This is a genomic window from Thalassolituus sp. UBA2009 (assembly GCF_002335285.1).
Classification (GTDB): domain Bacteria; phylum Pseudomonadota; class Gammaproteobacteria; order Pseudomonadales; family Oceanobacteraceae; genus Venatoribacter; species Venatoribacter alkanivorans.
In genome coordinates, this window is sequence record NZ_DDCJ01000022.1 from 31,940 (window position 1) to 83,021 (window position 51,082).

The window sequence follows — 51,082 nt, forward strand, 5'->3', positions numbered from 1 at the left end:
CCGATGATGGAGTGGTCTGACCGTCATTGCCGATATTTCTGGCGCCAGCTGACACGTCATGCGGTGCTCTATACCGAAATGGTCACAACCGGCGCCCTGATTCACGGCAACCGCGAACGCTTCCTTGAATACAGCGAGCTTGAGCATCCTGTCGCTCTGCAACTGGGTGGCAGCAATCCAGAGGCACTGGGCCAGTGCGCGCGCTTTGCCGAAGAATGGGGCTATGACGAAGTTAACCTGAACGTGGGCTGTCCCAGCGACCGGGTGCAGAACAATATGATCGGCGCCTGCCTGATGGCTCACCCGCAGCTGGTGGCCGACTGCGTTAAGGCCATGAAAGACTCAACCAGTATTGATGTTACGGTTAAACACCGTATCGGCATCGATGATCAGGACAGCTATGAACAGCTGCGTGATTTTGTCGGCACCGTTGCCGATGCCGGCTGTGAGACCTTTATCGTGCATGCGCGCAAAGCCATTCTGCAGGGCCTGTCGCCGAAGGAAAACCGCGAAATTCCACCGCTGAAATACGACACCGTATTCCGCCTGAAACAGGAGTTTCCGCAGCTGGAGATTCTGATCAACGGCGGCATCACCACCCACGAACAGATTGCAGAGCTGACGCCCCATGTTGATGGCGTGATGCTTGGTCGCGAGGCTTACCATAACCCGTCTGTTCTGGCCGAAGTGGATCAGCGTTATTACTCCGCGACCTCAGAACACAGCGAAAGTCCAGCTGCCATCGACAAGGCCGCCATCGTACGCAGCCTCTACCCTTATATCGAACAGCAGCTAAGCAAAGGTGCCACCCTGCACCATATCAGCCGCCATACCCTGGGTCTGTTCAATGGTCAGCCTGGCGCGCGCCTGTATCGTCGCCACTTGAGTGAGCAGGCACCGAAGCGTACTTCCGGTGTTGAAGTGCTTGAGCAGGCACTGGCACTGATGGGTTATTAATCCTCAGCGCCGATAAGGAACCGCAATAAGGAACCACAACCAGCAGACCGCAGTAAACAGACGACCGTGGCCGGAGTCTTATGACTTACTGAGCCGCCTTCGTCTTCTTATCCATTTCCGCCTTCAGGCGTAGCGCATCCCCCAGACCGCCGACATTGGTCACCTGGGTGTAGCCGAGTTCCAGCAGCGCATCGCGGGCAATGCCTGCCCGGCGGCCGGACTTACAGTACAGGTAGATATCGGCATCTTTTTCCAGCTTCAGTTTGCCAATCTGCTCCGCCATCTGCTGGTGAGGAATATGATGGGCAACCCCAACATGCCCGGCATTGAATTCATCGGCGGTGCGCACATCAATCCAGACCGGCTCGCCGGCCAGAGCAACCACACTGATCAGCCATAACGCAATGCTGCTGAAAACTTTCATAATCCATCCCCCAAGTGTTTGTATTGAAATGCTTTTTTAACAGAGAAAGGCAAGGGCCGCATTGACCTTGTACGTTCATTGCGACACTCTACTCAGTATCCGATCAAACTTCAGCATAGCCCGCCACAGCAAGGCCCTGCTGCCGCAAATAAGGTTTTGGAACCCCATGAGCAAACTGGACGCCCTGAGAGCCATGACCGTTGTCGTTGCCGACACCGGTGATATCGACGCCATCCGCCAGCACAAACCGCAGGATGCCACCACCAACCCATCACTGATTCTGAAAGCGGCTGAACTGCCGGCCTATCAGGATCTCATCCGTCACTCACTGCAATGGGCGCAAGGCATCCATAACAGCGACAGCCTGATCGTCAACGCCTGTGACAAAATCGCCGTGGCGATTGGTTGCGAAATTCTGAACATCATCCCCGGCCTGATCTCCACCGAGGTCGACGCCCGTTTATCCTTTGACACCGCCGCAACCGTTGCCAAAGCACGCAAGCTGATTCAGATGTACGCCGATGCCGGCATTGGCCGCGAACGCATTCTGATCAAAATCGCTTCCACCTGGGAAGGCATTCAGGCCGCGCGCATCCTTGAGCAGGAAGGCATTCACTGTAACCTGACCCTGCTGTTCAACTTCAGCCAGGCCGTAGCCTGCGCCGAAGCCGGGGCAACGCTTATTTCTCCGTTCGTCGGCCGTATTCTCGACTGGTACAAAGCCAGCAAGCCGGACGCCGATTACAGCGGCAAAGCCGATCCGGGTGTTATTTCCGTCAGCCAGATTTACAACCATTACAAAGCACACGGCTACAAGACGGTGGTAATGGGTGCCAGCTTCCGCAACACCGGCGAAGTGGAAGCGCTGGCCGGTTGTGACAAGCTGACCATCAGCCCGGAGCTTCTGGCTCAGCTCAGCAGTGCCAATGGCGATTTGCCGCAACAGCTGAACCCGGCGCAAGCCCACTCTGACATCGCCAAACACAGCGTCAGCGAAGCGCAGTTCCGCTGGGCGATGAATGAAGATGCCATGGCCACCGAAAAACTGGCCGACGGCATCCGCCGCTTTGCCGCGGATCAGCAATTACTTGAACAACGCCTGAGTCAGTTACTGTGATTGAACGCCTGCTGAGCCTGTTTCGTGACGAACAAAAGCGTCCGGAACCCCACCACATCAATCTGGCCTGTGCAGCGCTGCTGGCCGAAGTCATGCGCGCTGATCACAGCATCGATGCAGAGGAAGAACAGGCACTGGCTTTGGTGCTGAAAAACCTGTTTAACCTGAGCAGCAGCGAGTGCAGTGAACTGCTGCAGGATGCTCTGCAGCGAGTGGAAATATCCAGCGACCTGTTTCAGTTTACTGCGGTCATCAATCAGCAACTGGATGCCGCGGCCAAGTTCCGGCTTATGACCGGGCTATGGCAGGTTGCCTACAGCAGCAACGGGCTGGATAAATACGAAGAGCACATTATCCGCCGCATCGCAGAGTTACTGTACGTTCCTCACAGCGAGTTTATCCGTGCCAAACTGGAAGCTCGGGATTCTCAGTGATCAGCGATCTGACCAGCGAATTTGATGCCCTGGTGGCTGCATTACAGACACTGCGCCAGCAATTACAGGACGCCCGCCCCGCTCTCTGGATTCCGCTTAATCCCGGCGAGCAGAAAGCAACCAGCCAGCTGCAGTTTCTGACCGATATTATCTGTGACCTGTGGTATCGCGATGGTCAGGATGGCCGCGAAACCCGCAGCCGCCACGGCTTAGTCATGGCCAATGCAGAAATTGCAGAACAAATCCTGGCCATCAATCTGCAGAAAGACCGTTTCCGCAAAGCCGTGCAGCAGGTGCGTCAGGAGCTGGACAACAATGACTGGCTGGAACATTACAGCCAGCTTGGCCAGCGCCACGATTCTCTGCGTGAATCCCTGACCTTTGCCGGCCTTAAACGCGTCCATTTAAAACAGTGTTTTCGTCATATTCCGCTGCTTGAACATTGCCCGCAAAAAGTTGGCTTCAGCTGGTACGTCAACGGCCGCAGCATTAAAAAAATCAGTGTTCAGCAGGCGCAGGAAAAACTGCTGGAGCTGGGGAAAGAAAAAACGCATATCCAGGTGCAGCTGAATAAACTGGCGCAGTTACCGGCTCACCTGCAACTGGCACAGATACAAACCCTGGCACCCGTGGTGCGGGCTAATCTGGTATTTAAACCTGAGTCAGGCCTGAGCAGAAAAGCCATGAATCTGGCGCTGCCATTATTTATCACAGGCTCCGACGCACAACTGCCGGCGTTTAATGAAATACCACCCGAACCACCAAGCGGCCGCACCCGCCAGCAACGTGGCGATCAGAAAATCAGCGCCGAAGCATTTTTGCCCAGCCTGCGCATTCATACTTATCAAGCATAAAACCCGGGCAATAAAAACAGAGCAATAAAAAAGCCGCAAAAGCGGCTTTTTTATTGCTCTGAACATGCATCTGAACACTTACAGGCGGTTCAGACCATTCAGCGCAGCAACCCGATAAGCTTCTGCCATGGTCGGATAGTTAAAGGTAGTATTCACAAAATATTTCAGTGAATTCCCTTCGCCCTTCTGACTCATAATTGCCTGACCGATGTGCACAATTTCAGCCGCCTGGTCACCAAAGCAATGAATGCCAAGAATTTCCAGCGTCTGGCGATGGAATAATATTTTCAGCATACCAACGCCTTCGGCGGTGATTTGTGCGCGGGCCAGATTTTTGAAGAAGGCCTGCCCTACCTCGTACGGAATTTTTTCTTCCGTCAGCTGACGCTCAGTTTTACCAACCGAGCTGATTTCCGGAATGGTATAAATCCCGGTTGGAACCGAATCGACAAAACGGAAATCTTCCGGTGAAGCAATAATGGCTGCCGCTGCACGCCCCTGATCGTAGGCTGCAGAAGCCAGTGATGGCCAGCCAATCACATCGCCTACCGCATAGACATTGGAAATGGCCGTGCGGTATTCATGATCGACATCGATCTGACCGCGGCCATTTGGTTTCAGGCCGATATTTTCCAGCCCCAACCCTTTGGTATTACCGCTGCGTCCCGCTGCCCATAGAAAGGCATCTGCTTTTACTTTCTTGCCAGAGGCCATCACCATCGTCACATAACGCTCATTACCTTCGACCGAATCGAATTGCTCGTTGTGACGGATTAATGCGCCTTTATCACGCAGGTGATAACTGAGGGCATCTGAAATTTCATCATCAAGGAAATTCAGCAGACGATCACCCGGGTGAATTAAGTCTACCTTTACGCCCAGACCGGAAAAAATAGAGGCATATTCACAGCCAATAACCCCGGCGCCATAAATAATAATGGTGCGCGGCGTGTGTTCCAGCTGCAGGATGGTGTCTGAGTCGTAAATACGCGGATGGGTAAAATCAATATTGTCCGGACGCCATGGACTGGAACCAGTTGCAATTACAATTTCCTGCGCATGCAAACGGGTATTACTCATGCTGCCATGGTAAACATCAATGGTATTGGCGTCGGCAAATTTTGCGTTACCGGTGTACACGCTGATGCGGTTACGCCCGTAAAATTCAGTGCGCAGCTTTACCTGTTTGGCAATTACACGCTCAGCATTTTTTAATACCCGCGGGAAAGAAAACCAGCGCGGCTCGCCAATCTCCCGGAACATCGGATTAGTGTTGAACTGAATGATTTGTTTAACAGCATGACGCAACGCTTTTGAAGGAATTGTGCCCCAGTGGGTACAGTTTCCGCCGACCATGCTTTTATCCTCGACGACCGCCACCTTTTTGCCTTTTTTGGCGGCGTTCATTGCGGCACCTTCCCCGGCGGGGCCTGCACCTATAACAACGACGTCGTAGTGATAATCTGCCATGCCTGTTTACTCCATCATTCCGTCGGATTTCCGCAGAATAGACTGCGGTTTAAAGTGTGCGACAGGCCGTATGTTGAGGCCTGCCGCAGCTATCATAGACAGCTGTTATTGTAGGTGAAAATACCTATTCCGCATGATTAGCGCTTAGTCGCATCATAGAAATCTGCGCCAGAGGACTGCTCAGCAGCCTCTTTGCTTTCTTTTTCGCATTTATTCTTGTCGCCACCGCAAACATCACAGGCGCCATCCATACCGATAGCACTCATGCCGCCACAGGAACCACTGATCGGCTTGCGGCCAACTAATACACCAATGGCCATTGCTGCAACGATCAGCAGCATAACGGCAAACGCAACCAACATTGTTAACATAATCAGATCCTCGTAAGTCAGTGTTCAGCTGACTGATAATGTGGAAACAGCTGACGAAAACGACTGGAAGCCAGTTCATAAAAGCCATCATCAGCGCGCACAATCATAAAAACAGCCAGTTGCTCCTGCTCGGCCAGTTGCATGCCGACATCCGGGCCTGCAACATTTAAAGCGGTTGCCCATCCATCCGCCATACCGGCAGACTCATGGACAACGGTTACCGACGCCAGACGATGAACAATCGGGCGACCGGTAAAAGGATTGATAGTGTGAGAATAGCGCACACCATTTTCTTCAAAATAATTGCGGTAATCACCGGACGTTGCGACCGCCATCTCACCAGGCTCAATCACCAGTTCTACGCCGCGTACATCGGCCATGCTGCCCGGGCGCTCTACCGCAATGCGCCAGAGAGAACCATCCGGCTTCACACCTGAGGTATGCACCTCGCCTCCCACTTCAACCATAAAACGTGAGATGCCCTGAGTGCGCAAAAGATCCGCCAGTTCGTCTACCGCCCAGCCTTTGGCAATAGCTGACAAGTCGACATACAGGGGTTTTTGCAGCCGGACCGCTGATGTTGCGGCATTCAGTTCAATGGCTTCCGGCCCGGTCTGCGCCAGCGCCGCAGCGATAGCAGCATCCGAAGGCACCTCATCAGTGGCCGGAGTCGGGCCAAATCCCCAGAGATTCACCAATGGGCCAACGGTAACATCAAACAGCCCACGACTTTTCGTATGAATTTCCGCAGCGTCAGCGAGGACTGCAAAGAGGTCTTCAGATAATACTGTCCAGCCGCCGTCAGACACAGGCAAACGCCCCTGATTCAGCTTAGATAATTCGGAGTCCGGGTCGTAAGTTGACATGCTGCGGTTAATATCCGCCAGGCGCTGATCGATCTGCGCCTGAATGCCGGCTGCAGCGTTCTGGTCCTGCCCGACCCAGAGAATATGATAGGACGTCCCCATGGTCGGTCCACTGATACGGATGACATCATCCGCTGGTTGAGAACACCCGGCCAGAAACACAAAAAGCAAAACAACAAAATTACGCATAACAGTTCCCATAAAGGCTGGCCGCAGTATACCTATTGTTGCCGTGGCTTGCATGACACCCGAATGGAAAATACCTTTCTCAGCGGCAGTCGGCCGTCCGGCAACTAATAACAAAACAGAATATCCATAGAAATAATCATTACACAGGATGACTACATAATTATATTCTCAGTGCAGCAGTTGATTTAAAATCCGCGTACATACCGGAGAGAGCTATATGCAAGAAGTAATGTCTGATGAAATGCTGGAACTGATCGCCCAGCGCTTCCGACTGCTGTCGGATCCAATGCGCCTGCGAATCCTGCACCAGTTGCAGGGGGGAGAAAAATCCGTCAGCGAGCTGGTTGAGGCGACCGGTGCGTCACAACCTAATGTATCCAAGCACCTTTCAACTCTCCGTACCCACGGCCTGGTTCGCCGTCGCCAGGAAGGCAATATGGCTTACTTCAGTATCGGGGCACCGTTCATTTTTGATGTGTGCAATACCGTCTGCGACAGCATGAAAAGTGAATGGGAGCAGCGTAACTCCCTGCTTGGCCAGTTCAATAACGCCTGAAGTCGCCTGTCAGGCTTTGGCGACATCCGCCAGAGCCTTCCACAATGCCCGCACACCTTCGCCACTGACCGTCACAAAACCAAGGCTCTGCCATTGGCGCAAAATCTGCTGAAACTGCCCGCGACTGATACGGATATCATCCACTGCATGTGCCTGAGTGTTACGCTTTAGCAGCTGTGCTTTCACCGTTCCGGCCACGACGCCCTCCAGTTGCGCGCGTAATCGATCTTCACTAGCACCGCTTTTCAGCAGCGGCATCACGCCCTGCAGCAACTGATCCAGCCGCACCGGCAGCAACACCTCTTCCTGCGACAGATTTCCTCCCTGATAGACCTTGGCAGCAATCTGCAGATTCACCACCTGACGGCTGCGAGCAAGACGTTGACGTGCTGATAATGGCTCCGCCGTCTCTTTTGCAGGTTCAGCGGCGATAGGCATCTCTGCCACCTTCCCTGCTCCAGCAGGCACCCAGCCCGGACCAAGCACCAGCATGGAACTGGACAGAGAAGCCCGCACATGGGACATCAGCTCTTCGCGCAGGTGCCACAGCTTGTAGGGTGACTGCTGAGCCACAATCCGATGAAAACCGGCAAGACGACGCTGATCTTCAGTCAGATTCTTTTCCGGGAGAGTATTTTTAATAAAAGCCAGGGTTGGTTTATTCAGCGATTTGGCATGAACAAATTCACGATGCAGATAGCTGATACCTGTCGGTGCCATCGGGCCATAATCGTCACCCAGCAACAAAATAAACAGGTCTGCGCTTTCAATTTGCGAGCGCACCAGATTCCAGTCATACGGGCCGGCATCTTCACGACAGGCAAAGCCGACATTGACCATACCGTGACGGGCAAGCTGCCTTTGTACTTCATAACGTTCCAGATCCAGACCCTGAGAATTTGAGGCCAGATAGACCAGATAGCGTTTATCTACAGGCATTGAGCTCACCGACAGCGATTCCCTTTTATTTGGCAAAGCAATTTGAATTGTTTTCTGACGTCAACTATACCAGCGGCAAAAGACTGAGGACATAGACAAATCCACTGACCGTCAGCACAGAGCCAATTGTTGTCAATGCAATGGCATTAGCCGTCAATTCCGCATCCGACCCCATACTTCTGGCCATCACGAATGCCGCAGCGGCAGTTGGGCTGGCAAACATCAGACAGATAACACCCAGCTCAACGCCTCGAAAGCCACACATCCATGCCGCCACTGCAATAATAACAGGCACGACCAGCAATTTAAGAGTAACGATATGCAACACGATGGCACTGCCACGTCGCAACGCGGCAAAACTAAGCGACCCACCGACTCCGATTAATGCCAGAGGCAATGTCATCGCCGCCAGAGAGTTACCGACCCGCAACGCAACCTCCGGCAGAGGCCACTGCAACGCACTGAATGGCACAGCCAGGACAATGGCGATGATCAGGGGATTCGACAAGATAAGACGCAACTGAGCCAGCCAGCGAACCTGTTGCTGCCGGGTAAGAAAAAATACAGCCAGCAGATTGTACACCGGGGTAATCACCGCCAGCAGCAAGGCACCCAACACACCGCCTTCCTCACCATAAGCATTAATACAGAGCGCCAGACCGATGATGCCGAGGTTGCTGCGAAACGACGCCTGAATAAAAGCCCCGCGTTGCGGCACAGACAACATAAGCGCCCCGGCCCACAAAGCAGACAGCAGCGCTCCCAGCAGTGCCGCCGACAGAACAAAACCAATCAGGGGTAAATGCTGCCCGGCGCCGCTGTCCGAACGGGCAACAGCCATAAACATCAGAACCGGCAGGGTAATATTGAAAACCAGCTTTGATGACGTGGCGATGAACGCATCATCAATCACGTTACGCCGCCGCAGCAGTAATCCGAGCAAAACAAGGATAAAAATAGGGAGAGTTGTTTCCAGCGTAAACAGCAACGACTGCCAGTACATATCCATTCCGGTTACCGTCAATAATGGTCTGATGTCCGCAGCGTATGCAGACAATCAGCGAGCGGAGCGCCACCTTACGCTTTACACGAAAAAAGTAAATCCGCATTACAACCCCTCACGGACTGCGCTAAAATGGCGGGCTACGCACCTCGCAGCATAATTCCGATGACCCGCATTAAGAAAACCCGCTCCCTGAAGCGCATCCACAAAGTAAAGACCGGCAGCATTTCCAAACTGAAGCGCGAAGCTGGTGCAGACCGTCAGAACACCAAACGCCTTAAAGGCCGTAAAACGCTGTCTGTATTTGAAAAATATCTACTTGAAAATCCGGAAGCCAAAGAAGCGCTGACCCAGCCAGCGGCTGGTGCCGAACGACCTGCCACCAAAGGCGCTGACAAGAAAAAAGACGACAAAGCCAAAAAACAAAGCAATGAATCCTCCGTTGCGGAAAAAGCAGAAGAACGCACCGAGCGCAGCAAAACCCTGCTTGAGCAGCTCGACAGCAAAGATTTTGACAATTTCTACTGATGCCAGTCTGGGAAAACACCGGACTGACACTGTCCTGTCATCCGCTCGTACCTGATCATATCGCCCTGCCCTGGGATGCTGCAGACGATTATCTGCTGACCCGGATTGAGCCACTCAAAACCCTGACGATCAACGACCGGCATGGTGCACTGAGCTGTGCACTGGCCGCTCGCGGCATGGACGGCATCAACTGGCATGACAGCGCCTGCGCCTGCGAAGCAACCCGCCGCAATCACCACAACAACCAGCTCCCTCTGGCGAACGATCAACTAATTCTGGATGAAGACCAGATCCCGTCGACAGTACGCCAGGTTCTGATCAAACTGCCGAAAAACCTTGAGCAGCTGAAGTACTGGCTGCAGTGCTGTCGCGAGCGCCTGCCAGCAGACACCCGCTACCTGCTGGCAGGCATGGTGAAACATATGCCGGTCAGCTGGCTTAACTGGCTGGAACAGGAAGCCGCAACCTACCGCCAGGAAAGAGTCGTCAGAAAGGCGCGCCTGCTTGAACTGACCTTTGCACCGGCCGTAAAAAGAACCGATATCTGGCGCGGCTATCAGACCGCTACCGGCCTGACACTTTCCGGCCTGCCCGGTGTGTTTTCCCGTCAACAGCATGATATTGGCAGCCGGGTTTTGCTGCAGCACACCGACTTACCCTTTGCCGGGCGCCTGTGCGATCTGGGTTGCGGCAATGGTCTGCTAGGCCTGACGCTGAAACAGGCGCATCCGGAACTCGACGTCATTCTCACCGATGACTCCTGGCTGGCGGTGTGCTCCGCCCGCCACAATGCTATTCAGAACAAGCTGGATGTATCCCTGAATCATGGCGACATTCTCGCCGGCATTGAAGAGCCCCTGGACTGGATTGTCTGCAACCCACCATTCCACGATGGTCATAAGCAACTCACCAATATTGCCGAGCGCATGTTTGAGCAAAGCGCAGCGGCTCTGGTATCAGGTGGCCATTTACTGGTGATTGCCAACCGCCACCTCCCTTACGCAGGCAAACTGCGCAAGGAATTCCACACAGTTGAGGTTTTGTCTTCCGACAGCCGCTTCTCGGTTTACCTTTGCCAGAAACGCTGATTCCGCACATGCAGCAACCATTGATCAGTCTGCAGGCCGAAACTGAAGAAAAGCGCAGCCGTTTTATCAGCCTGCTTATTCCTGTTACTTCCGAAGAGTCCGTACGCAACCGCCTGGCTACCGAGTGGCAGGCACATCCGAAAGCCAGCCATATATGCTGGGCTTTCCGTGTGCAGCCGACGCCTGCCAATGCGGGTGGCAACCTTCAATTGCAGGAAGGCTATAGTGATGACGGCGAACCATCCGGCACCGCAGGCATGCCCATTCTTAAACAATTACGGCATGGAAACCTGATAAATTGTGCCCTGCTGGTCATACGCTATTACGGCGGCACCAAGCTCGGCACCGGCGGACTGCAGCGTGCCTACAGCCGCAGTGCACAGGACGTTCTGGCACAACTGAACGAAGAGAGTTGCGAACATATTATTCCCCGCCAGCGTCTACGTATCGCCTGTGATTTTGCCGAGGAGGCCCATATCAGATATCTGGCCGAACGCTATGACGGTGTACTGCAAAACACACAATATGATACGCAGGGGGTCATTCTGGAAGTGGATATTAAAGAGGGGGATGATCGTTTAAGGCAGGACGTCCTTGTCCGGGCAGGCGTATATATCAAAGAATAATTCAGGCCAGACGGCTTTTGCGGGCAGAGCGGGCCTGGTCAATATCAAATACCGGATTGGGTGTTAAATGCTCGGATATAAGGCGATATGCGTTTTGCTCAAGCTCACCAAAACGAACCGTTACCACGCTCAGCGTCTGTGAGGCGCGGCGAACAGAATAAACACTGCCATTACCATTTATTGTACATTCGCCGGCATAACTGCGAACCGTTAACTCAAGCTCAAGGCTCTTATAGCGCCCGGCTTCGTCACGCAGACGTTCCATTTCACACAATTGCAATTCACATTGAAAACCCAGCGGGGTTATCTCAATAATATTGCCTCGCACTAATATGTCGTCTTTTTCTTTTAATAATACGGTTGCCATGCCAATACACACCTGCCAGCTGTACACAAAACAGACAATAGCCTATATACATTTTTATGCCAAGCTCACAAAAACGTGAATGCGTAATGCCCTGTAATGAATTGCATACACATCGCTAATCTTTGTGCTTTGACGCCAAACATATAACGCTGATCGTCCATCATTAACCCTGATTTATACAATATTCACAAATATCTTCGCGATAACGTGACCTACTGCTCATTTATCCGGAAATCCTCTGTATTAGCGAATAACTTAACCAGCCTGACAATAACGGCGAATTACCGCAATGGCGTAATATGGCCAAATCATATCCACCGTTAAATACCATTTCCTTATTCGCGGGTCTCCGACCCATGAGCGACAAGTAAGTTCAATTCCCCCTTACCTCCTGCGATCGTCAAGGCTACAATTCCGCCCTTCATTCCCTGACCTGACATAACAACAATGACAAAAAAACATTCTCATCTGCTGATGCTGATCTCAGCCATCCTTATTCTGCTATCCGGTTGCTCCAGCAAGCTGCACATTCCAACCTACGCTGATGCACCAGCAACCGCCCCAGCCGCCATGCAGCATCCGCTGAGCATTCAGTATCTGGGCGTTGGCGGCCACCTGATCAAATACGATGGCGTCACTCTGCTGACAGCACCTTCTTTTACCAACCCGCACTTTATGCGCGTCGGCCCTTTTATGCCGATCAGTACCGACAAAGAGCGTGTCGACCAATACCTGCCGGATGTGTCCGATGCCGAAATGATTCTGGTGGGTCATGCTCATTATGATCACCTGATGGACGTTCCTTACATCATGAATCAGTACGCCACCAAGGCAGATGTCTATGGTTCCCGTACCATGGCCAATACGCTGATGCCTGCAGTACCTGCCGAGCGGATTCATGTGATGAACGATCTTATGGGCAACATCAGCAAACCCGGCGAATGGGTATACAGCCATAGCGGGCGCATCCGCATCATGGCGCTGGAGTCTTTTCATGCCCCCCACTTTATGGGCATGAAGTTTATGCAGGGTACCTATGATGAGCCGCAGGAATCGCTGCCATGGCATGCCTTTGGCTGGAAAGAAGGTCAGACGCTGGCCTTCCTGATCGATTTTCTTGATCAGAATAAAGAGCCCGCTTACCGTATTTTTTATCAGGATTCAGCCAGTCAGGAACCACTGGGTCTGGTGCCAGAACTGGATGATCAGAAAGACATCGACATCGCGATTCTTTGTCCGGCGTCATTCTCTCAGGTTGATAACTACCCTGAGTCCATCGTGAAAAACACCCAAGCCAAACATTTTATTCTGGGCCACTGGGAAGACTTTTTTGCCAACGACCTCAGTGGCGAGCAGCGCTTTGTCCGCAACACCAATCAGGATGAATTTATTGAGCGGTTAAATACCGTCCTGCCTGCCGGCAGCGACTGGACCTTGCCTGCTTTATTCAGCATTCAATACTTTGCCCCCGAAGGAGCATCTGCACAGTGACCACCACTCCGATTCAGCGCGCCAGTCTGTGCGCCGCTATTGCCAGCATCAACCTGCCACATATCCATTTCTGGTGTGAGCAGCAAAACGGCGATCCGGAAGCCTACCGCAAGCTGTTAAGCAAAGTGCTGTCCTACCTGCGCGGCGAGCTGAAATCGGAAGCCAACCTGCTGCGCTTTCACGAGGCCTTTTCCGAGTGGCGTCTGGCACAGAACGAAGAAGACTCGCTCTCCTATCGCATTCTGGAAGCCAGCTGCGCCGCCCTGTACAGTGCCACCGAAACCCTGTTCGACGCTGAATGTGACGATCTTGAGCTGCTGCGCCAGAGCCTGAGCGCTATTTACGATGAAATGGACGAACTGGGCGCCGAAACGGGTGATCTGCGCGAATACTGGCAGAGCCTGCAGTCAGAATGGCGCGACATGATCACCGACAGCAGCCGCATTCCACTGCCTAAAGCCTATTTCGCATGGCTGAAAGAAGCGGATGTCAGCCTGTTCGGACTGGCTGATTAAAGCAGGATGCTGCCCGCGGGCTTTCAGGATAAACTGCCCGGAAGCCCGCGCACTAACGACCAAGGAACTGTTATGAGAAAGATGCCTTCAGCCCTCAAAGCATTCACGCTGAGCCTGACACTGCTTGCCAGTACACTGAGCTATGCCTCGCCAGCCTCAATGGAAACCCTGCGCCTGCGCGATCAGCATGACACCCCTATTAAGATGTCTGCCAACGTGCGCTTTGTCATCTTTGCCCACGACATGCCAGGCAAAGATCTGGTGAAAGAGATGCTGGCCAAAGCCGGCGAAAACTACCTGACCGAACATCACGTCGTGTTTGTTGCCGATGTCAGTGGCATGCCGCGCATCATCGCCCGAATGTTCGCCTACCCCGCCATGCGTAAAGCACCCTATCAGATTCTGATTGACGAAGTCGGCAGCCGCACCGGCGACTGGGAGCGTCAGGACTCGGCCGTTACCCTGTTCCGCCTGCAGGAATTTGCCGTTACCGGCTACGAGTTTATTGATACTCCGGAGGCTCTGAACGAAGCCATTAACCGTGCCGCAGAAGCGGTTACAGAAGCGCCGCAAACACCGACCGAAGAGAGCGACACGGAAACACCGGCCGGCGAATAGATCCAGCGCAAGTTTCGCGCAGCTTTTGCCCGGCCCGGGCTGCGGAGCTTTCCGCCAGCCTGATATAATGCCCGGATTTTCTATCCGGGCATTTGTTTTTATGACACCTGAATTACTCTCTCCCGCCGGCACCGTACGTAACATGGAATACGCCTTTGCCTATGGCGCCGATGCCGTTTACGCCGGCCAGCCGCGTTACAGCCTGCGCGTGCGCAACAACGATTTCACCCTCGACAATCTGGCCTATGGCATCGGCCGTGCTCACGAGCTGGGTAAACAGTTTTACGTCGCCAGCAACATCGCGCCACACAACAGTAAAATCGACACTTATATGCGCGATATTGAGCCGGTGATCGGTATGAACCCGGACGCACTGATCATGTCCGATCCGGGCCTGATCATGATGGTCAAAGACCGCTGGCCGGATCAGGTGATTCACCTGTCGGTGCAGGCCAACGTGGTGAACTACGCCTCGGTTGAATTCTGGCGCCGCCAGGGCGTAAGCCGCATCATTCTGTCGCGCGAGCTGTCTCTGGAAGAAATTGCTGAAATCCGCCAGCGCTGCCCGGAAATGGAAATCGAAGTGTTCGTCCATGGCGCGCTGTGCATTGCCTATTCCGGACGCTGCCTGCTGTCTGGCTATATGAACCATCGCGATCCGAATCAGGGTACCTGCACCAACGCCTGCCGCTGGAAGTACGATGCTCACGAAGCGCAGGAAACCCTGTCCGGTGATGTAATCCCGGCCGGTGTAAACGAATTTGACCCGACACTGGGGATTGGTCAGCCATCTGATAAGATTTTCCTGCTGCAGGAAGGCAACCGCGATAACGAATACATGCCAGCCTTCGAAGACGAGCATGGCACTTACATCATGAATTCAAAGGATCTGCGCGCCATCCAGCATATCGAAAAGCTGGTGGAGCTGGGTGTGCACTCGCTCAAAATTGAAGGCCGCACCAAATCACACTACTACGTAGCGCGCACCGCCCAGGCCTACCGCAAGGCAATCGACGATGCCGTTGCCGGTCGCCGCTTTGATAAAAACCTGATGGACACCCTGGAAAACATGTCCAACCGTGGTTACACCGAAGGCTTCTTCCGTCGCCATGTACATGACGAATACCAGAATTATGAGCGTGGCAGTTCACTCAGTACCCGTCAGCAATTTGTTGCTGAAGTCGTTGCCAGCGACGATAAAGAACTGACGCTTGACGTTAAAAACCGTTTCGAAAGTGGCGATTCAATGGAATTGATGACCCCCGCAGGCAACATCAGCTTTACTCTGAACAGCATTCTCGACCGTAACAATAAGCCGCGCGATGATGCCCCCGGTTCTGGTTTTGTTGTCAAAATCCCCCGTCCTCAGGGCGTCTGCACAGAAGATCTGAGCAAAGCGCTGCTGATCCGCAATCTGCCGGAATTAACCGCCTGAATCAGGGTCAAACTGCGCCAGGGCTTCTCTGTCAGAGAAGCCTTCTCTATAGTTCACCTGAGTAAACTCACGGATAAACAACAAAAAACGGGGACGTTATGAAATACGCGCTGCAATCTGTGCTGTTTGTCGCCTGCCTGCTGTTCGGACTGACCGTACAGGCCGCAGACGATGCACCACGAACCACAGTCGAGACCACGGCCAAAGCCATGACCGATCGTCTGATCAGTGACCGGGAATTAGTCCAGAATCAGGAGAACTACGTTGAACAACTGGTCGATGAGCTGCTGCTGCCAGTGGTCGACCACGTTTATATGGCCAAGCGTGTTCTGGGTAAATACTGGAAACGGGCATCCATGGAGCAGCAAAAAACCTTCACCATTGCCTTTAAAGAGAAAGTCATCCGCACTTATGCCGGAGCTTTCCGCGCCTTTGACGGCCAGACCATTTTATTTGAAGACTCCCGCCTGAATGACGAAGGCAATCAGGCCATTGTTAAAAGCCAAATTCAGCGGGTTGGCGCACCACCGATCCGGGTCGACTACAAACTTTATCTGAAACAGAAGCAATGGCAGGTATTTGACGTCATTATCGAAGGAGTCAGCCTGACCAAGAGCTTCCGTGATCAGGTATCCCTGAGCATCGAACAGGATGGCCTGGCACAGGCTATTTCAAAGCTGGCCGATGAATACAAGAGTGCCGCCCCAACGGTAAAGCTGGGGGCACGCGCGTGGGGACCTTATCTGGGCAGTAACCTGCCCGGTTTTGGTCTTGCAGCCGATATTGTAACGACTGCATTCGCGCGTGCCGGCTATCAGGTCGAACTGGTGTTTGCTCCGGCCCTGAAGATCGAAGAAAACACCAGCGCAGGTCAGCTGCAGGGAGAAATTGCCGCCTGGCAACCTCAGCAAGCGTCAGCCACACAGCTTTATTCCGTCCCTTATCTGGAGAATACCCTGGTATTTATCAAGCGCGACGACGATCCCTTTGACTATGCCAGTCCGGATATGCTTAAGCAGCAGCTGACAAACAAAGGCTACCGCCTCGGAGTTTTCAATGGTGTCGATTATGGTCAGGCGTTCAGCCAGATAGCCCCGCTGTTTCATCTGCAGAAGCTGGATTATTGCTCCCAGCTGTTCCGCGAAGTGGCCAACAAATCCATTGACCTGGCCCTGGTTGATTCCTGGATGGCGGATATTGAGCTGAACAGCAAGGAACATATTGCCAATCACCTGCAGAGAGTCGCTACGCCTTTGGCGAGCCGCGAGCTGCGTGTTAGTATCGCGCGCTCTGCAACCGGGGCCGAAGCCCTGATTCAGGCATTCAATACCGGACTGGAACGCATTAAAGCCGACGGTACATACCAATCTTTGCTGAAAAAACACAACTACCCACAATGACCCCCCTTGATATCATTCTGGCCGATGACGACATCATCATTCTGAACAAGCCCGCCGGTCTGCTGAGCGTCCCCGGACGCTACATACCCGAATCGGCCTTCTCTCTGCTGGCTGAGCAATTCGGCGAACTGCATGTGATCCACCGCCTCGACCGCGATACATCAGGGATTATTGTTTTCGCCCGCCATAAGGCCGCGCTTACCCATGTGCAGCAACAGTTCGAAAAGCAGAAAACCCGCAAAGTGTACGAAAGCCTGGTGATCGGCCAGCTTAAAGGCAACTGGGGCTGCGTAAACCTGCCGATTTGCGTGGACTGGCCCAACCGGCCACTGCAGAAAATCAGCCACGTTAATGGCCGCTATGCCCTGACCCGCTGGAAACGACTGGCACAGAATGAAGAAACAACCCGGGTGGAAATGTATCCGAAAACCGGACGCTCCCATCAGCTGCGCCTGCATATGCTGAATCTGGGCCATCCGATTGTCGGCGACGTGTTCTACGCCGGTGAAAGTGCCAAAGAGCAGCCGCGTATGATGCTGCACGCCCGTGAGCTGGATTTCACCCACCCCGGCAGCGGCGAAGCGTTGCAGATTGTTTGCCCAACGCCGTTCTGACGCCGGACCTTATCAGCAACTCCGCTCAGGCAGGTACAACCCCTGAGCGAAGCCTCAGAAGCCAGCGCAGCAATAACACAAACAGTGCAAAAAACAGCACCCCGCCGGCAATAATCGCCAGAGCAATGCCGCCAAACAGCACAGGCGCTTTCATCAGTGTGCTCATCAACGAATCCTGATAATAAAAAAACCACTGATGATTATCGGGAAAAATCCACACATGCAGCTGATAGAAAACCTCTTTGGGGCCAACAATCAGCACTACAGCCCCGGCCATCAGCAAAGTACCCAGCAGCCAGAACAGCTGCTGCTTCCAAAGCGGTGCGGTACCCCGCCATAGCAAGCCAGCCAGCATCAATAATGTGATAAAAGCAATCAGCAGCGATGCGCTGTACAGCACATCAATCAGGTTGGCCACATCCTGCAGATGAATTATTTCCGCCCGGTGCAGCAGACCCACGGCCTGACCATTATGCTCAAACTGAATGTCCGCCAGCCCCTCACCATGCCGGTGTACCGCAATACTGATGTCATCAAACAGACGTACATGCTCTTCTTTGTCCAGAAGCTCCAGTCCGGCGATATAGCGGTTTTTCGGGCCGAAGCGCTCAATATGGGCGCCGATGCTGTACCAGTCATACCAGAAGCCATAGCTGTAATTCTGCTTGGCCTGCACCAACCAGCCCAGCGCCAGGCAGCTGATAAATCCACCCAGTAAGGTCAGAAACCACAGCCCCTGAATTCTCTTCATGCCAGATCCTGCCAGAAACGGTTAATCCGGGCTGCCAGAGCGGTCACCGTGGATTCCTCCAGATGGAAATGATGGTGTCCCGGAAATTCTTCCAGTGTGGCCCGTGACAGGTGCTTAATACGCAGATCAAACATCGCACGCGGAATCAGCCCCTGTTCGGCACGCAACACCAGAGCAGGCATATTCATCGCAGCCATAAAAGCTTCGATCTGCGGTTCGGTCAGGCGCACCTTTGAGATCGCCCGCAGGCGCCCATCGGTACGCCAGCCGACACCGCCGTCCAGTGATTGCAGGTTACGCTCGACCACCGGCCAGATGCACTCCGGACTCAACTCCGGGTTCTGCCGCACTCTGGCGGCCAATGCGTCCTCAGCACCGGCATGCACCTTCAGCGTTGTGGTTTTTACCGGCGCCATAATGGCTTTAGCCAGCTGTTCCGGCGCCTGAGCTGGCGGCGTAGTCAGCGGCCCCAGCGCGTCCAGAGCAACATAAGAAGCGATCCTGTCAGGAGAAGCACCAGCCAGCAGCATGCCCGCTGCCGAGCCCATTGAATGCCCCAGCAGGTGTACAGGCTCATCCACGGACAACAGCAGATCGTATAAAGCTTCCAGCGAAGACCAGATGGCATAATCGGCACCTTCGCCCAGCCAGTCGGAATGGCCGTGTCCCGGTAAATCCGGGGCAAGAACACAGACGTCCCGCAGCAGTGGCGCCAGCCGCGAAAAGGTTGCGGCATTATCCAGCCAGCCATGCAAAGCCAGCACTTTAGGCTTTACCTGCTCCCCCCACTGCAATCCACGTAAAGTACCAAAGCGGCACCGCCATTCAATGGATGTCATGCCAGCAACTCTCCTAATAACTGATGAATCACCGCCGCCGTCCGCTCCGGACGCTCCAGTGGAAACATATGACTGCCCGGTAGCCAGCGCACTTTCATACCGAGGCGGCTTTGCATGTAAGCGCCGTTAAGACGGCGGAATACTTTGCTGTGCTCACCGCCGAGCGCAGCGCCAGGAACCTGAAGTCCGGAACGGATACGCAGGTTATGCGGCACCGTGCGGTAAATCTTCATTTCAATATCCGGATCAAAACGCAGAACGACGCCATTCGCTGTCGGCTCAGTTCCGCTTTGCACATAATCCTTCAGGCAACGCTCATCGAAATAGCGCAACAACGACTTGCCGCGGAAGTACTCAATGGCATCCTCTTGCGAAGCCCACTCACTGCGCCGCCCTTCTGTTCGTCCGGCCGGTGTGACTTTATCAACCAGTCCCAGGCGTTTAACCAGTCGCAGGCCATTGGCCTCCAGCGGTGACAATGCCGGAGAGTCCAGCATGATCAGGGCTTTTACCAGATCAGGACGCTTTACTGCCACCATCAGACTCAGCAGCCCTCCGAGCGAGTGCCCCACGGCAATCACAGGTTGCCTGTAATGATGCTCAAAATAGTGGATCAGCTCGGCTTCCAGATGGCGCCAGTTATCGGTGACCGGGTAATCCGGATTGTGTCCGATTCGATCGATGCTGCGTACATCGTAATGGGCCGACAGCGCTTCGAATAACACCCGATAGGTGCCAGCCGGAAAACCATTGGCATGAGAAAAATGGAGAATATCTTTCATAAACGCGCGCAATAAAAAAACGCAACGCTATAACCATGCGGGAAACAACACAAGGGGGAATCCGGCCGTTATCGGAGCTTAACGGCCACAATACATTTCACAGTCCGTCGAGCACCGGGTACCAGACAGCATCGACACTCATACAAGCGGCGGCAGCAAGATCCCCCTGCAGAATCCAGCATTCAGCCGGCGACCAGGGCTGATCATACAGCTCGCCATCAACCAGCATGGCAGCCAGATGACCGACCAGGGGTAAATGCGACACCAGAATCAGATCCTGCTCCTGGGCGGAAAGATCATTCAGCAACTGCTGAACATCACCGTCCGGCACCAGATGCGGCATGGTTTCAACCGCCAATCCCAGACTCCCGGCAATGGCCTGTGCCGTTTGCTGTGCACGCAGAAAAGGGCTGGCAAGAATGCGGGGATTGTTAAAGGTTTGTTGTGCCAGCCAGCGGCCGGCACCTGCGGCCTGACCGGCACCCCTGTCAGTCAGGCCGCGATTCTGATCCTGAACAGCCCCACTGACTGCAGAACCATGACGAACAATACAGATTTTCACTCGGCAGAAGCCTTCTCTTTACTGTTAGGCCAGTCCTGAAACGGAAAAGGCTTTTCATCGCTGGCGCCAGTCAGGTAGTGAATAATCTGCTTCACATACTCTCCCAGTGCCTGGCCAAACTCCGTCAGCGACGCATTCGGCTCGCCGGATACCAGACGGAACACCCACTGCACCAGAGTAATCAGCAGCAAAACCAGATCCAGCACACGGTAAACGATGAAAAATCCGATGATATAGAGCGTTTTTAACCAGAACGCATCGGATGTGACATTTTCTTTAAAATCGTTCATTTCTGACCTCATGAATAAAATTGCGCAACCATACTGACAACCCTGTCCGCGTTATATTTCACAGCGGGGTAAGGCAAACTCCACATCAGAGGCATGCTCGCCGGTCATCAGACCCTGCGCAACCACCCGGGGATCGGCCGCATTGAACAATACCTCATAAGCGCCCATCACCAGGGGCATATAAATACTCAATTCCTGCGCTTTTGCCCTGACATAACGCAAGGTATTAACACCTTCAGCCACTTCGCCCAGTTCGTCCACGGCCTCAGCCAGACTTTTACCCTGCCCAATGGCGTAGCCAACCCGGTAATTGCGGCTCAGCGGTGATGTACAGGTCACCACCAGATCACCCACACCTGCCAGGCCGAGGAATGTCAGCGGGTTGGCCCCCAGCGCTACGGCAAAGCGGCTCATCTCGGCCAGCGAGCGGGTAATAATCATACTGCGGGTGTTTTCACCCATGCCAAGAGCGGCGACGAAACCGGACACAATGGCGTAGATATTCTTCAGCGCCCCGCTCAGCTCAACCCCATACAGGTCGTTGGATGCGTACACACGGAAGTAAGGACAGCTCAGCGCTTCCTGAATATTGCGTCGTAAGTCACTGTTTTCACTGGCAATAACAGTTGCCGCCAACTCGCGTTTGGCAATCTCTTTGGCCAGATTAGGGCCACTGAGGACACCAACCGGATTGTCCGGACAAATCTCCGCCAGTACCTGGCTCATCAACAGGAAACCGTCCGGTTCAATACCTTTGGTGGTGCTGACCAGCGCCTGATCCGGTGTCAGTTCAGCTGCAAATGATGACACTACTTCACGTACCGATTTGCTCGGCACAGAAACAAAAATCACCTCCGCTCCGCGAATCGCCTCAAGCAGATCAGTGGTCGCCGTCAGTGACGGATTCAGACTGACATCCGGCAGGTACTGTGGATTGGTGTGCTGTTCATTGATGCTGCGGGCAACGTCATCGTTGCGCATCCACTGCACGGTGTGTATTTGATTGTCGGCAAGAATATTGGCCACTACTGTGCCAAAGCTGCCACCGCCGATTACGGCCGCCTTCTGGATGACCACTTAGCCCCCTTGGGTTCGCAGGATGAATTTCAGCTGTTAAGAGTGGAAACGGTCAGATTCAAGCGAATCAACCAACTCCCGGAATGCATCTTTATTTTTATCATTGAGGCTCATCAGAACCCGATGAGCAGAAATAACCTGTTCGCGTGCCTTATCTTCATCGACAGCATCCGCTGCCCATTCGCGAAAATCGGCCTCATCCGAGAACGGTTCGTTAATAATATGGAAAACCTGGTCAAAGCCCATGCTGAGCAGAATCCGGGTAATGCCCGGATTAGGACTGGAGATCGTTGGAGTAATGCCAAAACGTTCGCGGCAGATGATGGATATTTTGGCAATCTGACCCAGTGTTGTGCTGTCGACACCTTCCGCCAGTGACAGATCAACGATGACGTTATCAAAATCCGGATGGTTCAGGATGTCATCAAGGTAGTGCTCCAGTGCAGAGCACAGGTTAAGACGAACATCACCGATGAGTCGGATCACATGAATGCCTTTGCAAAAGGCTACCTGCACTTTACCTGATGTCATAACACACCCCGGCCAATAGCAACCATCGCGATGTCATCCGGAACCTCAGGGAGGTCGTCAATACCCAGCTGCCCACAGATCTGCTCAAGGTTACCGCGACTTTTTGCCGCCACCTTTAATAATAAGGCTTCTTTATCATTCAAGGTCGGTTCCGCCATGATTTCCAGTATTCCATCCGAAAACAACAACAGACTGAAGGGTTCCGGCAGTTGCAGCTGATAATTCTGATATTCAGCTTCACGGAACATGCCCACCGGCATACCACGCCCGGTCAGATATTCAGCCGAATCGCCATGCAGCAGCACCGGCATTGGAAAATGGCCGCCAACGCTGTATTCCAGCATCAGGGTTGCGGTATCAATCACGCCGTAAAACATAGTCAGGTGCTTTTCCAGCTCAGAGGCCAGCAGTTCTGAATTGATACGGGACAATACCTGCGACGGATGCAGCAGATCATCACTGGAGCCACGCTGCAGGTTGCGGCGCAGGCGGTAAGTCAGGTTTTTCAGCAACACCGTCACGAATGCAGAAGATGCACCATGGCCGGACACATCAGCGATGTAAAACACCAGACGTTTATCGTCCAGTTCGAAATAGTCGAGGAAGTCGCCGCTGAGCATCAGTGAAGGGATGATTTTATGGTCGCAGCGGATGCCGTCGAGTAATACCGGCTCGGGCAACATGCGCAACTGCGCCTGACGGCCGGCAAGCTGATCATTACGCAGCTCATCAAGGCCACGTTTAAGCTCGGTATTGGTTTTTTCAAGATGCTCGCGGTAGGCATTATTATCTGCCTCAAGCTGTGCACGTTGCAGGGACTTTTTCAGCGAGTGATGCAGCACTTCCATATCCAGGATGGGCTTCACCAGATAATCGTCAGCTCCCAAGCGCAAAGCCTTCACCACATCATCCATCACCCCGGCGCCAGAGACGACAATCACCGGCAACAAAGGCTGTTGCTGTTTCAGCTTTTCAAGCAGCTCAATGCCGTTCAGGCCTGGCATCTTGAGGTCACAGACAACAGCATCCACGCTGCGCTCGGCCAGCAGCTGTAAAGCCTCGCGGCCACAGGCGGCAGACAGCACCTGATAATCATAGTCATCCAGAAAGGCAACCATGCTATCGCGGACAGTCGAATCATCGTCAATGACCAGCACACTCGCGGCCATCAGTAACTCCCGGCATACGCTCAATTGGGGCGAACACTAACGTCATCTGCCCCCCCTTGCAATCCCTAAAATTAAGCCGCCGGGCAAAAAACTCTCCGCACAGTCAGGTTCCTGATTTAAGCACTGAACAATGACTCTTAAAGCAGTCTTTTAGTGGGATTAAATTATTAGCTGAAGGCGCTTATGGCACGGGGAATGCTGAATTTTTCTCAATGTACAAAAATTAGTCACCACGATAGCATCGGAAAGACTCTAATAAGGAGAAAAACCATGTCCAGTCTGGCGAGAAACTACCAAGAAAAACGGAATTTTATCCGCATGCAGGTATCCGCTCCGGCGACCCTGACGCTCAACGATGGCAGCAGCTACGACCTGACCTGTCTGGACCTCAGCAGCAGTGGCGTACAGCTGCAGCACTTTGAGGCCATCCCCATGGGCATGAGTGGCCGCCTGACGGTATCCAGTGGCGGAGGCTACACCACCCCACTGGAAGCTCAGGTAACGGTTTGCCGGATCGAAGAAGACGGCAGTGAAAACTACCGCATAGGCGCAACCATCGATTCTTTTCTCTGACGGTTCAATCAGGAACAAAAAAGCCAGCAATCTGCTGGCTTTTTTGTTTCAGACAACGTGCTTATGCCTTATTTGAAATAAGCATTATCGGCCTGAGTATGATCCGTCACGTCACGTACCGCTTTTACTTCCGGGATCTTGGCAATCAGCGACGCTTCGACACCATCTTTCAGAGTCATATCCACCGCACTGCATCCCTGACAGCCGCCGCCGAATTTCAGCACAGCCACGCCATCTTCGGTCAGTTCAACCAGACTGACATCGCCACCATGTGCTGCCAGACCAGGATTGATTTCGGTATACAGCAAATAGTTGATGCGCTCTTCCACCGGGCTGTCGGCGGTAACCTTTGGCATTTTGGCATTCGGAGCTTTGATGGTCAGCTGACCACCCATGCGGTCCTTGGCAAAATCGATGATGGATTCTTCCAGATAAGGAATGCTCATTGCCTCAACAAACACCCGCAGCTTGTCCATTGCCTGCAACTGGTCTGAGGCATGAACTTCTTCCGGACGGCAGTAGGCCAGGCAGGTTTCAGCGTATTTGGTGCCGGGCTGAGTAATAAAAACACGAACAGCCATCCCCTCGACATTCTGCTTTTCCAGCAACTGTGCCAGATAGTCTTCCGCATCCGGGGTGATGGTTACATAGGTTGTCATAGTCTTTACCTCTATCAAGTGTCGCCATTGTAACGAATGGCGCTGCGCGGCGAAATACCCCAGCAAAATGGTTGGATAAGACAAGTGTTTCCACCTCTGGTACAATCCGGCGCCATTTTTCCGGTTTAAGACATCAGAGATTTATGAGTCAGACTACCTCTTCCCTTACGGCCATTCGTCAACAGCGTATCGCCCGCCTGAAAGACAACCTGAAGCAGCGTATCCATATTCTGGACGGCGGCATGGGCACACTGATTCAGTCGCACATGCTGGAAGAAAAAGATTACCGTGGCAGCCGTTTTGCCGACATCAGCCAGGATGTCAAAGGCAACAACGACCTGCTGGTACTGACTCAGCCGGACATCATTGCCGGTATTCACAAACAGTATTATCTGGCCGGCGCCGACATCGTTGAAACCAACACCTTCAACTCTACCCGCGTCTCCCAGGCCGATTATCAGATGGAAGATCTGGTACCGGAGCTGAACCGCGAAGCGGCTGCTCTCGCCCGCCGCGTGGCCGACGAAGTTGAGCGTGACACCGGTATACCGCGCTACGTTGCCGGCGTGCTTGGGCCGACCAGTAAAACCGCGTCGATTTCCCCGGATGTAAACGACCCAGGCTACCGCGCCATCAGCTTTGATCAGCTGGTGGAAGAATATGTGGAAGCCACCCACGGTCTGATGGACGGTGGCGCCGATATCATTCTGATTGAAACCATCTTCGATACCCTGAACGCCAAGGCTGCGATTTACGCCGCGCAGGAAGTGTTCGAACAGCGTGGCGAAGAACTGCCGATTATGATTTCCGGCACCATCACCGACGCTTCCGGCCGCACCCTGTCGGGCCAGACCGCAGAGGCCTTCTGGAACTCGGTTGCCCACGCCCGTCCGCTGTCGGTCGGCCTGAACTGCGCACTGGGCGCCGAAGAACTGCGTCCACACGTTGAAGAGCTGTCGAAAAAAGTCAGCACCTTTGTTTCGGCCCACCCGAATGCCGGTCTGCCGAACGAGTTTGGTGAATACGACCAGTCCGCTGCCGAAATGGCCGTGATCGTCGAAGAATTTGCCGCCTCCGGCTTCCTGAACATTGTCGGCGGCTGCTGCGGCACGACCCCTGCGCACATCAAAGCCGTTGCCGAAGCGGTGGCCAAACACGCGCCTCGCGCCCTGCCGGACATCAAACCCGCCTGTCGTCTGGCCGGTCTGGAACCGTTCAACTTTGACGAAGACAGCCTGTTTGTGAACGTCGGCGAGCGCGCCAACGTCACCGGCTCGGCTAAGTTCAAGCGCCTGATTATCGAAGAAAACTATGACGAAGCACTGGAGATCGCCCGCCAGCAGGTCGAGAACGGCGCCCAGATCATCGACATCAACATGGACGAAGGGATGCTCGACTCCCAGGCGGCCATGGTGCGCTACCTCAACCTGATCGCCTCCGAGCCGGATATTGCCCGCGTACCGATAATGGTCGACTCCTCCAAGTGGGAAATCATCGAAGCCGGCCTGAAGTGCATTCAGGGCAAGGCGGTGGTGAACTCCATCAGCCTGAAAGAAGGCGAAGAAGAATTTATCGCCAAAGCCAAGCGCTGCCTGCGCTATGGCGCCGCCGTGGTGGTAATGGCCTTTGACGAAAACGGCCAGGCCGATACCGAAGCGCGCAAAAACGAAATCTGTGAGCGTTCTTACCGCGTGCTGGTTGATAAAGTCGGCTTCCCGCCGGAAGACATCATCTTCGACCCGAACATCTTTGCCGTTGCCACCGGCATCGAAGAGCACAACAACTACGCCGTTGATTTCATCAACAGCTGTAAGTACATCACCGAGAACCTGCCCCACGCCAAGATCTCGGGTGGCGTCTCCAACGTATCGTTCTCTTTCCGCGGTAACGAGCCGGTACGTGAAGCCATTCACTCCGTGTTCCTCTATCACGCCATTCAGAACGGCATGAGCATGGGTATCGTCAACGCCGGTCAGCTGGCGGTATACGACGACCTGCCGGCGGAACTGAAAGAGCGCGTTGAAGATGTGATTCTCAACCGCCGCGCCGACGGTACCGATCGCATGCTGGAAATCGCCGAGAAATACCGTGGCGACGGCAGTGTGCAGGAAAAAGAAACGGAAGAGTGGCGTACCCTGCCGGTCCGTGAGCGCCTGACCCACGCCCTGGTAAAAGGCATCAACGCTTACGTTGAAGAAGACACAGAAGAAGCCCGCAAAGGCTTCGCGCGTCCGATCGAAGTGATCGAAGGTCCGCTGATGGACGGCATGAACGTGGTCGGCGACCTGTTCGGCTCGGGCAAAATGTTCCTGCCGCAGGTGGTAAAAAGCGCCCGCGTTATGAAGCAGGCTGTAGCCTATCTGCTGCCCTTTATCGAAGCCGAGAAAAACGGCAAGTCGGAAACCCAGGGCAAGATCCTGATGGCCACCGTCAAAGGCGACGTGCACGACATCGGTAAGAACATCGTTGGCGTGGTACTGCAGTGTAATAACTTCGAGGTGATCGACCTCGGCGTGATGGTGCCTGCGGAGAAGATTCTGAAGGTTGCCAAAGAAGAGAACGTCGACATCATCGGTTTATCGGGTCTGATTACCCCGTCGCTGGATGAAATGGTGCACGTGGCGCGCGAGATGCAGCGTCTCGACTTCCATCTGCCACTGATGATTGGTGGTGCCACAACGTCCAAGGCGCACACCGCGGTAAAAATTGAGCCGCAGTACAAAAACGACATCGCCGTTTATGTTGCCGATGCGTCCCGCGCCGTTGGCGTAGCGCAGAAGCTGGTGACTCCGGCCGCCAAAGCCGAGTTTATTGCCGAACGCCGCGACGAATACGAAGCCGTGCGTATCCGCAATGCCAACCGTAAAGCCAAGGCCCTCCTGACTTACGAACAGGCCTGCGCCAACGCTTATCAGGGCGACTGGGATAACTACCAGCCACCCAAGCCTAACAAGCTGGGCATCACCGTTTACGAAGACTTCGATATTGCCGATCTGGCCAAATACATCGACTGGACACCGTTCTTTATGTCCTGGGAACTGGCCGGCAAATACCCGCGCATTCTGGAAGATGAAGTGGTCGGCGAAGCGGCCACGGCCCTGTTCAAAGATGCCCAGGCAATGCTGGCGCGCATCATCGATGAAAAACTCTTCAATGCCCGTGGCGTGGTTGGCCTGTGGCCGGCGCAGCGCCGCGGTGCGGACGATATTGCGGTATTTAATGAAGACCGCAGCGCTGAGCTGGCGGTTCTGCATCAGCTGCGTCAGCAGACCGATAAGCCCAACGACCAGCCTAACTACTCGCTGGCTGACTTTGTGGCGCCGGAAGGCAGTGTCGACGACTACATGGGCGCTTTCGTGGTCACCGCCGGTATCGAAGCCGAAAAACTGGCCAACGATTACGACGCAGCACACGATGATTACAACAGCATTCTGATCAAGGCACTGGCCGACCGTCTGGCCGAAGCCTTTGCCGAGCGCCTGCATGAAATTGTGCGTAAGGAGTTGTGGGGCTACGCCAGTGATGAACAGCTGAGCAATGAAGAGCTGATCAAAGAAAACTACAAAGGTACCCGTCCGGCACCGGGTTACCCGGCCTGCCCGGATCATACCGAAAAAGCCACCCTGTTCCGCCTGCTCAATGCCGAAGCCAATACCGGCGTCAGCCTGACCGAAAACTTCGCCATGACCCCGGCAGCCTCCGTCAGCGGCTGGTATTTCTCACATCCGGATGCCAAATACTTCGGCCTGGGCAAGATCGATAAAGATCAGGTAACGGATATTGCCGCCCGTAAAGGAATGGATCTGGAGCAGATGGAGCGCTGGCTGGCCCCCAACCTCAGCTACGACCGCTGAGTTGTGAACTGGCTGCAGCCGTTAAGCAGCCTGCTGCGGATTGAACCGCAGCGGCTGCTGCGCATCCTCACCATCGGCGTGCCGATTATCGGCGGCATGCTGTCACAGAGCCTGATCAATCTGGTCGATGCGGCCATGGTCGGGCGCCTCGGCGATGCCGCTCTCGCCGGTGTTGGTGTCGGCGGTTATGCCACCTTTATTACCGTGTCGATGGTGATGGGTTTATCTGCCGGCGTGCAGGCCCTGGTCGCCAGACGCTTCGGCGCCGGTGAACATGAGCGCCTGTTCGAACCCTTAATCGCCGGTCTTATCCTCGCCCTCGCCATCAGCCTGCCGCTTACGCTGCTGTTTGTTCTGATCGCGCCCTACCTGATTCCGCTCTTTAATTCCGATCAGCAAGTCCTTGATATTGCAGTGCCTTATTTTGAGTGGCGCACACTGGCAACCGTGGCAGTCGGCATGAACTTTGTCTTCCGTGGTTTCTGGAACGGCATAGGAGAAGGCAAAACCTATCTGCAGACACTGCTGGTGATGCATCTGGTGAACGTCGGCGTCAGCTATCTGCTGATTTTTGGTATTGGCAGCTTGCAGGGACTGGGCGCCGTCGGTTCCGGCATCGGCACCACCATCGCCCTGTTCTTTGGTTGTGCGCTGTATTTCTGGCAGACCTTTACCCGCCACCGTCAGCGCTTCCATGGCCATAACCGCACCCGCCGCGGCACCATTCTGAGCGTGATGCGCCTTGCCCTGCCCAACTCGACCCAGCAAACACTGTTCGCCCTTGGTGTCAGTGTGCTGTTCTGGATCATCGGCCAGGTCGGCACCCAGGAGCAGGCCATCGGCCATATTCTGATCAGCCTCGCACTGCTGCTGATTCTGCCAGCCGTGGGGCTCGGCATTGCTTCCACCAGTCTGGTTGGTCATGCGCTGGGACGTGGTGACCGCGATGACGCTTACCGCTGGGGCTGGGAAGTGGTGCGCGTTGCCATGCTGATGATGGCTCTGCTCGGTCTGCCGTTGTGGCTATTCCCCGAACTGGTACTGCGTTTGTTTACTCCGGAGCAGCACCTGATTGAGCTGGGACTCTGGCCACTGCGCATTACCGGCATCAATATCGTATTTGAGGTCACCGCCATGGTGCTGACCCAGGCACTGCTGGGCGCTGGCGCCAGCCGTCAGGTGATGCACATTAACCTGCTGATGCAATGGGGCATACTGCTGCCGCTGGCCTTCCTGGCAGGGCCTGTCGCGGGCTTCGGTCTGTTGGGAATCTGGTTGCTTCAGGGCGGCCAACGTATTACGTTGTCGCTGATTTATGGCCTGATCTGGCGCTCCCGCCGCTGGGCTCATATTTCTATTTAACGATCATCAACTCCGGATCAATCACACCGAGTCCAGCCATGCCTACCATGATTCCTTTTTCCAGCCCTGATGCCTACGAAGAGATAAGCCCGGTTATTGCCCATCGCGGTGCCAGCGGCCATGCGCCGGAAAATACCCGCGCAGCCATTGAGCTGGCGGCCCGCCAGGGAGCACGCTGGGCCGAGGTTGATGTCACCATTTCTGCCGACGGCATTGCCGTTATTCACCACGACGCCGATCTTAAGCGCTGCTCGGACGGTGACGGACTGGTGATTCAGAAGCGTCTGGCTGAGCTGAAGCAGCTCGATGTCGGTAGCTGGTTTGCTGAGCAGTATCGTGGCGAACAGATCCTGACTCTGTCGGAATTACTGGTGCTGGCTAATCATCTGGAGCTGGGACTCAACCTCGAGATCAAACCGACCATCGGACGCGAACCGGAAACCGTCTGGGCCATTCATAAAGCCTTACAGCAGGTTCACTTTGAGCAGCCACTGTTGCTCAGCAGCTTCAGTATCCACGCACTGCAATCTGCACGCCGGCATATGCCCCACATCACCCGCGCGCTGAACGTCGAAGCCATTCCGGCCGACTGGCAGCATCGCCTGGAAGAAGCCGACTGCGCCGGACTGCATTTCGCCAAAGAATTTTTCGATGCCGCACAGGTGAGAGCCATCCGTGAAGCGGGCTACCATATGCTGGTGTTTACCGTGAATGATGCGGACACCGCCCAGCGCCTGCTGCAGGCCGGTGTCGACGGTGTCTTTACCGATCTGCCGCAGGCCCTGGAGCAGGCACTGGGCAATGCCCGCGGCGGCAGTGTCAGCCACTGATAGCGCGCTGAAAAATATGGCGCCGGAATGCCGCAGCCAGCTGATCGCTGCTAGATCAAACGGTTATTTGTATATAGATAAATATTAATTTTAAGAATATACAAGCTCTGCTATCGTTCGCCGCCATAACGACTTTTCTAATAACCACAGGTTAGCAACCGGTTTTTTATGTACGTATACGATGAGTACGATCAGCAATTGCTGAATGAGCGCGTCGCCCAGTTTAAGGGGCAAATGGAGCGCTATCTCGCCGGCAAGATCGCCGATGACGAGTTCCTGCCACTGCGTCTGCAAAATGGCATTTACGTGCAGCGCTACGCGCCTATGCTGCGGGTTGCTGTGCCTTACGGTCAGATGAACTCTGCTCAGATGCGTGCCCTGGCGCGTGTCGCACGTGAATATGATAAAGGCTATGCCCACTTCTCGACCCGTCAGAACGTACAGTTCAACTGGCCGAAACTGGAGCAGTGCCCACAGATTCTGGCCGATCTGGCTGAAGTTCAGATGCACGCCGTGCAGACCAGTGGTAACTGTATCCGTAACACCACCACCGACGAATATGCCGGGGTCATTGCGGAAGAAACCGTTGATCCGCGTCCGTACTGCGAAATCATCCGTCAGTGGTCGACCTTCCACCCGGAATTCGCCTTCCTGCCGCGTAAATTCAAAATTGCCGTGAACGCGGTGCCCGGTGCTGACCGCGCTGCCATTCAGGTGCACGACATTGGCGTGAACATTATCCGCAATGCCGAAGGCCAGATCGGCTATCGCATTCTGGTTGGTGGTGGTCTCGGCCGTACGCCGATCGTGGGTGAAGAAATCCGCAGCTTCCTGCCAGAAGAAGACCTGCTGACCTATCTCGATGCTGTTATCCGTGTGTACAACCAGTTTGGTCGCCGTGATAACAAGTACAAAGCCCGTATCAAGATTCTGGTGAAAGCACTGGGTGTTGAGCGTATGGCTGAGCTGGTTGAAGCCGAGTGGGAACGCATTAAAAACGGTGACAGCAAACTGACTGCTGCCGAACTGGAACGCGTGAAGAAACACTTCACCGACCCGGCCTACAAAGCGCTGAGCGATGGACCCGCCGAGCTGACGTCAGCCCGCGCTGAAAATGCCGCCTTTGCCCGCTGGCTGCAGCGCAACGTGCGCGCCCACAAGCAGGCCGGTTATGCCATCGTGACCCTGACGCTGAAGCAGAAAGGCACGCCTCCGGGTGATGTGACTGCAGAGCAGATGGATCAGATCGCCATGCTCGCCGACAAATACAGCTTTGGTGAAATCCGCTCTACGCACCAGCAGAATCTGGTACTGGCCGATGTCGAACAGAGCGAACTGTTTGCCCTGTGGCAGGAAGCGAAAGCACTGGGTCTGGCCACGCCGACTCTGGGTCTGCTGACCGATATGATCTGCTGCCCGGGTGGCGATTTCTGTGCCCTGGCCAACGCCAAGTCCATACCGGTTGCCGAAGCCATTCAGCTGCGCTTCGATGATCTGGATTATCTGCACGATCTGGGTGAAATCGACCTGAACATTTCCGGTTGTATGAACGCCTGTGGTCACCACCACGTTGGTAATATCGGCGTACTGGGTGTCGATAAGAAAGGCGAAGAGTTCTATCAGATCTCTCTCGGTGGTAACGCTGGCGAGAATACGTCACTGGGCAAGATCCTTGGGCCATCTTTCGCCCGCGATCAGATGCCGGACATCATCGCCAAGATTCTCGACTTCTATGTCGCCAAGCGCAGCGAAGGTGAAACCTTCCTCGAAACCTACCGTCGTATCGGTCATGACCCATTCAAGGAGGCGATCTATGGCCCAGCTCATTAAACAAGGCCAGCTCGTCAGCAACGACGAATGGCACCTGATCGAAGACGATGCCATCATCGCTGACTATGGCATCATCAGCCTCAAGCGCTGGCAGGAAAACGCTGCTGCCCTGCTGCCGCTGGCCCAGGCCGGTAAAATCGGCCTGCTGCTGAACAGCGATGAAACCGCCGACCTGATTGGCGATGATTGCCGTCAGTTTGTGCTGATTGCTGTGAACTTCCCGAAATTCAGCGACGGCCGTGGTTACAGCACCGCCCGCCTGCTGCGTGAGCGTCATGGCTTTAAAGGCGAACTGCGTTCTGTCGGTGACGTGCTGATCGACCAGCTGTTCTTTATGAACCGCTGTGGTTTTAATAGCTTTGCACTGCGTGACGATCAGGATCTGAACGACGCTCTGGCTGCGTTCGCGACCTTCACCGTCTGCTATCAGAACGACGTTAACGATCAGCGCCCGCTGTTCCGTCGCCGCTAGCTCTTTCCGGCACCCGCGCAGTGCTGACAATGTCAGATTCTGCGCCGGGGGCATGGCACATCCCCGCCCCCTGCCTTACCCTTATGGCTGAACCCGGGGATTATTCATGCCACAAGATATCGTTTTTTCGTTTTTTCTCGTCTTTGCCGGCGCCCTGGTCCTGGCAACCTTCGCACTGTTTACCCGCCAGCCATTACTGATTGCTTATATTGCCCTCGGCGCCATCGTTGGTCCTTTTGGCATGGGCTGGATTGAACACCCGGATGAACTGGCCGACATGGCCGATATCGGCATTATTTTTCTGCTGTTTCTGCTGGGTTTGGATATGCAGCCATCTGCTCTGCTGGCGATGTTGCGTAAAGCGATGCTGGTGGCGCTGGCCAGTTCGCTGGTGTTTTTTGCAGCGGGCTTTGGCCTGACTCAGGCCTTTGGGTTCAGCACCATGGACAGCATCATCATCGGTCTGGCGATGATGTTTTCCAGCACCATTATCGGCCTTAAACTGCTGCCCACCACGGTTCTGCACCATAAGCACATCGGCGAGCTGATGATCGGCCTGCTGCTGATTCAGGACATGCTGGCCATTCTGGTATTGATTCTGCTCGGCGTGCTTGAAGGCGGCAGCAGCATGCCGGTCTGGCAGCCCTTTGTTGCACTCCCTCTGCTTGCTGCCGCCTGCTACCTTCTGGTTAAAGGCGTTCTGCTGCCATTGATAGTGCGTTTCGACCGCTACCACGAATACCTGTTTATTCTGGCTATCGGCTGGTGCCTGGCTGTGGCAGAAGGTGCCAAACTGGTTGGCCTGACCCATGAAATTGGTGCTTTTATCGCCGGCGTTACCCTTGCCACCAGTCCGATAGCGCAGTTTATTGCTATCAGTCTGAAGCCGTTGCGGGATTTTTTTCTGGTGATGTTTTTCTTTGCTTTGGGCGCGCGCTTCAATCTGCAGTTACTGGCCGATGTGGCCCTGCCGGCAAGTCTGCTGGCCCTGTTGGTACTGGTGCTGAAACCGGTGAGTTTCAGGCTGTTGCTGGGGCGTTTCAGCGAACGACACGAGCTGGCCTGGGACGTTGGCCTGCGCCTCGGCCAGATCAGTGAGTTTTCGCTGCTGATCGGCTTTGTCGCCGTGCAAAGTGCCCTGCTCAGTGAACAGGGCTCATTGCTGATTCAGGCAACGGCCATTCTGACCTTTGTCATTTCAAGCTACATCGTGGTGTTCAGTCTGCCCAATCCCATTGCTGTCAGCGATAAACTGCGCCGGGATTAGGGCCTGTTAATCAGTTCGCGCCTGACGGTGCATAGATGCGCAGACGGTGGCCATCCGGGTCCAGCACGGTAAAGGTATAACCAAATTCCATCATGACCGGCACCTGTGCCACCGCAATCTGCCGCGCAGACCAATCGGCATACAGTGCATCCACCTGAGCAACATCGGCCACCGGAATGGCGATCTCTCCGCCTCCTGAAGACTGTGTGCCGCTTACTTTCGGCTGTACGTCACTGCGTGACCAGACACCGAAACGAAATGCCGGGTTCAGGGCAAACAGAGCAAAATGTTCCGTGGCTTCAACCGGTACACAATCAAGCAGCCCGGTGTAAAAATCGGTGCTGCGACGGGCATCATTAACGTAAAGAATGACAAGGTTCGGGTTTAACATAAGGATATTCCTGTGCGGTGTTAAATAATCCGGGGCTCCTGCCCCAGTCCGTACAGAATATAAAAGCCTGCTGTCAGTTTTTGTCAGCAGTGTGAATTGCCTGTGCAGGCACCCCGGTGACCCTGCGCCATTCCGCCAGCAACTGCTGACGCCGGCGCGGGTAGCGCTCTTCCAGTGGCGTCAGCGCCAGAACCCGGTCGGTACGGAAATGGCGGAAATCCCCGCGCATTTCACACCAGGCAACCAGCACCCGTACACGATCAAAATATCCCAGCGCAAAAGGCCAGATCAGCCGCTGCGACTGCTGGCCGTTCTGATCGCGATAATCGATATTCACTTTATGTCCGCTGCGGATAGCCTGACGCAGGGTGGCGACATCGACACTGTCTTCCATCCGCTCAGCCGCAGGCCCGACCAGCAACGCATTGGCGTCCAGAGCATCGCGTAAATCCTGTGGCAATACCGCTGCAATCCGGCTCAGTGCACTGCTGGCAGCAACCGCCATCTGTCTGTCGGTACGGCCCGCGACCCAGCGCATCCCCAGAACCAGCGCTTCCAGCTCTTCTTCACTGAACATCAGCGGCGGCAACATAAAACCGGGCCTGAGCATATAGCCAACTCCGGCTTCTCCCTCAATATTCGCCCCCTGCTGCTGCAGCGTGGCGATATCGCGATAAAGAGTACGCAATGAGATGCCCAGCCGCTCCGCCAGCTCAGCTCCGGACACAGGAAAGCGGTAGCTGCGCAGCAACTGGATAAGATCGAGCAAACGTTGAGAACGGCTCATACAATTTCCGGCCGGTAAAAACGCCATACTGCCAGAAAATGGCAGCAAGAAAAGCTAAAAACTGAACACTGAACACTGAACACTAAAACGCAGGCACAAAAAAGCCCCGAATGGCGGGGCTTGTCAGCTAACAGAAAATCAATCGCGCTTCAGGTTCACCCGGTAACGACCAACGCCCTGGCCCGCCAAAATGGCTGCCAGTACCGCAGGTAATTCTGCACGACCAATCTCGGTGGTCATCTCTTCGAGCTGCGGCAGACGCCAGGCCGCAGCCACCTTATTCAGTACCGCCTGCTTATCGGCCAGCGGGATTTCAACCGAGTCCACACCCAGCAGGCTGACGCCGCGCAAAATAAACGGAAACACACTGGCTTCGATTTTGACACCTGCAATCATGCCACAAGTAGTCACCGCGCCTTCCGGCTGGATCTGCGGAATCAGTGCAGAGACCAGATCACCACCAACGGTATCAATGGCGGCCTGATACAAAGGCTTGGCCATGGCCTTGCCCTTCAGTGCCAACACCTCATCGCGACCGATAACCCGGCTTGCTCCCAAACCTTTGAGAAAAGCTTCCTGCTCGGGCTTACCTGACAGCGCCACAACCTCATACCCCTGAGCGGCGAGCAACGCCACCGCCACCGAACCCACGCCACCGGTTGCACCGGTCACGACCACAGGGCCTGCATCCGGGCGAATACCGGCACGCTCCAGCTTTTGCAGGCTCAGGGCGGCCGTAAAACCAGCAGTACCCCAGGCCATACTTTCCGCCATGTTCAGTGTCTGCGGTTTATGCAGCACCCAGCCGGCCGGCACACGAACGTGCTGGCCAAAACCACCGGCGGTATTCATGCCCAGGTCGTAACCGAAGACGACGACTTCGTCACCGGTTTTGAACTGCGGGTCGTTACTGGCCAGCACAGTGCCGGCAACATCAATACCCGGCGTATGCGGGTAAGCACGGGTCACACCTTTATTACCACTGGCGGACAGTGCGTCTTTGTAATTGACCGAGGAGTAAGCCACGTCAATCAGCACATCCCCTGCGGGCAGATCGTCATCGCTCAGAGTCTGCCAGGCGGCCTTCATGCCCTGTTCGGTTTCTTCTACCCGGTATGCGAGAAAAGTCATAGTTACTCCTTATTTTTTATCAGTATCAGCCTTTGCTTTGCTGCTGTTTATTCAGCAGGGTCAGCAGGCGGGTAAAGGCGCCCTCTGCACCCTTCTGTACCGCCAGTCCCAGCTTTTCCTGCAGCGACTTTTTGTATTCATAGCGCACGCTGTAAACATCAGAATTAGCGCAGGCCGCCACAAGATAATCATCGCTGGTGCCGACATCATCAATCAGACGATGATCCAAGGCCTGCTGGCCATACCAGATATCTCCGGTAGCCACGGCTTCGATATCGATACGTGGACGGCTGTGCTTCACATGCTGTTTGAACAGTTCGTGGGTATCTTCCAGGTCAGACTGGAACTTATCTTTGGCTTTTGCTGAGTTATGGCCAAACATGGTCACCGTACGCTTGTATTCACCGGCGGTGAACAGCTCGTAATCGACATCGTGCTTTTTCAGCAAACGATTAAAGTTAGGCAACTGAGCGACCACACCAATAGAACCAACAATGGCAAAGGGCGCAGCAATGATACGGTTAGCCAGACATGCCATCATATAGCCACCACTGGCAGCGACTTTATCGACACAGACCGTCAGCGGGATGCCGCGGTCACGGATACGCTTGAGCTGCGAAGCTCCAAGGCCGTAGGTATGTACCATACCACCGCCACTTTCCAGACGAACAACGATCTCATCATCGCCGGTCGCCATGGTCAGTACAGCCGTAATCTCCTGACGCAGCAGCTCAACCTGACTGGCCTGGATATCCCCATCAAAGTCGAGTACATACACGCGCTTGCGCTTTTCGGTGTTTTCAATGCCGTCTTTAATGCGTTTCTTTTCTGCCTTCTCTTTGGCTTTTTCTTCTTTCTTCTTGTCTTTTTCCAGCGCCTTCAGTTCTTCTTTCGAATACAGCGCATACTCAAGATCTTCTTTGTGGTTATCGAGCTCATCATTAAGCTTCTTCACAACCAGCTCGCCGTCCTCTGAACGGCGGTTACGCATGCCGATAGAAACCACGCCCCCAACGACCACCAGAATGGCCACCACAACGGTGACCGCCTTCAACAGAAAAGCTCCGTACTCTGCCAGGAATTCCACGCTTTGTTCCTTAATGAATTTAAAATAGTCCGCAAGCATAACTGAATGGCAGGCGCGTACAAGTAAGCGCACTTTGTGCGTTTCAAACAATCGTATGATTTTTCGTTGACACCCGCATTGCCAGCCCATAGAGTTGTGCGGTCTGACGCAAGACAAAGTCCTGACAGGATGCTGATATGCGCATCACCCATCAGCAGATCTCCTGTCTTTTGTAGCAATAATAAGGAAACCGTTATGGCATCTGTTGCAGAAATCATCGAAACCATGAACAGCAAGTTCAACGCCGCGGCTGCTGCCGGTGTTGACCTGATCTTCCAATTCAACATCGAAGATGGCGAAACCTATCACCTGATCGTTAAAGATGGCACTTGTGCTGTTGCTGAAGGTGCAAACGATGACGCTAACGTTACTCTGATCATGAACACCGAAACCTTCGCAGGTATCGCTTCTGGTGAGACTGACGGCATGCAGGCTTTCATGTCTGGTCAACTGCGCGTTGAAGGCGACATGATGCTGGCAACCAAGCTGGGCGAATTCTTCCCTGCTTAATTGCTGACAGCATAAAAAAAGCGACCGAATGGTCGCTTTTTTTATGCCTGCGGTTCAGACACTGTTACCACTCACCCTGCAGAGCCTGCTCCGCCACGTCATTCAGTGGCCGCGCAATCAGCCCCTTGGGGCTCAACTGCACAGAATAAACTGCGCCATTCACCAATGGCATATAAACCGCACTGCCAAACTGAGCATCCAGCCAGAGTTTGTGATGACGCAGGGAATCCCAGAGATCAAACCAGCGTGACTCAGCCAGACTGTAGACACTTCGCTCTGCTGTACGCTCCTGTTCCAGAGAGAGGTAGCGTCCGGATAAACGGTCAAGGCGATACAGAGGTGTCGCGCCCAGCGCAGCAAAAGGCCCATTCCAGACCAGCAAGCGAACATCCAGCTGCCACTGATCACCCAGAATTTTAAACCGGCGTTCATGGTTATCAGTATCGACCAGAGTCAGATCGAACACCTGATCATCCAGCTGATAAACACTGACACTGACCAGCGGCTCTTCTTTGAGCAGCTGCTTGTAACTCCAGATATCAACCAGCATAAACACGGCGACAATGCTGCTGACCAGCAGGACCAGACCAACAGTCCCCTTAAGCCACTGAATGAACCAATCACGCCCCCACCACAGCACAACAATGACCGCCAGCGCGACCAAAAGAAAGACGAGCGTAAAGCCCGTCAGGCTTCCCTGCAGCATGTTATTTCCTCAGATGCGCAATACTTTCTCTGGCCAGCTGCAACGCTTCTTCCGCTCCGGCAGACTGCCCATTAAGGGAGTCAAGGAAGTATTCAATGGCGGTAATTGCGTCAGCAAAAGCCTCCATTTTGGCTTCTGACGGCGGCAGATCTTCTTCCAGAACCTGTTTGGTTACAAAGGTATCCAGATCAAGCAGCATGTTGTATACCGGCTCTTTTTCCAGAAACATCATGGCGCCGGCCACATCAATCAGGCTCTTCCCAACATTACGTACGTGCAACTTGTCACCACTGGAATCAAGGTAAGCTCCAATGGCGCGCTTGATCATGGTCAGAGCGGTCATAGATTCCGACAATACGGCAATCTTGGCTTCACTGAGGCTGACCGGGTCAACCAGAGAGTCCTTTTCCAGCCCTTTATGCGTCAGAGCCCGCATTGCCTGTTCGATATGAATGATTTCATCGGCAATAAAGGCCATATCAGCCAGCACACCTTTCGGACCCGCGGCACGCAAACGCTGACACAGATGACCTGTACGCTCCGCCGCTTCAGCCAGGTTGGCTATCTGCAGGGTGTCACCAATACGCGCCAGCGATGAAACTAACTCGTCAAAGTTAGCTTCACTAACGTCCGTACGTTCAAACAGATCGGCCAGATCTTTTACCGATTGCAGTTCTTCCTGCAAAGCATCCGACAATGACTCCAGCGCTGACTGATCAGGGCCGGATAATTTAGCCCGCGATACAGCCAGCTGCTTTTCTTTGATGCTGCGGTCAATATGGAATTCCTGCTGCAGCTGGCTCAGCAGATCCGTTTCCGGTTCAGCTAAAGCAACCAGATACAAAAATTCTTTCAGCAGCCAGTCAGGCAGTTTCTCGTTAAACGCCTTACCTTCAGTATCCTGAATTTTACGCACCTGACGATCCAGGGTGCCCAGCAGCAACAGGCGCTGCGGTGTCATCTCAAATGAATCCTGCGATAAAGCATCAAGCGCACCGCTGACAACATGCCAGAACAACCAGGCCGCTCCACCACGGCTGGCACGCTCAAAACGACGCACTGCCCGCAGCATTACCTGCAACGGTCCGCGACGCCCATTCCCCCGCATCAGACCAATCAGCCCCAGCTGATATAGCTGACGCGCGCGGCGATAGGGAAAACTGGCAGCTCCGGCTTCTGCCGCCGGAACGGCCAGTTTGGGCCGCAGGTTAACCAGAAAGAAATAAGCTTCCGGCAGCGGCTTTTCGTGGCGCTCTTTGCGGACAAGATTAATCGTCGGCAGCAACAGACTCGGTGCCACCGGGTCGCCGCTGACCACAAAGTCTACATATCGCTTCAGAAAAACAATGGCCTGAGTAAAAGCAGCCAGTGTAGATTCGGCTACACTCTGGTTGCGCACTACCCGTCCGGTTTCTGCCAGTTCTTCGCACAGACGCTCGCCTGCCCGGAAGTCCAGCATTTTGAAGGTACCCCGAACCTGCTGCACCTCTTCAAGAAAGGCACGCAGGTTATCGGCGTTTCCATGTTCCGAGTACACATCAAGCTGCGCAGCGGCCTGATCCAATGCATTGGCAATTTCAGCCTTCACCAGATTCAGGGAGGCGGCAAATTGTGTGATTTCACTTCCTGTCGATATATCAGCCATTACTAGCGTCATTCATTGTTATGATCTGTGTGATTCTAACGACTATAAGAGCAAAGCGCGAAGCGTTTTCCGCAAAGCCTTGCCCTTCAACTATACTGAGTACACAAAAACCCACTTGGCAATTCAGACAAACGGGGTCAGCTTTGGTTTCAACGGCTCAATATGTACGATTCCCTTCAAGGATGAGTTGCAAATAATTGAAAACCCATTAAATTGCCCACGCGCTTAGCCCTTCGGCCTGATCAAAAGGAATCCCACCATGCAGTCCTCCCTGTCAGCTGCTTTTGTCAGTAATTTTCTTGGCAACGCCCCGCTCTGGTACAAAAAAACGATCCTGGCCTTTCTGGCCCTGAACATCGTCTTTCTTTACACCCTGGGTTCTTACATCACGGGCTGGATTCTGATCGTAGAATTCATTTTCACCCTGGCGATGGCACTGAAATGCTACCCGTTACAGCCCGGCGGCCTGCTCGCCATTGAGTCTATCCTGCTCGGAATGGCAAGCCCTGAGATCGTGTATGAGGAGACTCTGGCTAACTTCCCGGTCATTCTGCTGCTGATGTTTATGGTGGCGGGCATTTACTTTATGAAGGACCTGCTGCTGTTTGTATTCACCAAGATTCTGCTTGGTGTCCGCTCTAAAATGGCACTGTCCTTTCTGTTTTGTGCCGTTGCCGCGGTTTTATCAGCGTTCCTTGATGCTTTAACCGTAACGGCTGTTCTGATCAGTGTATCGGTGGGTTTTTACAGCGTTTATCACAAAGTCGCGAGCGGCAAGAACTTCAACAACGACCACGACCATGGCAACGATGATGAGCTGAAAGAACAGCATCGTGTCGATCTGGAAAGCTTCCGCGCGTTTCTGCGCAGCCTGATGATGCACGGTGCCGTCGGTACCGCACTCGGCGGTGTCTGCACGCTGGTAGGCGAACCGCAGAATCTGCTGATTGCCAAAGTTGCCGGCTGGGAGTTCGGTGAATTCTTCACCATGATGGCACCGGTCACAATGCCTGTACTGGTAGCTGGCCTGCTGACCTGTCTGTTACTGGAGAAAATGAGCTGGTTCGGTTACGGCGCCAAATTACCAGACGATGTACGCAGCATTCTGGAAAACTTCAATGAAGAACAGAAGCAGCACATGACTCAGAAGCGTGTAGCTCAGCTCTGGGTACAGGGACTGGTCGCTATATTCCTGGTGATTGGTCTGGCTATGCATCTGGCGGAAGTTGGTCTGATTGGTTTGCTGGTAATCGTATTACTGACCGCATTTAACGGTATTATCGAAGAACATCAGCTGGGCAAAGCCTTTGAAGAAGCCCTGCCTTTCACCGCACTGCTGGTGGTGTTTTTCTCAATCGTCGGCGTTATCCATGCCCAGCATCTGTTCACGCCGATCATCACCTGGATTCTGAATACTGACAACGTATCAACCGCTGCTCAGCCGGGTGTGTTTTTCCTGGCCAACGGCGTACTGTCGATGATCAGTGATAATGTTTTCGTGGCAACCGTCTACATCTCGGAAGTAAAAGCTGCCCTGACGGCCGGTGATATCACCCGTGAGCACTTCGACCTGCTGGCCACCGCAATTAACACCGGTACCAACCTGCCAAGTGTCGCCACGCCTAACGGTCAGGCCGCATTCCTGTTCCTGCTGACCTCGGCCCTGGCTCCGCTGATCCGCCTGTCTTATGGTCGCATGGTGGTTATGGCTCTGCCTTACACCGTTGTGATGACCGGTGTTGGCTATATCGCGGTAACCCACTGGCTCTGAGATTTCAGAGCCGGAAAGCACAGAGCATATATCAGCGGCGCCAGATGGCGCCGCCGCTTTTTTTATCGATCAGATCGAGCATTTTCTCATGCGCGGCAGTCTCTTCAGCACTGGCCCGGATGATACGCTGATTAACTGCATCCAGGTCGATATCACCGATATCGATCACCACTTCTTCCTCTTCTTTTTCTTCTTCAACCGCCAATGCCAGCGCGGTCTGACCACCGGTCATGGTCAGGTAAACATCCGCCAGAATCTCAGCATCCAGCAAAGCGCCGTGCAAATCGCGATGACTGTTATCGATGCCATAACGCTTACACAAAGCATCCAGGCTGTTTCTTGCCCCTGGGTGCAGATCCCGGGCCATTTTCAGCGTATCGAGCACACCACAGAAGTCGCGGGTCATGGATAAGTTCAGGCGGCGGAACTCGGCATCCATCATGCCCACGTCGAACGCCGCGTTATGGATCACCAGCTGCGAACCGGCAATAAACTCGCGGAATTCTTGCGCAACCTGAGCGAAAACCGGGGCCCCCTGCTCAATCAGCCATTCGTTGGTAATACCGTGTACCGCGGCAGCTTCAGGATCAATATCACGTTGCGGATTGATATAGACGTGATAATGCCGCCCGGTCAGCTTACGCTCGAAAATCTCAACGCAACCGATTTCAACGATACGGTGCCCCTCACCAATACCGGTGGTTTCAGTATCCAGTACGACCTGTCTCATGCTTTTACTCCGGCAACGCCTTTATTGGCCAACTGGTCGGCCCGTTCATTCTCTGCGTGGCCGGTATGACCACGTACCCAGCGCCACTCGATCTGGTGACGCTGACATTCAGCATCCAGCTGCTGCCAGAGATCCTGATTTTTAATCGGCTGTTTGGCAGCATTACGCCAGCCCTTCTTCTTCCAGCCGGCCAGCCATTCATTAATGCCCTTCATCACATACTGCGAGTCAGTGGTCAGAATGACCTGACACGGACGTTTCAGCGCCTTGAGCCCTTCAATCGCCGCCATCAGTTCCATACGGTTATTAGTGGTATTGGCTTCTCCACCAAAGAGTTCTTTCTCCATCTCACCGTAGCGCAGCAAGGCCCCCCAGCCACCCGGGCCAGGATTGCCCTTGCAGGCACCGTCGGTAAAGAGTTCGACTTTCGCCGTCATGTTATTTTCCACAATGTTGAGTGCCCGCAACGCTTGATGCGACCGGTGCCGCCAGGCCAAAGCCGGCTTCCGCCAACTGCCAGCGGCGCGGACGGATGGGTGTCAGTCCGGCTACGGTCTTGCGGGCGACAAGTACATAGGCGTTCGCTGGCAGCCAGCGTGTTCCAGCCAGTACCCGATCAATCCGCCGGCTGACCGATTCAGAAATAATATTAAGAGGCCAGGCATGAGCAACCGGAGATACCTGCTCGACCCGGAAATCCAGCAGCAGCAACCAGTCGCGCAGACGGGATTCGCTGACCGGGTTAGTCAGCCACGGCAGCTCAGTTGAGAAGGTTCTCAGCCAACGCATACCTCCCCACCAACTGTATGGGTTAAAGCCAACCACAATCAGATAACCGTTGGGCATGACCGTTCGCGCCGCCTCCCGGATCATCTGGTGCGGACGGTGGCTCATATCGAGCGAATGCTGCAACACCACCACATCCAGGCTTTCATCAGCAAAGGGCCAGGCGCCATCAGCCATTTCCCCCTGAGGATCAACTACTCCACGGGCCCACGGCAGCCCCATGCGGAAACTGTGCTGCAGGCGGCTGCGCTGCAGAAAACGGGGTTCGGCATCAATGCCACTGTAAAGAAGATGACAACCATGCAGTTGACTGACCCAATCGCGCAACCAGCCGGCTTCGAGAGCCAACAGCCGCTGAGTCGCCGGGCGCAGTAGCCAGCGTTGGTAAATTTCCGGTTTGATCCGGCTGCCGACGGTATTCATATGACCTCGTTTACTTGCTACCCGACGCCCTGGAAACTAGACTGGCCGGCCACGTAGCGACATTGTAATCACATGCAGCAATTCACTCTATTACTGTCTGTCCTTTTTATGGCTGGTTGCAGCCAGTTGACCACCAGAACAGACAGCGAGCCGGAACAAAAACGTTCCGATATGGTTCTGACCGTCCTTGAAGACTGGCAACCGCAGGATATATCCCATACAACCTATGAAGATATCTGGCAACGTATCATTGCCTCTTATCAGCTGGACACCAATATCGACAACCCGCGGATTGAAGCGCAGCTGAACTGGTATAAGTCACACCAGGCGTATATGGATCGCGTAGCGGAACGTGGGGTGCGCTATCTGCATTTTATTGCTGAGCAGATTGAAGCGCGCAATGTTCCCGGTGAACTGGCCCTGCTGCCGATTGTGGAAAGCGCCTTTGATCCTTTTGCCTACTCCCACGGTCGTGCATCCGGTGTGTGGCAGTTTATTCCGTCGACCGGCCGCGATTTCGGCCTGCAGCAGGACTGGTGGCATGATGGCCGGCGCGACATCCGTGCCGCTACTGAGGCCGCACTGATGTATCTTGATGCCCTGCAGCGTGAGTTTAACGGTGACTGGCTGCTGGCACTGGCGGCGTATAACTCCGGAGCCGGTACCGTGCGGAAGGCAATGCGTAAAAACCGTGCCCGTGGTCGTGCAACCGATTTCTGGTCGCTCGATCTGCCCAAAGAAACCCGTGATTACGTACCCAAACTCATCGCTCTGGCAAAACTGATTAAATCGGCAGAAGAATATCAGGTCACACTGGTGCCCGTGCCGGATGAACCCTACTTTGCCGTGGCAGAAACCGGTGGTCAGATTGATCTGTCACAGGTGGCAGAACTGGCCCAGACACCACTCGATGAAATCTACAAACTCAACCCCGGATTTAATCGCTGGGCCACACGCCCGACGGGGCCGCACGAGGTACTGATCCCTGTGGCTCAGTACGAAGTCTTCACCGAGCAACTGGCCGCACTGCCACCAAGCGCCCGCCTGAAGTGGCAACGCTATGCAGTCCGTAACGGTGACAGCCTGATAACCATTGCCAAGCAGTTTCATACCACCCCGGAAGCGTTGAAGCAGGCTAATGGCATTCGCGGCAATATTATCCGCGCGGGTGAACAGCTGTTGATTCCCGGCGCCTTCAAAAGCCAGGACGCTTATTCGCACAGCGTATCCCAGCGCCTTGACCGCCTGAAAACACTGCGCCGCCCGGGTAACAGCGAACGGGTTGAATACCGCGTCCGCTCAGGCGACAGCTTCTGGGAAATAGCCCGTTCACACGATGTTAAAGTCAGCGAGCTGGCACGCTGGAATGGCATGGCACCCGGCGATCCACTGCGCGCCGGACAAACGCTGGTCATCTGGAGCAAGAAAAACATGCCGGGCAAGCGCGAAGTTATCCGCAAAGTGAATTACCGCGTCCGCCCCGGTGATTCTCTGGCCCGTATCTCACAAAAATTCAACGTCCGGGTCTCTGATGTGAAGCGCTGGAATTCATCACAGGTAAAAGAGAAATATCTGCAACCGGGCCAGACATTAACGCTCTATGTGGACGTTATGCGCTGAGCGGGCGTCATTATTAACGCTGTGGACACAATATGTGGAATAACTACGGATTGCCAAAGTGCAGGCACTGCCCATAGGATGGGCCATATGACGCTCATACCACTCAACAACCGATCAGTCCTGCCGCTGGCTCTCCTGATCAGCCTTATACTACTCAGCCAGATTGCCCGTGCCAGCATTGCTGTAACTGACAACCCCAGCAGTGAGCTGGCCGGCGTTGCCTGGCAAAGCAATGACGACAGCGCTCCCTGGGGAGATGCAAGCGCACAACGTGGCGGCATCTCACGTCAGCCCTTACTGCACTTCCCTCCAAATATCCGCCGCATCGGCCCGCAAACACCACACAGCTTCAGCGCTACGCTGGAAAACCTGCAACTGCCGCTTATCGCCCGCCACCCACAGGACTCCCGCTGGATTCCTATGCTGGCCAGCCGCTGGCTGGTCAATGAGCAGGCCATGCGACTGTATTTTGAACTGGACGCCGATGCGCGCTGGTCTGATGGTGTCGCAGTTACCACCGAGGACATACGTTTTACTCTCGAATTCCTAACTGACCCGGCGACAGCGGCTGCCTGGCAGGCAGAACGTCTGCAACAACTGATCAGCGGGCTGGAAGTGTTTGACCAGCAGAGATTTGCCCTGGTTCTGCAAAAGCCGGCCACTATGAACAGCATTCGCGAACTGGCTTCACTGCGCCCTTTTGCCGCCCATGTTTACCGTAATCCACGCGGCTGGCCAAAAAGTTTTGACTGGTACCCAGAGCCAACAACTGGACCTTATTATCTCGCGCAATTGAACCCTAACGCGCAGATTGTCTTGCGCGAAACCAGTGACTGGTGGGGACGTGACAAGCGGTATTTTAAGCATCGCTTCAATGTCCGCCGGGTTAACCTGCGTATGCCGGACAAGGACTATTCTGTTGTCGATCTGCTGGAACGCGGTGAACTGGATGTCATTCCGCTTAACACTACCGAAAACTGGCAATCTGAGCAGATTAGCCAGCTCAGCAACAGCAAGCGCATTAACCGGATTCAGTTCTACCATCAGGCTCCGCTCCCCTTCACTGGCCTGCTATTAAATGCCAATCACCCGAGACTGAGCAGCAAGTCCCAGCGAGCTGCCGTTCTCTCGGCACTGAGTCCGCAAACAGCCATCTCAGAACTGAACGAAGCTGAATCACTCAGCGCTGATTTTATCCGCCGTTCTGAGACATCTGATCAACAGCCGAATGCAGAAATATCGGTATTGCCAGACGAGCTGACCCTAATCTATAGCGACCAGCAGGATCTGATGTTTTTGCGCCTGCTGCAGCAACAGGCAAAGATAAAGGGGATGAGTATCCTTTTGGAAAAAGTTTCACCTGCGAAATTACGCAGTGCCCTGCAGCAGGCCAATTACGATCTTACCTGGCTCCGCTTTTCATCCCCGCTGAATGGCGAGAATTTCCTGTCGCTATTCCAGTCCGGAAACGGGCAGATTTTTATCAGCATGGATGCGGTACAGCGTTTTATATCCGGGACAGGCAATACGGCTACAGCAGAACAGCTTTTTAAGTACCTGCAGGATGAATCAATATTTCATACGGGCTACGGCTACCCCTACTGCCGCTCAGCAAGCTGGCAATGGTTAAAGCTGCCCGAAAATCAGGGAACACGAATCAGCACTGATTTGTTCAATCCTTTTGATGCCGTTACCGGCGGACTTTTCTGGATAGACCGCAAGCAACGTGCTGACATACTGGCGAAACCTGAGCGTGGTAAAAACGATGACAGTAAGCCACATATTAATATTCAATACAGACTGAACAATAATCAGCTCTGACAACCAAAACCGACTGTTTCAGTCCGGAATAAAAGGATCTCAACATGGGTATGTTAACCGGTAAAAAAGCTCTGATTGTTGGCGTGGCCAGCAAGCATTCTATTGCTTATGGCATTGCTGATGCGTTCCATCGCGAAGGTGCAGAACTCGCTTTTACCTATCAGGGCGAAAAATTAAAAGAACGGGTAGAGAAAATGGCCGCCGGCTGGGATTCTGATATCTGCCTGCCATGCGACGTAGCCTCTGATGAAGAAATCGCTGCCGTTTTCACCGAACTGGAAAAGAAATGGGGTCATCTCGACATTCTGATTCACTCCGTAGGCTTTGCACCGGCTCACGAACTGGATGGCGATTATCTGAGCGTGACTACCCGCGAAGGTTTCCGTATTGCTCACGATATCAGCTCATACAGTTTTGTCGCCCTGGCAAAAGGCGCACGTCCGTTAATGCAGGGACGTAACGGCGCAATGCTGACCCTGACCTACCATGGCTCCCAGCAAACCCTGCCAAACTATAACGTTATGGGGCTGGCAAAAGCGTCTCTGGAAGCATCGGTGCGCTACCTTGCAGGTTCTCTGGGTAAAGAAGGTATCCGTGTTAACTCCATTTCAGCAGGTCCGATTAAAACCCTGGCAGCGGCTGGTATTAAAAGCTTCCGCCGCATGCTGAAAAAGAACGCAGACCGTGCACCTTTAGGCCGGAACATCACCATCGACGAAGTGGGTAATACCGCAGCCTTCCTGTGCTCTGATCTGGCATCTGGTATTGCCGCGCAGAATATCTATGTTGATGGCGGCTTTAACACCTGCGCCATGAGCGTGGATGAGATGGAAGAATCCTGAGCCGCAAAAATAAGGTAATAAACAAAAATTAGTTAATAAAAAAGGGGCCTGAGCCCCTTTTTTATTGCCTGACACTATCTGCCAATATTATGAGCCGGAACGCTCAATCTTAGTGGCTGACTTAGCCCATGCCTGATAGCTCAGCATATCAGCGCGGCTGTTCTGGGCACGCCCTGCTTCTTTCGCTTCGTCACTAACGGCCATGTCCTGCCAGTTTTTTGCATCAACCGCATCCAGCGTTACTACCGTAAAGCCGCCCGGAGTTTTAACAACATCCGATTGACCAACGGTGAGTGCAAACGCTTTCTGCTGCGCCAGACGAGGAGCCTCACTGGACTGCTGGAAGGTCGCTGAAACTTTCTTCCAGGCTTTTGCCTGCTCATCACCACTGACGATCGCATCAGCCAACACACGAGCCTGAGCAAGCGCACGTTCACGCTTCAGGCTCATCACAACCTGAGGCTTAACTTCAGCCAGAGGTTTTACCGATGCGTCTTTATGCTCACTCACCGCCAGAACAACAGCACCATCCTGCAGCTCAACGACTTCGCTGATTTGCTTATCCAGCATCACATTTTCTTCAAAAGCAACCTGGCGTACACCTTCGTTCAGAGCAATGCCGTTACCATTTTCACGGCTGAAAAATTCCGTGCTCTGTAATTCCAGATTCAATGCTTTGGCAACATCGTCAATGGATTCAGCAGAAAATGAAATATTCGACAGCTCCTGCATCTGCTCGGCATAAACCGCTTCCGCTTTACCTTCACGAACCTCACGGCTCAGTTCAGCTTTAACATCAGCCAGTGATTTAACACTTGGCGTTACGATGCTGTCGAGGCGAATGATGTGGTAGCCAAATTCACTTTTAACCGGTGAAGAAATCTGGTCTTTCTGCAACGCATACAGAGTATCTTCAAATTCCGGAACAAAGCTTCCTTTGGTGCTCAGGCCCAGATTACCACCGGCATTTTTTGTACCGATATCATCAGAGTATTCTTTTGCCAGTGCAGCAAAATCTTCGCCTTTATCCAGACGTGATTTAATGTCGTCAGCCAGAGCCAGAGCTTCAGCATCGCTGCGATCATCATTTACTTCGATCAGGATATGGCTGGAACTGCGTTGCTCTTTCGCCAGTTCACGGGACTGATAATCGATGTAAGCGGCCTGCAACTCATCCTCTGTCACATCCTGCTTAGCTGCAATGTCAGCACGCTTAAGCTGTACATACTGAATGCGCACCTGCTCTTCAGTTTTGTAACGGTCTTTATTTGCTTCGTACGCCAACTGAATATCTTCATCCGATAATTCGATACTGGCTTCCAGATCTTTGGCGTTGACTTCGTAGAAACTGAAGGTGCGCAATTCGTTATTCAGTGCTTCACTCACCTGAACAGCAAACGGGGTTTCCACACTGCTTAAAACAAAAGCCGCACGCGCCTGATTGGTTTTAATATCGTCTGCCAGGCTGGCACGGAACGTGAGTGGCGACAGACCATTCATGCGCAGTACGTTCTGGAACTGTTCTTTATCAAAACGACCATCCTGCTGGAAAGCAGGAATGCTTACGATGGTTTCATCAATAGCACTGGAAGCTGCACGCAACCCCAGTTTATCGGCCTGAACCAAAGCAACTTTTTGCTCAATCAGCTGCTCAAGCGCGGATTGACGCAGAAATTTTTCGTTAAACAGATTTTCATCATACTGCTCACCAAACTGGCGACGCAGGTTAGCTTTCTGTTGTTCAACGGTCCGTACGATATCTGCTTCCGTGATTTCCTGATCGCCAACTGTCGCTGTGGCCGGTGTTCCACCGCCCAGGCTGACAATGCTTTCAACGCCCCACAGCGCAAAGACAAAGATAATAAAAAATACAATTACTTTAGCGATCATACCCTGAGCATTATCGCGCATTGTCTGTAGCATGCTTCCTCCAATGATTATTCGAGCCACCAATACAAAAAAAGCGCATCAGGGATGCGCTTTTAATTTTGGCGGACCGGACGGGACTCGAACCCGCGACCCCCGGCGTGACAGGCCGGTATTCTAACCGACTGAACTACCGGTCCTTAATCCAACTAACTTA

52 protein-coding genes and 1 tRNA gene are annotated in these 51,082 nt (G+C 53.9%); 26 read left to right on the forward strand and 27 right to left on the reverse strand.

The window, feature by feature from the left end; genetic code table 11:
* Window positions 1-957, forward strand: a 957-nt coding sequence (gene dusA, locus B3P58_RS02480; RefSeq protein WP_286715889.1) for a tRNA dihydrouridine(20/20a) synthase DusA, incomplete at its 5' end; no start/stop codon positions are given.
* Between the two features lie 85 nt (window positions 958-1,042).
* On the opposite strand, the gene B3P58_RS02485 is transcribed toward dusA, so the two are convergent.
* Window positions 1,043-1,381 (reverse strand): rhodanese-like domain-containing protein, encoded by a 339-nt coding sequence (locus B3P58_RS02485; protein ID WP_286715891.1) that lies wholly within the window; start codon window positions 1,379-1,381, stop codon window positions 1,043-1,045.
* Between the two features lie 166 nt (window positions 1,382-1,547).
* Here B3P58_RS02485 and tal point away from each other — a divergent pair, with 166 nt between their 5' ends.
* The 3 genes from tal to B3P58_RS02500 are packed head-to-tail and all read left to right on the forward strand — an operon-like array spanning window position 1,548 to window position 3,786.
* Window positions 1,548-2,498: a transaldolase gene (tal, locus tag B3P58_RS02490; RefSeq protein ID WP_286715893.1), complete on the forward strand. Its 951-nt coding sequence runs from the start codon at window positions 1,548-1,550 to the stop codon at window positions 2,496-2,498.
* A complete protein-coding gene (locus tag B3P58_RS02495) occupies window positions 2,495-2,932 on the forward strand; it encodes a TerB family tellurite resistance protein (RefSeq protein WP_145468616.1) in 438 nt (145 codons plus the stop codon). The genes tal and B3P58_RS02495 overlap by 4 nt, the downstream gene beginning before the upstream one ends.
* Window positions 2,929-3,786 carry a DNA replication terminus site-binding protein gene (locus B3P58_RS02500; RefSeq protein ID WP_286715900.1) on the forward strand — a complete coding sequence of 286 codons (858 nt, stop codon included), beginning with the start codon at window positions 2,929-2,931 and terminating at the stop codon, window positions 3,784-3,786. Before B3P58_RS02495 ends, B3P58_RS02500 begins: the two co-directional genes overlap by 4 nt.
* A gap of 78 nt (window positions 3,787-3,864) precedes the next feature.
* Here the strand turns inward: B3P58_RS02500 and sthA are convergent, their stop codons facing one another.
* From sthA to B3P58_RS02515, 3 genes are all read right to left on the reverse strand, one after another.
* Window positions 3,865-5,256 carry a Si-specific NAD(P)(+) transhydrogenase gene (sthA, locus tag B3P58_RS02505; RefSeq protein ID WP_145468612.1) on the reverse strand — a complete coding sequence of 464 codons (1,392 nt, stop codon included), beginning with the start codon at window positions 5,254-5,256 and terminating at the stop codon, window positions 3,865-3,867.
* 137 nt (window positions 5,257-5,393) lie between these two features.
* Entirely contained in the window at window positions 5,394-5,627 is a 234-nt protein-coding gene (gene nqrM, locus B3P58_RS02510) for a (Na+)-NQR maturation NqrM (RefSeq protein ID WP_145468610.1), read from the reverse strand.
* Window positions 5,628-5,644: 17 nt separating this feature from the next.
* Window positions 5,645-6,682 carry an FAD:protein FMN transferase gene (locus B3P58_RS02515; RefSeq protein ID WP_286715905.1) on the reverse strand — a complete coding sequence of 346 codons (1,038 nt, stop codon included), beginning with the start codon at window positions 6,680-6,682 and terminating at the stop codon, window positions 5,645-5,647.
* 217 nt (window positions 6,683-6,899) lie between these two features.
* Here B3P58_RS02515 and B3P58_RS02520 point away from each other — a divergent pair, with 217 nt between their 5' ends.
* Complete coding sequence (locus tag B3P58_RS02520; protein ID WP_145468606.1) at window positions 6,900-7,238, forward strand: ArsR/SmtB family transcription factor; 339 nt, start codon at window positions 6,900-6,902, stop codon at window positions 7,236-7,238.
* 9 nt (window positions 7,239-7,247) lie between these two features.
* Here B3P58_RS02520 and B3P58_RS02525 read toward each other — a convergent pair whose 3' ends face one another.
* Together B3P58_RS02525 and B3P58_RS02530 are read right to left on the reverse strand one after the other, a co-directional pair.
* Window positions 7,248-8,177, reverse strand: coding sequence for a DUF4062 domain-containing protein (locus B3P58_RS02525; protein WP_286715910.1), 930 nt, complete (start codon window positions 8,175-8,177; stop codon window positions 7,248-7,250).
* Window positions 8,178-8,241: 64 nt separating this feature from the next.
* Window positions 8,242-9,186, reverse strand: a complete 945-nt coding sequence (locus tag B3P58_RS02530) for an AEC family transporter (RefSeq protein WP_286715913.1) — start codon at window positions 9,184-9,186, stop codon at window positions 8,242-8,244.
* A gap of 159 nt (window positions 9,187-9,345) precedes the next feature.
* On the opposite strand from B3P58_RS02530, the gene B3P58_RS02535 reads away from it, so the two are divergent.
* From B3P58_RS02535 to B3P58_RS02545, 3 genes are read left to right on the forward strand one after another with little or no spacing between them, the layout of a single operon-like run.
* A complete protein-coding gene (locus B3P58_RS02535) occupies window positions 9,346-9,708 on the forward strand; it encodes a hypothetical protein (protein WP_230332268.1) in 363 nt (120 codons plus the stop codon).
* Entirely contained in the window at window positions 9,708-10,796 is a 1,089-nt protein-coding gene (locus B3P58_RS02540) for a class I SAM-dependent methyltransferase (RefSeq protein WP_286715917.1), read from the forward strand. The genes B3P58_RS02535 and B3P58_RS02540 overlap by 1 nt, the downstream gene beginning before the upstream one ends.
* Before the next feature lie 8 nt (window positions 10,797-10,804).
* Window positions 10,805-11,422 carry an IMPACT family protein gene (locus B3P58_RS02545; protein WP_286715919.1) on the forward strand — a complete coding sequence of 206 codons (618 nt, stop codon included), beginning with the start codon at window positions 10,805-10,807 and terminating at the stop codon, window positions 11,420-11,422.
* Window position 11,423: 1 nt separating this feature from the next.
* Here the strand turns inward: B3P58_RS02545 and B3P58_RS02550 are convergent, their stop codons facing one another.
* The gene (locus tag B3P58_RS02550; protein WP_145468594.1) at window positions 11,424-11,789 is read right to left on the reverse strand and encodes a hypothetical protein; all 366 of its coding nucleotides are present in this window, start codon (window positions 11,787-11,789) and stop codon (window positions 11,424-11,426) included.
* 447 nt (window positions 11,790-12,236) lie between these two features.
* Here B3P58_RS02550 and B3P58_RS02555 point away from each other — a divergent pair, with 447 nt between their 5' ends.
* The 6 genes from B3P58_RS02555 (at window position 12,237) to B3P58_RS02580 (ending at window position 17,862) form a co-directional block, all read left to right on the forward strand.
* Window positions 12,237-13,280, forward strand: a complete 1,044-nt coding sequence (locus B3P58_RS02555; RefSeq protein WP_286715922.1) for an MBL fold metallo-hydrolase — start codon at window positions 12,237-12,239, stop codon at window positions 13,278-13,280.
* Window positions 13,277-13,795 (forward strand): hypothetical protein, encoded by a 519-nt coding sequence (locus B3P58_RS02560; RefSeq protein WP_145468590.1) that lies wholly within the window; start codon window positions 13,277-13,279, stop codon window positions 13,793-13,795. The genes B3P58_RS02555 and B3P58_RS02560 overlap by 4 nt, the downstream gene beginning before the upstream one ends.
* A 72-nt stretch (window positions 13,796-13,867) precedes the next feature.
* On the forward strand, window positions 13,868-14,413 hold the full coding sequence (locus B3P58_RS02565; protein WP_286715925.1) for a hypothetical protein: 546 nt from the start codon (window positions 13,868-13,870) through the stop codon (window positions 14,411-14,413).
* Between the two features lie 100 nt (window positions 14,414-14,513).
* Window positions 14,514-15,848, forward strand: a complete 1,335-nt coding sequence (gene yegQ, locus B3P58_RS02570) for a tRNA 5-hydroxyuridine modification protein YegQ (protein ID WP_145468585.1) — start codon at window positions 14,514-14,516, stop codon at window positions 15,846-15,848.
* 98 nt (window positions 15,849-15,946) lie between these two features.
* On the forward strand, window positions 15,947-17,248 hold the full coding sequence (locus tag B3P58_RS02575) for an ABC transporter substrate-binding protein (protein WP_286715929.1): 1,302 nt from the start codon (window positions 15,947-15,949) through the stop codon (window positions 17,246-17,248).
* On the forward strand, window positions 17,245-17,862 hold the full coding sequence (locus tag B3P58_RS02580) for an RluA family pseudouridine synthase (RefSeq protein WP_286715931.1): 618 nt from the start codon (window positions 17,245-17,247) through the stop codon (window positions 17,860-17,862). Before B3P58_RS02575 ends, B3P58_RS02580 begins: the two co-directional genes overlap by 4 nt.
* A gap of 25 nt (window positions 17,863-17,887) precedes the next feature.
* Here B3P58_RS02580 and B3P58_RS02585 read toward each other — a convergent pair whose 3' ends face one another.
* The 8 genes from B3P58_RS02585 to B3P58_RS02620 form a co-directional block, all read right to left on the reverse strand.
* Window positions 17,888-18,613 (reverse strand): DUF1461 domain-containing protein, encoded by a 726-nt coding sequence (locus B3P58_RS02585; RefSeq protein WP_286715934.1) that lies wholly within the window; start codon window positions 18,611-18,613, stop codon window positions 17,888-17,890.
* Window positions 18,610-19,452, reverse strand: a complete 843-nt coding sequence (locus B3P58_RS02590; protein WP_286715936.1) for an alpha/beta fold hydrolase — start codon at window positions 19,450-19,452, stop codon at window positions 18,610-18,612. The genes B3P58_RS02585 and B3P58_RS02590 overlap by 4 nt, the downstream gene beginning before the upstream one ends.
* The gene (locus B3P58_RS02595; RefSeq protein ID WP_286715939.1) at window positions 19,449-20,234 is read right to left on the reverse strand and encodes an alpha/beta fold hydrolase; all 786 of its coding nucleotides are present in this window, start codon (window positions 20,232-20,234) and stop codon (window positions 19,449-19,451) included. Before B3P58_RS02595 ends, B3P58_RS02590 begins: the two co-directional genes overlap by 4 nt.
* 97 nt (window positions 20,235-20,331) lie before the next feature.
* Window positions 20,332-20,796, reverse strand: coding sequence for a phosphohistidine phosphatase SixA (sixA, locus tag B3P58_RS02600; protein ID WP_286715941.1), 465 nt, complete (start codon window positions 20,794-20,796; stop codon window positions 20,332-20,334).
* Complete coding sequence (locus tag B3P58_RS02605; protein WP_186435865.1) at window positions 20,793-21,086, reverse strand: DUF4389 domain-containing protein; 294 nt, start codon at window positions 21,084-21,086, stop codon at window positions 20,793-20,795. Before B3P58_RS02605 ends, sixA begins: the two co-directional genes overlap by 4 nt.
* Window positions 21,087-21,137: 51 nt before the next feature.
* Window positions 21,138-22,163, reverse strand: coding sequence for an NAD(P)H-dependent glycerol-3-phosphate dehydrogenase (locus B3P58_RS02610; RefSeq protein WP_225692660.1), 1,026 nt, complete (start codon window positions 22,161-22,163; stop codon window positions 21,138-21,140).
* A 36-nt stretch (window positions 22,164-22,199) separates the two neighbouring features.
* The gene (locus B3P58_RS02615; protein WP_145468568.1) at window positions 22,200-22,694 is read right to left on the reverse strand and encodes an STAS domain-containing protein; all 495 of its coding nucleotides are present in this window, start codon (window positions 22,692-22,694) and stop codon (window positions 22,200-22,202) included.
* Window positions 22,691-23,863, reverse strand: a complete 1,173-nt coding sequence (locus B3P58_RS02620) for a fused response regulator/phosphatase (protein ID WP_230332280.1) — start codon at window positions 23,861-23,863, stop codon at window positions 22,691-22,693. Before B3P58_RS02620 ends, B3P58_RS02615 begins: the two co-directional genes overlap by 4 nt.
* A 270-nt stretch (window positions 23,864-24,133) precedes the next feature.
* On the opposite strand from B3P58_RS02620, the gene B3P58_RS02625 reads away from it, so the two are divergent.
* A complete protein-coding gene (locus B3P58_RS02625) occupies window positions 24,134-24,436 on the forward strand; it encodes a PilZ domain-containing protein (RefSeq protein ID WP_286715946.1) in 303 nt (100 codons plus the stop codon).
* Window positions 24,437-24,504: 68 nt separating this feature from the next.
* Here B3P58_RS02625 and nfuA read toward each other — a convergent pair whose 3' ends face one another.
* On the reverse strand, window positions 24,505-25,095 hold the full coding sequence (gene nfuA / locus B3P58_RS02630) for a Fe-S biogenesis protein NfuA (RefSeq protein WP_145468562.1): 591 nt from the start codon (window positions 25,093-25,095) through the stop codon (window positions 24,505-24,507).
* A gap of 143 nt (window positions 25,096-25,238) precedes the next feature.
* Here nfuA and metH point away from each other — a divergent pair, with 143 nt between their 5' ends.
* The 6 genes from metH to B3P58_RS02660 all read left to right on the forward strand — a co-directional run bounded on the left by metH (window position 25,239) and on the right by B3P58_RS02660 (window position 34,710).
* Window positions 25,239-28,949, forward strand: a complete 3,711-nt coding sequence (metH, locus tag B3P58_RS02635; RefSeq protein ID WP_286715950.1) for a methionine synthase — start codon at window positions 25,239-25,241, stop codon at window positions 28,947-28,949.
* A 3-nt stretch (window positions 28,950-28,952) separates the two neighbouring features.
* The gene (locus B3P58_RS02640) at window positions 28,953-30,311 is read left to right on the forward strand and encodes an MATE family efflux transporter (protein ID WP_286715953.1); all 1,359 of its coding nucleotides are present in this window, start codon (window positions 28,953-28,955) and stop codon (window positions 30,309-30,311) included.
* 38 nt (window positions 30,312-30,349) lie between these two features.
* A complete protein-coding gene (locus B3P58_RS02645) occupies window positions 30,350-31,141 on the forward strand; it encodes a glycerophosphodiester phosphodiesterase family protein (RefSeq protein WP_230332283.1) in 792 nt (263 codons plus the stop codon).
* A 168-nt stretch (window positions 31,142-31,309) separates the two neighbouring features.
* The gene (locus B3P58_RS02650) at window positions 31,310-32,971 is read left to right on the forward strand and encodes a nitrite/sulfite reductase (protein ID WP_286715956.1); all 1,662 of its coding nucleotides are present in this window, start codon (window positions 31,310-31,312) and stop codon (window positions 32,969-32,971) included.
* Window positions 32,955-33,443, forward strand: coding sequence for a DUF934 domain-containing protein (locus tag B3P58_RS02655; protein WP_145468554.1), 489 nt, complete (start codon window positions 32,955-32,957; stop codon window positions 33,441-33,443). The genes B3P58_RS02650 and B3P58_RS02655 overlap by 17 nt, the downstream gene beginning before the upstream one ends.
* A gap of 106 nt (window positions 33,444-33,549) precedes the next feature.
* Window positions 33,550-34,710: a cation:proton antiporter gene (locus B3P58_RS02660; RefSeq protein ID WP_145468552.1), complete on the forward strand. Its 1,161-nt coding sequence runs from the start codon at window positions 33,550-33,552 to the stop codon at window positions 34,708-34,710.
* Window positions 34,711-34,720: 10 nt separating this feature from the next.
* Here the strand turns inward: B3P58_RS02660 and B3P58_RS02665 are convergent, their stop codons facing one another.
* From B3P58_RS02665 to sohB, 4 genes are all read right to left on the reverse strand, one after another.
* Complete coding sequence (locus B3P58_RS02665; RefSeq protein WP_286715959.1) at window positions 34,721-35,101, reverse strand: VOC family protein; 381 nt, start codon at window positions 35,099-35,101, stop codon at window positions 34,721-34,723.
* A 73-nt stretch (window positions 35,102-35,174) separates the two neighbouring features.
* Window positions 35,175-35,888: a helix-turn-helix transcriptional regulator gene (locus B3P58_RS02670; protein WP_286715961.1), complete on the reverse strand. Its 714-nt coding sequence runs from the start codon at window positions 35,886-35,888 to the stop codon at window positions 35,175-35,177.
* A gap of 138 nt (window positions 35,889-36,026) precedes the next feature.
* The gene (locus B3P58_RS02675; RefSeq protein ID WP_286715963.1) at window positions 36,027-37,019 is read right to left on the reverse strand and encodes a YhdH/YhfP family quinone oxidoreductase; all 993 of its coding nucleotides are present in this window, start codon (window positions 37,017-37,019) and stop codon (window positions 36,027-36,029) included.
* A gap of 25 nt (window positions 37,020-37,044) precedes the next feature.
* Window positions 37,045-38,106, reverse strand: coding sequence for a protease SohB (gene sohB / locus B3P58_RS02680; RefSeq protein ID WP_225692651.1), 1,062 nt, complete (start codon window positions 38,104-38,106; stop codon window positions 37,045-37,047).
* A gap of 234 nt (window positions 38,107-38,340) precedes the next feature.
* Between sohB and B3P58_RS02685 the strand changes: the two genes are divergently transcribed.
* On the forward strand, window positions 38,341-38,655 hold the full coding sequence (locus B3P58_RS02685; protein WP_145468542.1) for an SCP2 sterol-binding domain-containing protein: 315 nt from the start codon (window positions 38,341-38,343) through the stop codon (window positions 38,653-38,655).
* A gap of 64 nt (window positions 38,656-38,719) precedes the next feature.
* On the opposite strand, the gene B3P58_RS02690 is transcribed toward B3P58_RS02685, so the two are convergent.
* Both B3P58_RS02690 and B3P58_RS02695 read right to left on the reverse strand, forming a co-directional pair.
* Window positions 38,720-39,361 carry a cation/multidrug efflux pump gene (locus tag B3P58_RS02690; protein ID WP_145468540.1) on the reverse strand — a complete coding sequence of 214 codons (642 nt, stop codon included), beginning with the start codon at window positions 39,359-39,361 and terminating at the stop codon, window positions 38,720-38,722.
* 1 nt (window position 39,362) lies between these two features.
* Window positions 39,363-41,006, reverse strand: coding sequence for a hypothetical protein (locus tag B3P58_RS02695; protein WP_145468538.1), 1,644 nt, complete (start codon window positions 41,004-41,006; stop codon window positions 39,363-39,365).
* A gap of 259 nt (window positions 41,007-41,265) precedes the next feature.
* On the opposite strand from B3P58_RS02695, the gene nhaB reads away from it, so the two are divergent.
* Complete coding sequence (gene nhaB / locus B3P58_RS02700; protein ID WP_145468536.1) at window positions 41,266-42,777, forward strand: sodium/proton antiporter NhaB; 1,512 nt, start codon at window positions 41,266-41,268, stop codon at window positions 42,775-42,777.
* Window positions 42,778-42,808: 31 nt separating this feature from the next.
* Here nhaB and dnaQ read toward each other — a convergent pair whose 3' ends face one another.
* From dnaQ to B3P58_RS02715, 3 genes are read right to left on the reverse strand one after another with little or no spacing between them, the layout of a single operon-like run.
* Window positions 42,809-43,507, reverse strand: coding sequence for a DNA polymerase III subunit epsilon (gene dnaQ / locus B3P58_RS02705; RefSeq protein WP_145468534.1), 699 nt, complete (start codon window positions 43,505-43,507; stop codon window positions 42,809-42,811).
* The gene (rnhA, locus tag B3P58_RS02710) at window positions 43,504-43,944 is read right to left on the reverse strand and encodes a ribonuclease HI (protein ID WP_230332287.1); all 441 of its coding nucleotides are present in this window, start codon (window positions 43,942-43,944) and stop codon (window positions 43,504-43,506) included. The genes dnaQ and rnhA overlap by 4 nt, the downstream gene beginning before the upstream one ends.
* A 1-nt stretch (window position 43,945) precedes the next feature.
* On the reverse strand, window positions 43,946-44,716 hold the full coding sequence (locus tag B3P58_RS02715; protein WP_230332288.1) for a class I SAM-dependent methyltransferase: 771 nt from the start codon (window positions 44,714-44,716) through the stop codon (window positions 43,946-43,948).
* Between the two features lie 126 nt (window positions 44,717-44,842).
* On the opposite strand from B3P58_RS02715, the gene B3P58_RS02720 reads away from it, so the two are divergent.
* The 3 genes from B3P58_RS02720 (at window position 44,843) to B3P58_RS02730 (ending at window position 48,999) form a co-directional block, all read left to right on the forward strand.
* On the forward strand, window positions 44,843-46,336 hold the full coding sequence (locus tag B3P58_RS02720; RefSeq protein WP_225692648.1) for a lytic transglycosylase: 1,494 nt from the start codon (window positions 44,843-44,845) through the stop codon (window positions 46,334-46,336).
* Between the two features lie 87 nt (window positions 46,337-46,423).
* A complete protein-coding gene (locus B3P58_RS02725) occupies window positions 46,424-48,157 on the forward strand; it encodes an ABC transporter substrate-binding protein (RefSeq protein WP_230332289.1) in 1,734 nt (577 codons plus the stop codon).
* 44 nt (window positions 48,158-48,201) lie between these two features.
* Window positions 48,202-48,999 carry an enoyl-ACP reductase FabI gene (locus B3P58_RS02730; RefSeq protein WP_225692646.1) on the forward strand — a complete coding sequence of 266 codons (798 nt, stop codon included), beginning with the start codon at window positions 48,202-48,204 and terminating at the stop codon, window positions 48,997-48,999.
* A gap of 87 nt (window positions 49,000-49,086) precedes the next feature.
* Here the strand turns inward: B3P58_RS02730 and B3P58_RS02735 are convergent, their stop codons facing one another.
* A complete protein-coding gene (locus tag B3P58_RS02735) occupies window positions 49,087-50,922 on the reverse strand; it encodes a SurA N-terminal domain-containing protein (RefSeq protein ID WP_230332290.1) in 1,836 nt (611 codons plus the stop codon).
* A 66-nt stretch (window positions 50,923-50,988) separates the two neighbouring features.
* Window positions 50,989-51,065, reverse strand: a tRNA-Asp gene (locus tag B3P58_RS02740).
* Window positions 51,066-51,082: the final 17 nt, after the last annotated feature.

Coding starts and splice junctions, on each gene's coding strand:
- B3P58_RS02485 (WP_286715891.1), bottom strand. CDS start 1,381: ATGAAAGTTTTCAGCAGCATTGCGTTATGGCTGATCAGTGTGGTTGCT.
- tal (WP_286715893.1), top strand. CDS start 1,548: ATGAGCAAACTGGACGCCCTGAGAGCCATGACCGTTGTCGTTGCCGAC.
- sthA (WP_145468612.1), bottom strand. CDS start 5,256: ATGGCAGATTATCACTACGACGTCGTTGTTATAGGTGCAGGCCCCGCC.
- nqrM (WP_145468610.1), bottom strand. CDS start 5,627: ATGTTAACAATGTTGGTTGCGTTTGCCGTTATGCTGCTGATCGTTGCA.
- B3P58_RS02515 (WP_286715905.1), bottom strand. CDS start 6,682: ATGCGTAATTTTGTTGTTTTGCTTTTTGTGTTTCTGGCCGGGTGTTCT.
- B3P58_RS02520 (WP_145468606.1), top strand. CDS start 6,900: ATGCAAGAAGTAATGTCTGATGAAATGCTGGAACTGATCGCCCAGCGC.
- B3P58_RS02525 (WP_286715910.1), bottom strand. CDS start 8,177: ATGCCTGTAGATAAACGCTATCTGGTCTATCTGGCCTCAAATTCTCAG.
- B3P58_RS02530 (WP_286715913.1), bottom strand. CDS start 9,186: ATGGATATGTACTGGCAGTCGTTGCTGTTTACGCTGGAAACAACTCTC.
- B3P58_RS02535 (WP_230332268.1), top strand. CDS start 9,346: ATGACCCGCATTAAGAAAACCCGCTCCCTGAAGCGCATCCACAAAGTA.
- B3P58_RS02540 (WP_286715917.1), top strand. CDS start 9,708: ATGCCAGTCTGGGAAAACACCGGACTGACACTGTCCTGTCATCCGCTC.
- B3P58_RS02545 (WP_286715919.1), top strand. CDS start 10,805: ATGCAGCAACCATTGATCAGTCTGCAGGCCGAAACTGAAGAAAAGCGC.
- B3P58_RS02550 (WP_145468594.1), bottom strand. CDS start 11,789: ATGGCAACCGTATTATTAAAAGAAAAAGACGACATATTAGTGCGAGGC.
- B3P58_RS02555 (WP_286715922.1), top strand. CDS start 12,237: ATGACAAAAAAACATTCTCATCTGCTGATGCTGATCTCAGCCATCCTT.
- B3P58_RS02565 (WP_286715925.1), top strand. CDS start 13,868: ATGAGAAAGATGCCTTCAGCCCTCAAAGCATTCACGCTGAGCCTGACA.
- yegQ (WP_145468585.1), top strand. CDS start 14,514: ATGACACCTGAATTACTCTCTCCCGCCGGCACCGTACGTAACATGGAA.
- B3P58_RS02575 (WP_286715929.1), top strand. CDS start 15,947: ATGAAATACGCGCTGCAATCTGTGCTGTTTGTCGCCTGCCTGCTGTTC.
- B3P58_RS02580 (WP_286715931.1), top strand. CDS start 17,245: ATGACCCCCCTTGATATCATTCTGGCCGATGACGACATCATCATTCTG.
- B3P58_RS02585 (WP_286715934.1), bottom strand. CDS start 18,613: ATGAAGAGAATTCAGGGGCTGTGGTTTCTGACCTTACTGGGTGGATTT.
- B3P58_RS02590 (WP_286715936.1), bottom strand. CDS start 19,452: ATGACATCCATTGAATGGCGGTGCCGCTTTGGTACTTTACGTGGATTG.
- B3P58_RS02595 (WP_286715939.1), bottom strand. CDS start 20,234: ATGAAAGATATTCTCCATTTTTCTCATGCCAATGGTTTTCCGGCTGGC.
- B3P58_RS02605 (WP_186435865.1), bottom strand. CDS start 21,086: ATGAACGATTTTAAAGAAAATGTCACATCCGATGCGTTCTGGTTAAAA.
- B3P58_RS02615 (WP_145468568.1), bottom strand. CDS start 22,694: ATGACATCAGGTAAAGTGCAGGTAGCCTTTTGCAAAGGCATTCATGTG.
- B3P58_RS02620 (WP_230332280.1), bottom strand. CDS start 23,863: ATGGCCGCGAGTGTGCTGGTCATTGACGATGATTCGACTGTCCGCGAT.
- B3P58_RS02625 (WP_286715946.1), top strand. CDS start 24,134: ATGTCCAGTCTGGCGAGAAACTACCAAGAAAAACGGAATTTTATCCGC.
- nfuA (WP_145468562.1), bottom strand. CDS start 25,095: ATGACAACCTATGTAACCATCACCCCGGATGCGGAAGACTATCTGGCA.
- metH (WP_286715950.1), top strand. CDS start 25,239: ATGAGTCAGACTACCTCTTCCCTTACGGCCATTCGTCAACAGCGTATC.
- B3P58_RS02645 (WP_230332283.1), top strand. CDS start 30,350: ATGCCTACCATGATTCCTTTTTCCAGCCCTGATGCCTACGAAGAGATA.
- B3P58_RS02650 (WP_286715956.1), top strand. CDS start 31,310: ATGTACGTATACGATGAGTACGATCAGCAATTGCTGAATGAGCGCGTC.
- B3P58_RS02655 (WP_145468554.1), top strand. CDS start 32,955: ATGGCCCAGCTCATTAAACAAGGCCAGCTCGTCAGCAACGACGAATGG.
- B3P58_RS02660 (WP_145468552.1), top strand. CDS start 33,550: ATGCCACAAGATATCGTTTTTTCGTTTTTTCTCGTCTTTGCCGGCGCC.
- B3P58_RS02665 (WP_286715959.1), bottom strand. CDS start 35,101: ATGTTAAACCCGAACCTTGTCATTCTTTACGTTAATGATGCCCGTCGC.
- B3P58_RS02670 (WP_286715961.1), bottom strand. CDS start 35,888: ATGAGCCGTTCTCAACGTTTGCTCGATCTTATCCAGTTGCTGCGCAGC.
- B3P58_RS02675 (WP_286715963.1), bottom strand. CDS start 37,019: ATGACTTTTCTCGCATACCGGGTAGAAGAAACCGAACAGGGCATGAAG.
- B3P58_RS02685 (WP_145468542.1), top strand. CDS start 38,341: ATGGCATCTGTTGCAGAAATCATCGAAACCATGAACAGCAAGTTCAAC.
- B3P58_RS02690 (WP_145468540.1), bottom strand. CDS start 39,361: ATGCTGCAGGGAAGCCTGACGGGCTTTACGCTCGTCTTTCTTTTGGTC.
- B3P58_RS02695 (WP_145468538.1), bottom strand. CDS start 41,006: ATGGCTGATATATCGACAGGAAGTGAAATCACACAATTTGCCGCCTCC.
- nhaB (WP_145468536.1), top strand. CDS start 41,266: ATGCAGTCCTCCCTGTCAGCTGCTTTTGTCAGTAATTTTCTTGGCAAC.
- dnaQ (WP_145468534.1), bottom strand. CDS start 43,507: ATGAGACAGGTCGTACTGGATACTGAAACCACCGGTATTGGTGAGGGG.
- rnhA (WP_230332287.1), bottom strand. CDS start 43,944: ATGACGGCGAAAGTCGAACTCTTTACCGACGGTGCCTGCAAGGGCAAT.
- B3P58_RS02715 (WP_230332288.1), bottom strand. CDS start 44,716: ATGAATACCGTCGGCAGCCGGATCAAACCGGAAATTTACCAACGCTGG.
- B3P58_RS02725 (WP_230332289.1), top strand. CDS start 46,424: ATGACGCTCATACCACTCAACAACCGATCAGTCCTGCCGCTGGCTCTC.
- B3P58_RS02730 (WP_225692646.1), top strand. CDS start 48,202: ATGGGTATGTTAACCGGTAAAAAAGCTCTGATTGTTGGCGTGGCCAGC.
- B3P58_RS02735 (WP_230332290.1), bottom strand. CDS start 50,922: ATGCTACAGACAATGCGCGATAATGCTCAGGGTATGATCGCTAAAGTA.